Source organism: Scandinavium sp. M-37, from assembly GCF_043558715.1.
In the GTDB taxonomy this organism is placed as follows: Bacteria; Pseudomonadota; Gammaproteobacteria; order Enterobacterales; family Enterobacteriaceae; genus Scandinavium; species Scandinavium vulneris_A.
On record NZ_JBIGIN010000011.1, the window covers coordinates 1 to 56,191 of the forward strand.

The window sequence follows — 56,191 nt, forward strand, 5'->3', positions numbered from 1 at the left end:
TGGTGGATTTTCTGCACGGTGACCCGGACCAGCCGATTGTGACGGGAAGAACCTATCACGCGAGCAACATCCCGCCGGGGAGCCTGCCGGGGACAAAAACGCAGATGGCATTCCGCTCGAAGACGCACAAGGGCGAGGGGTTTAATGAGCTGCGTTTTGAGGATGCCAAAGGCAGCGAGGAACTTTTTCTACACGCGCAGAGGGACATGAACACCAAAGTCCTTCACGACCGTCGCACCACAGTCGATAACAATCACACCGAACTGGTGAGCGGAAATCAGTCAGTGACGGTGGTAAAAAACCAGAACACCACCATCGTAAAAAATCATACTCACACGGTAGAAAAGCACAAAATTGAATCCGTTTTGCTGACAAGCACTGAAACTGTGGGCGGCATTCGTTCTCTGGCTGTGGCAGGCATGTATGACATCACCGTTGGGGCTGAAATGCTGACAGCTGTGGCGTTCGACCAGACAGAATTCGTTGGCATGAGCAAAAGTGTGGACGTCGTGAACTCACTGAAGGTGAGTGCCGGGGATGTTATCGAACTGATCTGTGGCCAAAGCGCTATCAGGATGAACAAAGATGGCAAAGTGACCATCACTGGCACAGAGTTTGTTTTTTCTGCCAGTGGGCAGGTCAACATCATCGGCAAAGACGTCGACCTGAACTGAGGAGTCGGAAAATGGAATTTCGCAATCTGACGCCTTTTGCCGCCATGCAGTACGCCATGCTGGATGCCAGTGACGAAGAAAAGCATGTTGTCGTCATGAAAGTCGGCTACCAACTTCAGCCTACAGGGCGGGGAGGCTATCAGCTTCGGGTTCGGGACGAGGATGCCGTTCCGCTTTGCTTTGAGGATGAGTTCAGTGACAAAGTAAACGCCTCATCCGTGTTGCAGGAAAGCGATCTCGCGCCTTTTAAGCCCGTTTGTGATGTCATTATTAATGCCACCGCGTGGTCGGCACAGCGTCACCCCTGTGCTGAAATACCGGTCAGCATAGAGATCAAAAACGCAGAAGGCGCATCTTTGCTGACCAGAAAACTGATGGTCGCGGGTAAGCACTATTTTGAGCAACATGTGTTAACCGGTAAATGGTCGCTAAGCCCACCGGAATCCTTTGTCTCTTATCCTCTGCGCTGGGAAGGGGCGTTTGGTGGGGAGAGTCGTCTGGATAAACACGAAAAAATAACGGGTGAAATAGACAGGGCTGCGCTTTTGACAGCGGAACAACAAGCCCGGCATCCACAGGCACCGAATGCGCCACTGGCGCATCAGGCCTGCGCGCATAATCCGTCAGGCCTGGGTTTTATAACGCCATGGTATGCCCGGGCAAAACAGCCAACACGATACCCGGCCCCCCGAATTTTTGATCCGCAACACCCACTCACGGCTGAAGATTTTACGGCACAAATTGCGGGTAATGCAGATCTCAACTCACCTTGTTTTCACCCTGTCGGGCTGGGAACACTCGGGCGGGCGTGGCAACCCCGGCTGGCACTGGCTGGCTCCTATGATGAGGAGTGGCTGGCAACACGCCATCCCTTTCTGCCCGCCGATTTCGATTTCAGTTACTGGAATTGCGCGCCTGCTGAACAGCAAATTCCTTATCCTACGCTGCCGCTGTCAGTAAGCCTGGAAGGGGTCTCGCCCGATGGGCCATTACACTTTTCGATCCCGGAGCATGTCGCGTTTGTTTTACTGCGAATGGAAAAGGGTATCTGGCTGCCGCAACGCATGCAGATAGACACATTGCATATTGATTCAGAGAGGCGGGAAGTGACGGTGTGCTGGCGCTGTCTCATCTCTGCCACTCCCCCGGTTCGTGTGATGGAAGCACGCTTTGAAACCGATCCTCAGAAGCTTCCCGCTTCCATTTATCCGATGTTATTCGCCCCGGCATCCCCGCCAGAAAAGGTTCTCTGACATGGCTGAAAATTACATGGCCCGTAAAAATAGCGAATGGATTGTTGTCAGTCTGACCCCCGATGTCTGCAAAACACCCATCGGACCCGCCACTCCCCCCATTCCTTACCCGGTCATTGCCCGTCTGGGCAGTGCTGTCCAGGACGTTCCCTCAGTAAAAGCCAATGGTTGTCCGGTTGTGGTGATGAATCAGAGCTTTATTCCTTCCACGATTGGGGACCAGCCCGGCGTGGCTAAAGGCGTAAAGAGCGGCACGGTCGGAGGGAAGTGCTATCCGCTGGAGCACAGCACCAGCGTTAAGGCAGGGAAGCGGGCGGTCCTGCGCCATGGCGATACATTCTGGATGAACGGGAAATAATGGTTATGAGTAACGATGTGATTACCGTCAGCACCGGAGCCCCAACGGCGGCTCAGGAAGATGCTTATTACCACTCCATTGCCTCCAGCACGGTGCAGGGCACGAAGGCTGATGATTATGTTTCGGTCATTACCCATTACAACAACGGTGCGCCAGACGAAGTGGACGCATGGACACCCCAGGCGTACGAACAATTTAAACAGGACCATCCCCGGCTGAATTTACCCGAACTGGCAGACGGACCCCGGACGGAGCCCGTGGCGTCAGGGCCGGTCACTACCGGCACCGGTAACACCCTCGGCAAAATCACGCAGATGCCGAAAGCCCGTAATATTGTGGCGAAAGAGGCTAACCCGGCGGTGGTGCCGGAAACCCCGGCAGAGCAGGGCATCTGGTCAGAATTCACCGGCTGGGTGGGGGAAGGCGTGGACGGTATTCCGGATGCCATCGAACACCCGGAGATGGCCGTGCTGGGCGCAGGGAAAAGCCTGTGGAATATGACGCTGGATATTGCCGGGCTTTTTGCCCAGGGGGCAACCCTGCAGGCATCGGGTGACATGATGCAGCAAGCCGCCCTCACCGGTGTCATCGGCCACCCCGGCCAGGCCGCGGAGATGATGCAGATCGCGCAGGCCATGCAGGATAATGTTGCTGATGTGAATTTTGACAGCGCCAGAGCGACGCTGAATACCCCGGCTGAACATACCGGGGATGTGGCTATCCAGCTGGGGATGGGTATCGCAGATGGCGTGGGTCTTGTTAACGGCCTTACCCGTATGTTCAGTAAATTAGCCGCCAGAGAGACGGCCGCCGCCGCGGCAACGGGCATGGCGAAAGGTGCAGGAAAAGACGCGGCGCATGCGGCGGAGCCCGGGGCCACGGTGCTTCCCCGAAAAACAGAGGCTGAGGGTAAAACGGCGGCAGACGAAAACGCCAGTCCGTCCACCTCGGAGAAGAAAGACGGGGATAACGATGTTGATACCGGGACCTGTGCCAGTGACCCGGTGGATGTCGCCAGTGGCGATTTGCTGCAGGTGTTACCGGTGCTTGACCTGCCGGGCACCCTCCCTCTGACGCTGACGCGAGTCTATCGCTCCCGTTCACGACAGCGCGGTCTGTTTGGTGATAAATGGAGCGATAACTGGTCGCAGTCGTTATGGCTTGCGGAAGATGAAATTCACTTCACCAACCACGAAGGCACCCGGCTGAGCTATTACACCCGCGGTGAGGAGGTGGATGCGCTGAATCTGCAGCAGGCCCATTACCGTCTGTACGGCACCCGCCGCGGGGCGCTGTATGTCTTTGACCGCAGAAGCCAGTTGACGCTCTGTTTTGAGTCACAGCCCGGGGCCCGGCGCCGGCTTTCCGGCCTGCATGACGCCGCCGGGAACCGCATAGCGTTTTGCTATGAAGGGGAGCGTCTGGTTCGCCTGACGCACAGTGACGGCTATGACCTCGTGCTGGCGTACCGGCATAACCGGCTGAGCGGCATTACCCGGGTCGAGGGGGGCCAGCATCAGTGGCTGGCAGAGAGTCATTACGATGACCGGGGCCGGCTGGCGGAGTGCCGGACGTTCCAGTTCACCCATCTGTGGCATGAGTACGATGCGCAGGGATACATGCTGCGCTGGCACGATACCGACCAAACCGATGTGCGCTATCGCTATGATGCAGAGGGCCGGGTGACCGCCGTTCACGGTGAAGGCGGCTATTTCTGTGACCGTTTTATCTATGACGCACTCCACCGTCGAACCACGTATATCGACGGCGAAGGCGGTCGTTCGGTTTACGAATACAATCCGGCAGGGCGGGTGACCCGGGTCACCGACCCGCTGGGACGGGTGACGCAGACGCTGTGGGACCATGGCAATAAAGTGCGTGAGACCGACGCGCTGGGGCGCAACACCGACTATCGCTACAACGCTTATGGACAGGTGACGGCGGTCAGTAACGCCGCGGGCGACACGGTGAGGTATGACTACAACGACGCCGGTCAGGTGGTGAAGGTCACGCAGCCCGACGGACAATGCTGGCAGTTTGCGTGGAATGACCAGGGGCGACTGATCAGCCGGACCGACCCGCAGGGGCAGGTGACCATCAGGGACTATAACGCGCAGGGTCAGTGCCTGAGTGAGCATCAGCCCGACGGTGCCGCGTGGCATTATGGCTACAATGCCCGGCATCAGCTGACCACCCTGACCGCCCCGGATAAGGCCGTCACCCGGCTTGAACAGGACCTGTTCGGGCGGGTGCTGCGCGTCACGGACCCGCTGGGGCATCTCACCCGGTATACCCATTCTGAGGCGCATGCCGGCGTGGATGGCAGCCTGACGCAGGTGAGTCTGCCGGACGGCGTAACGCAGCGACCCGGCTACGACGGTGAAAAACGGCGGGCGAGTTTCACCGACGGCGAGGGCAAGACCACCCGCTACCTGTACGGGGCGTTCGACCTGCTGCTGGGGCTGACCCGCCCGGACGGGAAGACGCTGGGCTTTGCGTATGACTCGCTGACGCGGCTGACCCATGTGACCTGCGCGGGCGGGGAAACGTACAGGCTTGAGCGGGATGCGGCCGGGCAGGTTGTCCGTGAGACGGACTTCACCGGACGGAGCGTGCGGTATGAGTACGACGCCGCCGGCCGGCGCACGGGAGCCTGGCATCCCGACAACCGGATTGTCCGCTGGCACTATTCCCTGCGGGATGAGCTGATACGTCAGGAGGTGTGGCAGGGCAGCGATGTGCAGTCCACGCTGCTTGCCGTCACGCAGTACGGGTATGACCGGCAGGGACGGATGATACGGGCGCAGAACGATGATGCACGGGTGGAATTTGAATATGACGAGGCCGGGCGTCAGGTGTGTGAGCGGCTCAACGGGCAGGCGGTGACGCATCAGTGGGATGACCAGGCACCACGCGCCCTGTCCCGGACCTGCGGCGGGCTGACGTCAGGTTACGAATACGATACGGGGGGACGGATAAGCGCCCTGCAGGTGGGGGATTACAGTCCGCTGTCGCTGAGCTACGACGCGGCGGGCCGGGAGCATCTGCGCCAGAGCGGGGCGGGTTTTATTCAGGCGCAGGGGTATACCCCGACGGGGAGGCTGCAGGTGCAGGCGGCAGGCCGGGACTCGGTGCAGTTCAGGCATCTGCTGGGCGGGGACGGGAGTGAGATGACCGGCAGCGTGGTGAACCGGCGCTGGGCGTATGACGGGGCGTATAATGTGCGGTGCATCGAGGATGGGCTGTGGGGCAACGCGCAGTACAGTTACGACCAGAACGACCAGATAACCCGGGCGATGTCGGGCGGGACAGCGTTTCCGGAAGAGCGGTTTGAGTACGACGCAGACCTGAACATCAGTGCGGCCCGGGCGGCGGCGGAACAGTTCAGCCAGCAACAGCAGGCGGGGCGGGTGGTGAGCCGTGGCGCCTGCGAATACCGGTACGACGCCGCCGGACGGCTGACGGAAAAGCGATTGTGCCGGGATGGCTGGCGGCCACAGCGGTGGCGTTACCGGTGGAATGCTCAAAGCCAGCTGAGCGAGTTTATCACCCCGGACGGGGCGCGCTGGCGCTATGCGTATGACCCGTTCGGGCGACGTATCCGCAAGGAAAAGCTGTCGGACAGCCCTCCGGCGACAAGCCCGGTGGGGTGGGAATACCAGTGGAGCGGGGACCAGCTGATAGCGGAGACGCCGCTGTACGCAGACGGCACGGCGGCATATGAGGAGAGCGTCCACTGGCTGTATGCCCCGGGAGGACTTACCCCGCTGGCACGGCAGGCAAAGGGCAGGCTGCATTATGTGGTGAGTGACCACCTGGGGACGCCGCGGGAGCTGCTGACGGAGCAGGGAAAAAGGGCGTGGGCAGGACGGCTGAGTCTCTGGGGCCGGTGCCGGCAGTGGGCGGTGGCGGCGAATGATGCGGACAAGCTGAGCTGTAACCTGCGTTTTGCGGGACAGTATGAGGATGAAGAATCGGGGTTGCACTACAACCGGTTCCGTTACTATGATACGAAGACGGGGCAGTACCTGACGCCGGATCCGATAGGGCTGCAGGGTGGGGTGAATCCTTACGGGTATGTGCATAACCCGTTGAGTTGGGTTGATCCGCTGGGGTTGGCTGGTCGGGATTGTTGTAATAGACAATATATTCTGAATAATATTGATGCCAGCAGAAATGCAAGGGCTTCATCTAATTTTAAAAATTACAATGAATGGCCACCTAATAGAGGTGTTTTAGGTGAATCATCTAGATTTACATTATTACCGGGTACAAGAATTGATAGATATGGTAGTGAATATGGGTCGTTCTTGTCCCCCGAAGGTACTCCATATAGGGCCAGATCATTAAAACCTGGGACTGATGGAAAACCATATAATGTATATGAGGTTACGAAACCAATAACTGTAGACGCAGGGGATGCGACTCCATGGTTTGGCTATGAAGGTGGAGGAACTCAATATGAACTGCCGGATAAGGTTATTGATCTAATAAATAATGGTTCACTTGAAAGGAGATGATTTTGTTATGAAGAAGAATGAATTAAAAGATCTTCTTGAGAAAGAAAAGATATCGAAATCCATCTATTCATTAGATGGAGGGTTACCTAATGAGAAATTATGTTTGGGTTTTGAAAATAACAAATGGATAGTATATTATTCTGAACGAGGGATAAGGACAGGAGTTGTTGAATTCATTACGGAAAATGATGCGTGTGATTATATATATAATCAAATAAAAGCGATAGCTACTGGTAGAGTAAAATAAATTATTCTTAATAATTTACAGAATCAAAGAGTCTGATGGAAATTATGCCGGAATAGATCATAATGATCTTCACGGCATTTATTGACCCTGTAAATAATTCTGTGTAACTAAAACGGGTGTGCTTACACGGAGACCTGAGTAAAGCGATATACAGGCAGATAAACAGCGCTGGAAAAGCACAAAAAAAGTCCCCGGCGATTATGCCGGGGACATGTGTATAGAGACAGCCGATTCTGGAGAGGCCTTCCTCAGGAATTAAACCCGTGAACCCCACAGATCGTACTCATCCGCGTGTTCAACTTTCACGCGCAGTACGTCGCCTGGCTTCACGCGGGTTTCGCCGTTCAGGTATACCGCCCCGTCGATTTCCGGGGCATCGGCCATGCTGCGGCCAATCGCGCCTTCATCATCCACTTCGTCGATAAGTACCATGATTTCGCGGCCCACTTTCTCCTGCAGACGCTCAGCAGAAATCTGCTGTTGCAACTGCATAAAGCGGTTCCAGCGCTCTTCTTTCACCTCTTCCGGAACCTGACCTTCCAGTTCGTTGGCGGTCGCGCCTTCTACCGGGCTGTATTTGAAGCAGCCGACGCGGTCGAGACGCGCTTCTTTCAGGAAGTCGAGCAGCATCTGGAAATCTTCCTCGGTTTCACCCGGGAAGCCGACGATGAAGGTGGAACGCAGGGTCAGTTCAGGGCACATTTCACGCCACTGTTTAATGCGCGCCAGCTGGCGGTCAACGGAACCTGGACGCTTCATCAATTTGAGGATGCGCGGGCTGGCGTGCTGCAGTGGGATATCGAGGTACGGCAGGATTTTGCCTTCCGCCATCAGCGGAATCACGTCGTCAACGTGTGGATACGGGTAAACGTAGTGCAGACGTACCCAGACGCCAAGCTTCGCCAGCTGTTCGCACAGGCCGACCATGCTGGTTTTTACCGGCTCACCGTTATGGAAGCCCATGCGATGTTTCACATCCACGCCGTAGGCGGAGGTGTCCTGAGAAATCACCAGCAGCTCTTTCACGCCCGCATCCACCAGACGCTTGGCTTCAGACAGCACGTCGCCAATCGGACGGCTGTCGAGGTCGCCACGCATCGACGGGATAATGCAGAAGGTGCAGCGATGGTTGCAGCCTTCGGAAATTTTTAAGTACGCGTAATGACGCGGCGTCAGCTTCACGCCCTGTTCCGGCACCAGGCTCAGGAACGGGTTGTGCTGTGGTTTTGGCACGTAGTGATGCACGTGTTCCAGCACCTGCTCGTAGCTGTGTGGACCGGTGATTTCCAGCACCTTTGGATGCACTTCACGGATCTGGTCGACCTTCGCACCGAGACAGCCGGTGACAATCACCTTGCCGTTCTCTTTCAGGGCTTCGCCGATGGCTTCGAGGGATTCCTGCACCGCGCTGTCGATAAAGCCGCAGGTGTTGACGATAACCATATCGGCATTGTCGTAGCTTGGCACCACGTCATAGCCTTCGGTGCGCAGTTCGGTCAGGATACGTTCAGAGTCCACCAGGTTTTTGGGACAGCCCAGAGAGACAAAGCCGATTTTCGGCTGCTGCGTTACATTGCTCATAGCTTAAAAAGTATTCAATTTGGGGAAGGGTCAGGCACGGATTCTACAGAGGTCGGCGGGGAATTTGTACTGCTATCTTTAGCAAACCTTGAGTGACGGGTGAACACGAGCGAATTCATTGTCTGAACTATACTTATCTGAATGCAACTCAAAAATGATTTTTAATTAAATCAAATAGAAAAAGCAGCAGGCGCTTATTTGCTAAAAAATAGACCTCCAACGTTCTGTGCAATTATTCTGCTTGAGGATTTACCATGAAAAAATCTGCAATGATGCTGCTTGCCGTCTGTTCGCTGACCGCCGTATTACCGGCTCAGGCCACTCAGCAGGCAGGCCAGCGCCGCGATGCTCGGGACGTACGCCAGGATACCCGTCAGGATTCCCGTGATGCGAAACAAGAGTGCCGTCAGGGCGTGGTCGGTAATGCCGATTGTCGTCAGGAGCATCGCGAAAATAAACAGAGCGGCCGCGATGCCGCACGCGATATTAAATACTGAGTTCTCCCCCCGCTTATGGGGGGAGACTTTTATAAATGGGTAACCTCGGGTTTACGGTCTTTCACGTTATGGTGACCTTCGCGAAGTTCATCGGCGGCCTCTCGGGTTCGGGCGCGGATTTCATCGCTGTCGGCGCTGTGGCGCAGCAGATGATCGGCATTCTGGACATCGTAGAATTCATGGCCATGGCCACTCGCCAATAGCTGGCCGGAAAAAAGCGCGCACAGCAGTAGCACAACGGATAATCCTTTCTGGAACATTTTTGCACCGTCTGATTGTGGAGACGGAGCGCACTATACCAATAGTTGCAGTAAGTAACTATTCGGTTTCTGAAACAAACCCTCAACAAGTGTTGCTTTATTGTACCGTCAGGTTACACCGCCTCGCGTCAATCAGCAGAAGTTAAAAAAGGGTAAATTATCGGCGAAATATTGACCTGGCGCATTGGTGTGTACAAAAAACAACCATACTATAAAGTTGACCCCGGACGATACAGGAGGAGGATATGAGCACAGAAAAACTGTTCCACAACCTGTTGAATAAAATGGTTAATGCGCAAATTGACCTCGCGGCCTACCTGCAACTCAGGCAAGCTAAAGGCTATATGTCCGTCAGCGACACTGACCATCTGCGTGATAACCTGTTTGAACTGTGCGACGAGCTACGCACACATGCCCCGGCGCTCTCAGCGTCGTTAACACCGGCCCAGAATGCGGCATTCCACGCAGCCACAGAAGCACTGGCTCATGCGGCGGTGTGTCTGATGAGTGGGCATCATGACTGTCCATCATTTATCGCCGTTAACCCGGATGCCCTGCAAGGCTGTCTCGACACCTTATCTTCGTCTATCCAGGTTGTGAATACCTCTGCCCCCTGGGCGCACGCCTGACTTTCGGGGGAGGCAACTCCCCCTCATGGTTAAGTTTTTGTAAACATTCCCCCCGTATCTGGTCCGCTGGCTACCCTTAACGCAATCGGTCAAAAAGGAGCCAGCTATGCACCGTTTCACGCTGAGTTTACTGTTGGGTTCTTCTCTGCTGTTGTCGCCTGCATTGTATGCGGCTGACGTTCGGGTCGACGTGTTGCAGCGTAAGCTCGATCACCCGTGGTCGATGACCTTCCTGCCGGAAAACCAAGGCCTGCTGATTACTCTGCGTGGCGGGCAGCTGCGCCTGTGGAAGCAAGGCAAAGGGCTTTCAGACCCCATTGTCGGTGTGCCACGCGTCTGGGCCAACGGGCAGGGCGGTCTGCTGGATGTGGTGCTGGCCCCGGATTTTGCCCAGTCCCGGCGGGTGTGGCTGAGCTATGCTGAAGCGGGCGATGACGGTAAAGCGGGTACGGCGGTGGGCTATGGCCGCTTGAGCGACGATCACTCGCGGCTGACCGGGTTCCAGGTGGTGTTCCGGCAAATGCCAAAACTCTCTACCGGCAATCATTTTGGTGGGCGGCTGGTGTTCGATGGTAAAGGCTATCTGTACATCGGCCTGGGTGAAAACAACCAGCGCGCCACCGCGCAGGATCTCGACAAGCTTCAGGGCAAAGTGGTGCGACTGACCGATCAGGGTAAAGTCCCGCCGGATAACCCCTTTGTCAATCAGCCAGGCGCGCGGCCGGAAATCTGGTCTTATGGTATCCGCAATCCGCAGGGCATGGCGATGAACCCGTGGAGCGATACACTGTGGCTGAACGAACACGGCCCGCGTGGCGGGGATGAAATCAACATTCCCGAGCGCGGGAAAAACTACGGCTGGCCGCTGGCGACCCACGGCGTGAACTACAGCGGACTGCCGATCCCGGAAGCGAAAGGTCAGAAAGTCGCGGGCACCGAAACGCCGCTCTTCTTCTGGCCGCAGTCGCCTGCGGTCAGCGGCATGGCGTTCTATAACGCCAACACGTTCCCGCAATGGCAGCATAAGTTGTTTGTAGGTGCGTTGAAGACTCAGGAAATTATTGTGCTCAACGTCGATGGCAACAAGGTGACGGAAGAGGGGCGTATTCTGACAGACAGAAAGCAGCGTATTCGTGACGTGCGTGTCGGACCCGACGGCTATCTTTACGCGCTAACCGACGAGTCCGATGGGCAGTTGTTGAAGATAAGCCCGGGGAACTGAAATCAGGTGACCGGGATCATCACTACGCTTTGAAACGCCGGGCGGCGTGACAATTGCTGATACCAGCGCTGTACATTTGAGTGCGGCTGCCAGGTTTTAACCGTTTCCAGCAGGTTATAAATGAACGGGGCCACGGCGATGTCGCCCGGACCAAATTCCTCCCCGGACAGCCACGGGGATTCGGCAAGGGCCGCGTCCAGAATCGCTAACAGCTTCTCGCACTGAACGATACCCGCCTCAATGGCGGCGTAATCGCGCTGTTCCACTGGCGTTCTGACGAGGCCCATCAAGATAACCCGATGCGCCGGGGAGAGTGAGCCGTTGGCCCAGTCCATCCATTTTTCGCCCTGAGCGCGCTTGGCCGGATTGTCCTGCCACAGGCCGTTTTGCCCGTACTGCGCGGCAAGATAACGCACGATGGTATTTGATTCCCAAAGGGTAATCTCGGTGGCATCGTCATGCAGCAGCGGCACCAGACCGTTTGGGTTTTTGGCGAGGTAGTCCGCATCGTGATTCAGGCCAAACTCCAGCCCGGCGAGGATCTGGTTGTACGTCAGGCCCAGCTCTTCCAGCGTCCAGCGTACTTTTTTAACATTTGTTGAATTATTTCTGCCCCAAAGCGTGATCATAATCCTACCTATATTCAGCGCATCAATTAATGAAGCTCTCATGGTGGGTTATATTCAACATTCACACAACCGCGATCAAAAAAATTGTCTCGTTTTCGGCACAACGCGGCGTTCTTGCGTAAACTTTAAAAACTTTACCAACGCATTGTTTCTTTAAGGTCATTTCTACGTTATTACTCACCGCCTGTTGTTGCACGGCGTCGTAGACGTAGCGTGTTTTTTGGAATGGATACTTGGGTGGCTCTTATGACGCGAACAGTTGTTTCTCCCCGCGGCCTGGCGGCAGGCTCCTTGCTTTTACTTCTCGTGGCTCCTGCGCTGCAGGCGGCCGATGCTGTTCAACAACCGGAAGCTCCGCCGGTAGACGCTAAAGCGTGGATCCTGATGGATTACGCCAGCGGCAAGGTGCTGAGCGAAGGCAATGCTGACGACAAACTCGACCCGGCCAGTCTGACTAAAATCATGACCAGCTATGTCGTGGGCCAGGCGATAAAAGCCAATAAAATCAAATTGACCGATATGGTCACCATCGGCAAAGATGCCTGGGCGACCGGTAACCCGGCACTGCGCGGTTCATCGGTGATGTTCCTCAAACCCGGCGATCAGGTATCGGTGGAAAACCTCAATAAAGGGGTGATCATCCAGTCCGGGAACGACGCCTGCATCGCGCTGGCGGATTACGTGGCGGGCAGCCAGGATTCATTCATCAGCCTGATGAACAGCTATTCGCAGAAACTGGGCCTGACCAATACCACGTTCAAAACCGTTCACGGTCTCGACGCGCCGGGGCAGTTCAGTACCGCCCGCGATATGGCCTTGCTGACCAAGGCGATGATCCACGACGTACCGGATGAGTACGCCATTCACAAAGAGAAAGAGTTCACTTTCAACAACATCAAGCAGCCTAACCGCAACCGTCTGTTGTGGAACAATAGCCTGGGTGCGGATGGGGTGAAAACGGGTACCACTGCCGGAGCGGGTTATAACCTGGTCTCTTCGGCGAAGCAGGGCGATATGCGTCTGATTGCGGTCGTGCTCGGCACCAAAACGGACCGAATCCGTTTTAATGAATCCGAAAAACTGCTGACCTGGGGTTTCCGCTTCTATGAAACCGTCACGCCGATCAAACCGGATGCAACGTTTATCGAGCAGCGCGTGTGGTACGGCGACAGCAGCCAGGCCAAGTTGGGGGCAGGGGACGCAGGTTCCATCACCTTACCGCGCGGGCAGTTGAAAAACCTGAAAGCGAGCTACACCCTGAACGATCCGCAGCTGACGGCCCCGCTGACGAAAGGGCAAGTGGTCGGCACTATCGACTTCAAGCTGAACGATAAAACCATCGAACAGCGTCCGCTTATTGTGATGGAAGCGGTCAATGAAGGGGGTTTCTTCAACCGCATGGTCGATTTCGTGCTGATGAAATTCCATCAGTGGTTTGGCAGCTGGTTCTCTTAAGTTGTCGGGACGTGTTAGTCGAATAGCAGCGTGATGCCACGCTGCTTGGCCAGCGCCGTCAGTTCATCATCCGGACGACGGTCGCTGGCAATCACGTTAAAACAGCTCAAATCCCCCATCCTCGCCGGGCGAACCTTGCCGAATTTGGTGTGGTCCACCACCAGGACATGCTGCTGTGCGCTGGTCAATGCCCAGTGTTTTACCGGCAATTCATCGAGATTAAAACAGGTTGCGCCGAGCGTGGCGTGGATCCCTGCCGCGGAATAAAACGCGATATCCGGGCACAGATGGCTCAGGGTATCCTGCGGGCTGAGCGGTTTGAAAATGGCGTTACTGGCGTGAAATTCGCCGCCGCAAAGAATCACGCGGCACAGCGGTTTTTCCTGCAACGAGAGAAAGGTGTTCAGGGAATAACAGATGCCGGTAAACGGCAGTTCGTCGTCAATGGCGTCGATAATCCACGGGGTGGTGGTCCCGCAGTCAAAGAATGCCATCTGGTGAGGTTTCAGCAGTTTTGCCGCATGTTTTGCGGCCTGGCGCTTTTCGTCGACCAGCCGGGTTTTCTGATCGCTCAATAGATAATGACTGGCGCTGCGGGGCTCCAGCACCACATAACCGCCAAGCAGCACCATCGGCCCGCTGTGGCTGTTGAGGTCACGACGAATGGTCATCTCGGAAACGCCCAGCAGCGCCGCCGCTTCTTTCAGATGGAGCTTATCGCTACGTTTCAGAGCCTGAATAAGCTGGCTGATTCGTTCCTCGCGCCGTGTTTCCATAAAACCCCTGTAAGCTGAACATGCCCCCCGCGTCAGGCAGAGGGTCAGGCGACAATTTTACCTGCGCAGCAGGCCTTAGTCACGTATCCAGCCTTTACGAATCGGCAGCGAGAAGCAGAAACGGTACGCGGCCTGCAAACGGCGATAGAGCGCCTCGCCGAAAATGAGCCACAGAACCTGCGCCCCCAAACATCCGCTGAGCCCGGCCAGGAAACCGCCGACCATATCCAGCGGCCAATGCACGCCGAGGTATACGCGTGACCAGGCAATGACGCAGCCGATAATCATCATCAGTACGCCAGACCACAGGCGATGCCAGAACAGGAACGCCAGCGCAAAGGTGAAAATCACCGTGCCGTGGTCGCTTGGGAACGAGTCATCCGCAGAGTGATGCAGGAAGTTATAGCCCACCCCATCGACAAAGGGTCTGTCATGCGGGAACACATGCCCGACAGTCCAGGAGAGTAACAGGCTGATGCCAATCGCCATCGCCAGCTTAATCACCAGTTGGCGCTGGGCGCAGACTTGTCCGCGCGGGCCCCATAGCCACAGCACCACCGCCAACAGAGGCACGATGCTGATCAGATCTTTGGCGAGAAAGATGGCCAACGAAATCATCCACTGCGGCGACGCAGGCGTGGCGTTGATCCAGTAAAACAGCGAGTAATTTAAACTTTCCAGCATACGTTGCGGACTCTTACAGTTAGATGACGGTACTCACCTTAAAAACCGCAGCCGGACCGGTAAAGGGGCATTGTCTTAATTGTCCGGTGGTTACGATTTCTGTTCAGGTAATGTTTACCTTTTAATGCTTTCTGAGCCGCAGTATAGGCCCAGCAACTTAAGCGAATCTTAAACAGGTGAAATTGTGCTGTAACAGAGTGTTTCGCGTACATTTAGCTACCGCCAGGGGGAACCTTTTATTACACTTCACGCGATTTATTCATCTTAAAGAGATTGCATGCACAACCCTTCACTTTCTGGCAAACGCCTTGGTCGTCAGGCGTTACTTTTCCCGCTCTGTCTGGTGCTTTACGAATTCTCTACCTATATCGGCAACGACATGATCCAACCGGGCATGTTGGCGGTGGTAGATCAGTTCAACGCCGGGACCGAATGGGTGCCCACATCGATGACCGCCTATCTGGCTGGCGGCATGTTTTTACAGTGGCTGCTCGGACCGCTGTCGGATCGTATTGGCCGTCGTCCGGTGATGCTCACCGGTGTCGTGTGGTTCATCATCACCTGCCTCGCGACGCTGCTGGCACAGAACATTGAACAATTTACCTTCCTGCGTTTCCTGCAAGGGATAAGCCTGTGCTTCATCGGTGCGGTGGGGTATGCCGCGATTCAGGAGTCGTTTGAGGAGGCGGTGTGTATCAAAATCACCGCGCTGATGGCGAACGTGGCGCTGATTGCGCCGCTGCTCGGCCCGTTGGTGGGTGCGGCTTGGGTACACGTTGCGCCGTGGGAAACGATGTTTGTCCTGTTCGCCGCACTGGCGCTGATTGCCTTCTTTGGCTTGCAACGGGCGATGCCGGAAACGGCGACGCGTCTGGGCGAAAAGCTGTCGTGGAAGGAGCTGGGGCGTGATTACGGCCTGGTGCTGAAAAACCTGCGCTTTGTCGCCGGAGCCCTGGCGACCGGGTTCGTCAGCCTGCCGTTACTGGCGTGGATCGCGCAATCGCCGGTGATTATCATCAGCGGGGAACAGGCCAGCACCTACGAATACGGCATGTTGCAGGTGCCAATTTTTGGTGCGCTGATTATGGGGAACCTGGTGCTCGCCAGGCTGACGTCGCGCCGGGCTATCCGTTGGCTAATCATTGCCGGTGGCTGGCCGATTATGGCCGGGTTGATTCTGGCGGCTGCCGCAACGGTGGTCTCAACCCATGCGTATCTGTGGATGACCGCCGGTCTGAGCCTCTATGCCTTCGGTATTGGCGTGGCCAACGCCGGGCTGGTGCGCTTGACGCTGTTTGCCAGCGACATGAGCAAGGGCACGGTCTCGGCGGCGATGGGGATGTTGCAGATGTTCATCTTCACCGTCGGCATCGAGGTGAGCAAACATGCTTACCAGTTCGGCGGCAACGGCTTGTTCAGCCTGTTCAACCTGGCGAACGGTATTATCTGGCTGGCGCTGATTGTTTACTTCCTTAAAGATAAAACGGTCGGCAGTTCGCAGAGCTAAATGGGTCGTCTGCCCGGCGGCGGTCGTTACGCCTGCCGGGCCAGTTACACCCCGTTAATGAAACGGTGCTTCCCGCTTCAATACTTGATCAATCACCTGCAAAACGCCTTCTTGGTTATTGTGCGGGGCCCGATAACGCGCCGCTTCAATGGCCGCCTCACACGCATTTTGCATCGCAAAGCCAAAACCTGCCTGACGCAACATTTCCAGGTCGTTACCGCTGTCGCCAAATGTCACCACGTCGCTGTCGTGAATACCCCAGCGTTCCTGCAGCAGGCGCAGGCCGTTGGCTTTATGTACGCCAGGGATGATCAGGTCGATATTGCCGTGCCCGGTGGTGACCGCGGTCATCAGATCGCCAACGCCTTCATGCAGCGCTTTTTGCACCTCAGGCACCAGCCGGTCGGGCAGATTCAGGCCGAATTTCAGGAACGTATCGTTCAGATTATCAAAGCTGTCAACCATCTCGAGACGGTGATAGTAAAGCCCCGCCATGGTTTTTAGCTGGTCATCGTAGCGATTCAGGGTATAGGCGCTGCGTTTCCCACAGGCGATGATCTCCACGTCCGGCAGGGTATGAAGAAAATCGACGACCTGACGAAAATGCGCCGCCGGGAGTTCACAGTTGAACACATCTTCTCCAGCATCGCGTACCCAGCCGCCGTTTTCAGCCACAAAGGCTATCTCATCGGCTATTTCTGGAAAGAAAGAGATCAGCTGCCAGTACTGGTTTCCACTGGCCACCACAAAGCGAATGCCTTGCTCCTTCATCTGCTGATACTGCGCGAGAAAACGCGCCCGGTTATAGCGTTTCTCATCGCTGAGAAAGGTGCCATCCATATCTACGGCAATCAGTTTGATACTCATCACGCACGCTCCGTCACAGGTTCAGATTCAGGTTTTGCCACCGCCCGCGCGACCAGCGCTGCGACGATAACCAGCGACAGCACCGCCAACATGGCGCTACGCAGGCCGTAATGTTCCCCGAGGAAGCCGAGCAGCGGCGGGCCCACCAGAAATGCCAGATAGCCGGTGGTGGCGACGACGCTCACGCGGGTCGGGGCATCCGGGCCGGTGTCGCTGGCAGCAGAAATGGTCAGCGGGAAGCCAAGTGATGCACCCAGACCCCATAAAATGACTGAAACACCGGCCACCCAGTCGATGTCGACAAAGATAATCAGCGCGATACCCAGTGCGCCCATGATGGCGCTGGCGCGCACTACGGCGACACGGCTGTAGCGGTCGATAAACCAGCCCCCGGTGAAACGCCCGACGGTCATGCCCAGCGTAAATCCGGCGTAAATCAGCGAGCCGGACGTCGGGCTAAAACCGTGACCGTCAACCATCAGCAGCGGCAACCAATCGTTGGCTGAGCCTTCGGCAAATGCCATCGCCAGCACGACAACGCCAATCAGCATCAGCTGGCCGTCGCGATAAAACGGGACGCCTTTTTCATGATGGGCACTGTTTTCAGCCGAGTTTTGCCCGGTGCCTTCCGGAATAGCTTTGATAGCGATAATGATTGGCGCGATGCCGCACAGGGCCGCAAGCAGAATATGAAGGATAGCGGACAGGCCGAACGCGGTCAGCGCCATGCCGATCCCCGCCCCGACCAGCGTGCCGAGGCTGTAAAAACCGTGCATCATTGGCAGAACGGTTTTATTCATCTCGCGTTCAACCGCCGCACCTTCGACGTTAATCGCCACTTCGGCTGCGCCAAAGCTGCCGCCAAACACCATCAGCCCGAAGGCGAAAAACAACGGCGAGGCGTACCACAGCGCGAGGCTGAGGAGCATCATGCCGAGTACCGCGCACGACATCGTGGTGCGAATGACTTTGCGGGTGCCAAACCGTTTGACTAGCCACGCAGAACAGAGAATGCCGCTCATCGACCCAATTGACAGGCCAAATAGCACGATGCCCATTCCGGCGGTGTTCACGGAGAGAATGTCGCGAATTGCGGGTGTACGCGTGGCCCAGGACGCCATTAATAAGCCTGGCAAAAAGAAGAACATAAACAGCGCCCACATGCGTAACTGCAGGGCCCTGCGTGAAGAAAGCGACGTCATCCGTAAACTGCCTGTAGAAAAAGAGGGAGAGACAACACTAGCAAGCTTGTGTACATTTGTACACAAACCGTAAGAGGAAAAAGTATGGCCCGCAGACCCAACGATCCGCAGCGCCGGGAGAGGATCCTGCAGGCGACGCTGGACACCATCGCACGCCACGGCATTCAGGCCGTGACGCACCGCAAAATCGCCACCTGTGCCGACGTACCTTTGGGCTCGATGACCTATTATTTCAGCGGGATAGACGCGCTGTTAGAGGAAGCTTTCACCGGTTTCACCGATGAAATGCTGGTGCAATATAAGGCGTTTTTTGCCGAGGTTACGTCCGCGACGCAGGCCTGCGATGCCATCACCCAACTGATTTTCAGCGCCCAGGTGACCACCACCCGCAACATGGAACTGATGTATCAGCTCTACGCATTTATAGGCTGCAAACCGGCGCTAAAAAACGTGATGCAGAACTGGATGCAGCGAAGCCAGCAGGTGCTTCAGCAATGGTTCGATCCGGCCACGGCCCGTGCGCTGGATGCCTTCATCGAAGGGATGACGCTGCATTTCGTGACCGATCGCGCGCCGCTGGGTAAAGCGGAAATCCGTCAGATGGTCGGCAGGATTGCGGCACTCTAAGCGATTACCAGGTCGTTGCCCCGGCGAGTTGGGCTATCTTGCGACATACTGATCGCTTAACCCGACGTAAGGAGTGATCGTATGACTGCAGAGATAACCGGTGGGATTGATATAGCGCTGAAAGTGCCGACGCACCAATATCAACAGACACTCGATTTTTACCGCAACACGATTGGGCTGGAGGAGATAACGGATAAGGCTCCAGCGACCGGCTTTATCCTCGGGCCAAACCGATTGTGGATTGATGAAGCCCCCACCATGAGTCAGGCCGAGCTTTGGCTGGAACTGTTTACGCCTGACTTTACAGCGACAGCTGAACAACTGGCACAGCAGGGCGTGACCCGCTGCGATAGCGTCGAGCCGCTTCCGGAAGGATTCAAAGGGGGATGGATTATGAGCCCATGCAACATTGTGCATATGCTAAGAGAACCAGAAGCCTGGTGAGTGGCTTCTGGTTTTGACATCGTGAATCAGAGGGTGCCGGTGCCGCCGTCGGAGCACCACACCTGGCCCGATGCATACGAGCAGGCATCCGACGCCAGCGTGACGTACAGCGGGGCTATCTCCACGGGCTGACCAGGACGTCCCAACGGTGCGTTTTTACCAAACTCGCGAACCTTTTCCTGCGGCTGACCGCCACTCGGCTGAAGCACGGTCCAGTATGGCCCGGGGGCGACGGCATTCACCCGAATATTTTTCGGACCGAGCTGTTTCGCCAGTGCTTTGGTAAATACCGCCAGGCAGGCTTTGGTTTGCGCATAATCCAGCAGGATGGCACTCGGCTGATACGCCTGAACTGAGGACGTGTTAATAATCGACGCCCCAGATTTCAGGTGCGGCAGCGCCGCCTTGGTTATCCAGAAGGGGGCATAGACATTGGTTTTAAAGGTCGCATCAAACGCCTCGGTGGTCAGTTCTTCGAGGGTCTCACAATATTGCTGACGACCCGCATTGTTCACCAGAATATCCAGCCCGCCCAGGGCGCTTACCGCTTCATCAACCAGCGATCTGCAAAATGCTTCATCGCGGATATCACCGGGTAGCGCAACGGCGTTTTTCCCTTCGGCCTTAATCAGGGCAATAACGTCTGCCGCATCTTCCTCTTCTTCAGGTAGATAGTTAATGGCGACATCAGCGCCTTCACGGGCGAACGCAATGGCGACTGCCCGGCCAATACCAGAGTCCCCGCCGGTAATCAGGGCCTTCTTGCCCGCCAGCCTGCCGGTGCCGACATAACTGGTTTCGCCATGATCCGGTGCCGGGGACATTTCAGATGCGAGGCCCGGTGCTTCCTGGGGTTGCTCGTCAAACGGGGGAGTTGGGAACTGGCTTGATTGATCTGAATGATGGCTCATGGCACCTCCTTAAAACGTAAAACTTCAGCTTAGACGCTCATGTTTCGTTTTATGGACAGAGAGGGGGATTTCGGAGGAGTCTCAGTAGGGGGAAATGATGCTGACGAATTTCAGGCAACAAAAAACCCATCAACCTTGAACCGAAGAGCGGCGGGGTTGATGGGCTCCACAAAATGGGGACATCAAAGAAAAGCAGTGGCACTAATTATGACTACCGCCCATTCAAAAAGTTCGGCAGTTCACAGTTTTTTTTTCTGCTTATTGCATTCTTCAGATTTATCCCAAGCCCGGCCAGATGACGATAATCAGCGTACCCGCCAGGGTTAACAACACGTTAGCGATGGCGTAGGTGCCTGCGTATCCCAGGGCCGGAATGTTACTGCGAGCGGTATCGCTGATGATTTCCATCGCCGGTGCACAGGTGCGGGCTCCCATCATTGCGCCGAACAGCATCGCGCGGTTCATACGCAGCACGTAGGCACCAAACAGGAAGCAGATAACCACCGGCACCAGACTGACCATCAGGCCCGCGACCAGCATCTGACCACCAATAGCGCCGAGGCCATTGCCGATACCGCTACCCGCGCTTAAGCCGACACCTGCCATAAACACCATCAGGCCGAACTCTTTCACCATATTCAGCGCACCTTGTGGGATGTAGCCGAAGGTCGGGTGGTTGGCACGTAAGAAGCCCAGCATGATCCCGGCGAACAGCAGGCCTGCCGCGTTACCGATGGCAAAGCTGAAGGAGCTGAACTGGAAGGTGATCATGCCGATCATCAGGCCGACAATAAAGAAGGCGCAGAAGGCCAGCAGGTCGGTAACCTGGCTGTGAATCGAGATAAAGCCGATGCGGTCGGCGATGGTTTTCACCCGGCGCGCGTCACCGCTGACCTGCAAAACGTCGCCTTTGTTGAGCACAATGCTGTCGTCAATCGGCATTTCAATCTGGCTGCGGATCACGCGGTTCAGGAAGCAACCGTGATCGGTCAACTTAATTTGTGCCAGACGACGACCAACGACGTTGTGGTTCTTGACCACCACTTCTTCGGTGACGATACGCATGTCGAGCAGATCGCGGTCGAACACTTCTTTGCCGTTACGGAAGCTTGGGTCGAGGCGGGCATGTGCATCGGGATAGCCGACGAGAGCTATTTCATCGCCCATTTGCAGTACCGCGTCGCCGTCCGGGTTCGCCAGAATGCCGTTGCGCCGAATACGTTCGATGTAGCAGCCGGTCTGGCGATAAATGCCGAGCTCGCGCAGATTTTTGCCGTCGGCCCACGCCACCAGTTCCGGGCCAACGCGATAGGCGCGGATGACCGGGAGATACACTTTGCGGTTGGAATCGGTGTCCAGCCCGCGCTCGCGGGCGATTTGCTGGGCGCTGGTTTGCAAATCCTGATGCTGAAACTTCGGCAGATAGCGTGCGCCGAGGATCAGGCTGACCAGACCAATCAGATAGGTGAGGGCGTAACCGAGGCTCAGGTGATCGAGCGCAGTGGCCAGTTCCGGGCCAGCCATACCTGAATGACGCAGCGTGTCACCCGCGCCGACCAGTACTGGCGTGGAGGTCATCGCCCCGGCCAGCATCCCGGCGGTAAGACCGATATCCCAGCCAAACAGTTTTCCGAGACCTAAGGCCATGACCAGCGCAGAGCCGACCATCACCAGCGCCAGCATCAGATAATTCTTACCATCGCGAAAAAATATGGAAAAAAAGTTAGGTCCGGCTTCCACGCCGACGCAGAAAATAAACAGCATAAAGCCCAGATTCAGGGCGTCAGTGTTAATACTGAAATGCTGCTGGCCTAATAACAGAGAGACCACTAAAACGCCAATGGAATTACCGAGTTGGATAGATCCTAAGCGCAATTTGCCCAGACACAGGCCCAGCGCCAGTACTACAAATAATAACAGGATGTAATTCCCATTTAACAAGTCTGCGACGTTTATATTCACGGAAGCTAACTTCTTGTTTACGAGTAAGTTGTTGAAAGGAATGGTTTTTTGGGCTAAGGTTTTTCCTGGTCAGACAGAAAAAATCAACCATACGGCAGCCTGTTTTTCACCATCAAATAAAGGCCGTTAGTTTAATCGTTCCTGATAGCGGCGGCTAGTAACAATCGTTTGTTCTTATGTAGGCATCACGGCAAGGAGTGCCGGAAAACTTTATCCAACGAGGCTGAGTTGAAGTTTGATAGAGACATATCAGGAGGAATTTTGAGATCTGAACGGGGTTGGGCGGGCGTTATCTGCTGTTTTGTCCTCTTTATTGTGGTGTGCCTTTATCTGTTAGTGAATATGAAAGGTGCATACCGTGCGTCCGGTCATCAGGAGCTGGGCCTGCTGTTCTTTGTTATCCCTGGAGCCGTGGCAAGTTTTCTCTCATCACGACAGCGGATTTTATTGCCGCTCGTTGGGGCAATGATGGCTGCACCGGTTTGTCTGGTATTGATGCGTGTGTGGCTTTTCTCGAACCGATCGTTCTGGCAGGAATTGGCGTGGTTGTGCAGTGCGGTGTTCTGGTGTGCGCTGGGCGCGCTGTGCTTTTTGTTTGTCAGCGGGTTGGTTGCAAGAATACGTGGGCGCGATTAACGCCCACGCCGTTCATTACGCGTACAGACCCAGGTTCTCTTTCGCCCAGGCTTCAAAATCAGTGAAACCACCGATATGAGTCTGGTCGACAAAAATCTGCGGTACGGTTTCAACCGGCTTACCCACGGTCTGCTCGAGGTCAGCTTTGCTGATCCCTTCTGCGTGAATATCGATGTAACGATAGTTAAAATCATCACGCTCGGTGGTCAGTTTTTCTGCCAGCTCTTTAGCGCGAACACAGTAAGGGCAACCCGGACGACCAAAAATTACGGTAAACATCGTTTTCTCTCCTGAAACTGAGCCTGTCGGCGAATGGAGCCTATAATGCCCGCTCTGCCGTCGCGTTGAAAGAAGGTTGTACCTTTTGTTCCGATACCCAGGGGTTATACAGAAGACTTGTTTCGCCAAACACAGTTGCTATCCTCCCCGTTATACTCGATTACCGGAGACTGACTATGCGCTCACTGGGCTCTTTGCCGAAAAGCGTGTTGATCCTCGAGGCCCTCGGCATGGTGCTGCTGGTGCTGGCATGGCTTTCGCTCAAACAATACGTCGCCTTGCCTGCACCGTTCGCAAGCCCTGTCGCCGGGGTAATCATGATATTTGTGGGCATCCTGTTGATGATCCCCGCCGCGGTTGCGCTGTTCCGCGGCATGGCACAGACCATTGCCCCACAGCTAATGCAACGTAACGATAAACCGAATTTGCCTGACCAGGAAAAACGTAATGACGCCGACCATTGATCTGCTGCTAAGCCACCGCTCTATTCGCCATTTCACCGACGAACCCATTTCTCAGGCGCAGCGCGAGGCGATTATCGCCAGCGCTCAGGCGGCAGCCAGCTCCAGCTTTTTACAATGCAGCTCGATTGTGCGCGTCACCGACCCACAGATGCGCGAACAGCTGGTGACCCTGACCGGTGGGCAGGCGCATGTCGCGCAGGCCGCTGAGTTCTGGGTATTCTGTGCAGACTTTAACCGCCATCTGCAAATTTGCCCGGATGCCCAGCTGGGCCGCGCAGAACAGCTGCTGCTCGGTGCGGTAGACACCGCGCTGATGGGCCAGAACGCGATGATTGCTGCGGAATCACTCGGTCTCGGCGGGGTGTATATCGGCGGGATCCGCAACAGCATTGAAGCGGTGACCGAGTTGCTGCACCTGCCTAAACACGTCCTGCCGTTGTTCGGCCTGTGTCTCGGCTGGCCTTCAGACGATCCGGGTGTGAAGCCGCGCCTGCCTGCCAGCATCGTGGTACATGAAAATCACTATCAGCCGGTGGATAAAGCCGAACTGGCGCGCTATGACCAGCAGATCGCCGACTATTATCTTTCGCGGGACAGCAACGCCCGGGTTGACACCTGGAGCGACCATATTCGTCGCACTATCGTGAAAGAAACACGTCCGTTTATTCTCGACTATTTGCATAAACAGGGCTGGGCTATCCGTTAATGCGCGAAGCTATCCGCTAATTTCGCCGAGGTGTATGATTAGCCTGCCTGTTTCAGGTCATCACAGTGAGGTGCAGGGTGAAAATAGCCATTTTGTCCAGGGACGGAACGCTCTGGTCCTGTAAACGTCTGCGCGAGGCCGCGGCAAAACGCGGCCATCAGGTCGAAATCCTCGATCCGCTTTCCTGTTATATGAACATCAGTCCGGCGGCGTCCTCTATTCACTATAAGGGCCGCCAGCTCCCGCATTTTGACGCGGTTATCCCGCGTATTGGCTCGGCGATTACCTTTTACGGTACCGCCGCGCTGCGCCAGTTTGAAATTCTGGGCAGTTATCCGCTGAATGAATCCGTCGCCATTACCCGCGCCCGCGACAAGCTGCGTTCGCTGCAGCTGCTGGCCAGACAGGGCATTGATTTACCGATTACCGGCATTGCGCACTCCCCGGACGACACGCGTGACCTGATTGATATGGTCGGCGGGGCGCCGTTGGTGGTGAAGCTGGTGGAAGGCACGCAGGGGATCGGCGTAGTGCTGGCTGAAACCCGTCAGGCGGCGGAAAGCGTGGTCGACGCGTTTCGCGGGCTGAACGCACATATTCTGGTGCAGGAATACATTCAGGAAGCCAAAGGCTGTGACATTCGCTGCCTGGTGGTGGGCGATGAAGTGGTGGCCGCCATTGAACGGCGGGCCAAAGAGGGCGATTTCCGTTCGAACCTGCATCGTGGCGGGGTGGCGACGGTGGCGGAGATTACGGCGTTAGAGCGCGAAATTGCCATCAAGGCCGCGCAAACGCTGGGGCTTGACGTCGCGGGAGTCGATATTTTACGTGCCAGTCGTGGCCCGCTGGTAATGGAAGTCAACGCTTCGCCGGGGCTGGAAGGCATCGAAAAAACCACCGGGATCGATATCGCGGGCAAAATGATCCAGTGGATAGAGCGTCATGCCAGGCCGGGCTTTTGTCTTAAAACGGGCGGATAGCATAAGATCTCATCGGTTCCGTAGCATCTGAACGCGTTTTTGCGTAACCTGTAACGGGTTCCATTAAGGTTACGCATTTATTTCACAGCAAGAGGTTTCAGGGTTTATGGATTCACTCGTCGTCCCGGGTCTGGATACGTTACGTCAATGGCTCGACGAAATGGGCATCAGCTTCTATGAGTGCGATACCTGTCAGGCGCTACACTTGCCGCACATGCAGAATTTCGACGGTATTTTCGATGCCAAACTCGACCTGCTGGATAACGTGGTGCTGTTTTCAGCGCTGGCGGAAGTGAAGCCTTCAGCGTTGCTGCCGCTGGCCTCCGATTTATCGTCTATCAACGCCAGTTCCCTGACGGTCAAAGCGTTCCTCGATATTCAGGATGACAACCTGCCGAAGCTGGTGGTGTGCCAGTCGCTGTCGGTAAATGTCGGTGTCACCCGTGAGCAGTTCGAATGGTTCTTCCGTCAGAGCGAGGAACAGGTATCGATGGTTATCCTTGAAGCCGCTTCCCATGAGCTGCTGTATAAAGGTGATGAAGAAGAGCAGCCGGTCGAACAGACGCCATTCCATTTTCTTCACTAAAGACCGCCATAATCGACGCAGTCGCCACCAGCGCGACTGCGCAAAACCCGCCAATATTCTGCTGTTAACCTCTTCTTAAAGAATTATTCACCACTCCAACGCCACTGATGGCTTATGCCATATAGTGATCTTGCATAAAAAATTGATAAAAGGCGTTTTTTGAGCCGAGCTATAGCCTCGAACCCTGGCTAAAGTTATTCTTGCGAAGCCTCAAACAGGGCGCGTGAAACACTGCATTTACCCTAATGCGGCGCGTAATATCCTGAAGCACTTGCGAGCAATACCGGCCGGGAGAGATGCTCTCTCCTTTTCTTAACTGACTGAAAAAATATGCATGATTTTTGCATGCATAGGGCTGCATCTACATTGGTTCGAATGTTAACGGACGTTGAAAAGGAAAAGAGATATGACCGCCTTGAATAAGAAATGGTTAACAGGTCTGGTTGCGGGCGCGCTGATGGCCGTCTCTGCTGGTACGCTCGCCGCTGAACAAAAAACGCTGCACATTTATAACTGGTCTGATTATATCGCCCCGGACACGCTGGCGAATTTCACCAAAGAAACCGGTATTAAAGTGGTGTATGACGTCTTTGATTCCAACGAAGTGCTGGAAGGGAAATTAATGGCCGGTAGCACCGGTTATGACCTGGTGGTGCCTTCTTCACAGTTCCTGGAGCGTCAGTCTCAGGCCGGGATTTTCCAGCCGATCGATAAAAGCAAACTGCCGAACTACAAGCATCTCGATCCGGAAATGCTCAAGCTGGTGGCGCAAAACGACCACGACAATAAGTACGGTATTCCGTACATGATGGTCACCACCGGCATCGGCTATAACGTCGATAAAGTAAAAGCGGCGCTCGGCAAAGATGCGCCGGTGAACAGCTGGGATCTTATCCTGAAACCGGAAAACCTCGAAAAACTGAAAAGCTGTGGTGTCTCGTTCCTGGATGCGCCAAGCGAAGTCTATGCCGCAGTGCTGCACTATCTTGGCAAAGATCCAAACAGTTCAGACCCGAAAGATTACACCGGTGCTGCGAACGATCTGCTGCTGAAGCTGCGTCCGTCTGTGCGCTATTTCCACTCTTCTCAATACATTAATGACCTGGCGAACGGCGACATCTGCGTGTCGATTGGCTGGTCGGGCGATATTCTTCAGGCGGCAAACCGTGCGAAAGAAGCCAAGAATGGCGTGAACGTTGCCTACAGCATTCCGAAGGAAGGGGCGATGGTTTACTTCGATATGTTTGCCATTCCTAAGGATGCCAAAAATACCGATGCGGCGTATCAGTTCCTGAATTACCTGCTGCGACCTGACGTGGTGGCGAATATCAGTAATCACGTTTACTACGCCAACGCCAACAAAGACGCGACGCCGCTGCTGACTGCCGAAGTGCGCGATAACCCGGGCATTTATCCGCCTGCGGACGTGCGTGCGAAGCTGTTCACACAATCCGTCTTATCGCCAAAAATCGACCGCGTCATTACCCGTTCGTGGACCACGGTTAAGACCGGGAAGTAAACCCGTCATGCCCGGCGGCGTGATGCTGACCGGGCCTGCAATCTCATGTAGGCCGGGCCAGCGATGTGCCGCCCGGCAAGAATAAAACGCACCGGGTCAGTGCATCTGCACTGTGATGTTCTTTGTATGGCACCGGACCATGCAAATGTTTGTTTTTACCGGAGAGCACCCTCGTGACTGACGCAATCCCACGCCCACAGGCGAAAACCCCCAAAGCGCTGACCCCGCTGCTGGAAATCCGCAATCTGACCAAATCCTTTGACGGCCAGCATGCCGTCGACGACGTCAGCCTCACTATCTATAAAGGCGAAATCTTCGCGCTGCTCGGCCCCTCGGGCTGTGGTAAATCGACCCTGCTGCGTATGCTGGCGGGCTTTGAGACCCTGACCGCCGGGCAAATCGTTCTGGATGGTGTAGACCTCTCGCAGGTGCCGCCCTATCAGCGTCCCATCAATATGATGTTCCAGTCCTACGCGCTGTTCCCGCACATGACCGTCGAGCAGAACATCGCTTTCGGCCTCAAGCAGGACAAACTGCCGAAGGCGGAAATCGCCGCCCGGGTGCAGGAAATGCTCAGCCTGGTTCACATGCAGGAATACGCCAAACGTAAGCCGCATCAGCTTTCCGGTGGCCAGCGTCAACGCGTGGCGTTGGCCCGCAGCCTTGCCAAACGGCCAAAACTGTTACTGCTCGACGAACCGATGGGCGCGCTGGATAAAAAACTGCGCGACCGGATGCAGCTCGAAGTGGTGGACATTCTTGAGCGCGTCGGCGTGACCTGCGTCATGGTGACCCATGACCAGGAAGAAGCGATGACCATGGCCGGGCGTATTGCGATCATGAACCGTGGTAAGTTCGTGCAGATTGGCGAACCGGAAGAGATTTATGAGCATCCGACCGCCCGTTTCAGCGCCGAATTTATTGGCTCGGTAAACGTGTTCGAAGGGCTGTTGAAAGCGCGTCAGGAAGATGGCCTGGTAATTGATTCTCCGGGGCTGGTGCATCCGCTAAAAGTCGATGCCGACGCGTCGGTGCTGGATAACGTGCCGGTATACGTCGCGCTGCGCCCGGAAAAAATCATGCTCTGCGATGGGGCGCCTGCCGACGGCTACAACTTTGCGGTCGGGGAAGTGGTGCACATCGCCTATCTCGGCGATCTGTCGATTTATCACGTTCGCCTGAAAAGCGGCCAGATGATCAGTGCCCAGTTACAGAACGAACACCGCTATCGCAAAGGTCAGCCGACCTGGGGCGATGAGGTGCGTCTGTGCTGGGATGCTGACAGCTGTGTGGTCCTGACGGTGTAGAGGAGGGCGCAATGATGAAGACTTTAGAACCTCCGGTTCAGGTGAAACAGCCCGGCGGCGTTGGCGTATGGCTTGCCAAAATGCAGATGAAGCACGGCCGCAAGCTGGTGATTGCCCTCCCGTACCTGTGGCTGATGTTGCTGTTTTTACTGCCGTTCCTGATCGTCTTTAAAATCAGTTTGTCCGATATTGCGCGGGCGATCCCGCCGTACACCGATCTGTGGGAGTGGGCCGACAGTCAAATCACCCTGACCCTTAATATCGGCAACTTCCTGCTGCTGACCGACGATCCGCTGTATTTTGAGGCCTATTTACAGTCGTTGCAGGTGGCGGCGATCTCCACCTGTTGCTGCTTGCTGATGGGATATCCGCTGGCGTGGGCGGTGGCGCACAGTAAGCCGTCGACGCGTAATATTCTGCTGCTGCTGATTATTCTGCCGTCGTGGACGTCGTTCCTGATTCGTGTCTATGCCTGGATGGGGATCCTGAAAAGTAACGGTATCCTGAATAATTTCCTGCTGTGGACCGGAATCATCGACCAGCCGCTGGAGATCCTGCACACCAATCTGGCGGTGTATATCGGCATCGTGTACGCCTATTTGCCGTTTATGGTGCTGCCGATTTATACCGCGCTGACCCGCATAGATTATTCGCTGGTGGAAGCCTCGCTCGATTTAGGTGCCAGACCGCTGAAAACCTTCTTCAGCGTGATCGTCCCGTTGACCAAAGGCGGGATCATTGCCGGGTCGATGCTGGTGTTTATTCCGGCGGTGGGCGAGTTCGTTATTCCGGAACTGCTCGGCGGGCCGGACACTATCATGATTGGACGCGTGCTGTGGCAGGAGTTCTTTAATAACCGCGACTGGCCGGTGGCCTCTGCCGTGGCGATCGTGATGTTGCTGCTGCTGATCGTGCCTATCATGTGGTTCCACAAGCATCAGCAAAAACAGATGGGGGAACACGGATGAACAACTTACCGGTCGTCCGCTCTCCATGGCGTATTTTGATTCTGCTGCTCGGGTTCACCTTCCTCTACGCGCCAATGCTGATGCTGGTTATCTACTCGTTCAACAGTTCCAAACTGGTGACGGTATGGGCGGGCTGGTCCACGCGTTGGTACGGTGAACTGTTCCGCGATGAGGCCATGATGAGCGCGGTAGGATTAAGCCTGACCATTGCCGCCTGTGCGGCAACCATGGCGGCTATTCTCGGCACTATCGCCGCGGTAGTGATGGTCCGCTTCGGGCGTTTTCGGGGCTCGAACGGCTTTGCGTTCATGATAACCGCGCCGCTGGTGATGCCGGATGTGATAACCGGTCTGTCACTGCTGCTGCTGTTCGTGGCGCTCGGCCACGCCACCGGCTGGCCGTCTGACCGTGGCATGCTGACGATTTGGCTGGCGCACGTCACGTTTTGTACTGCCTACGTGGCGGTGGTTATCTCCTCGCGTCTGCGTGAACTCGACTGCTCAATAGAAGAGGCGGCGATGGATCTGGGTGCGACGCCGCTGAAGGTCTTTTTCGTTATCACTCTGCCAATGATCATGCCGGCGGTGATTTCTGGCTGGCTGCTGGCGTTTACCCTGTCCCTCGATGACCTGGTGATCGCCAGCTTTGTTTCCGGGCCGGGCGCAACCACCTTGCCGATGCTGGTGTTCTCCAACGTGCGTATGGGGGTCAACCCGGAAATCAACGCCCTGGCGACGCTGATCCTCGGCGTGGTCGGAATTGTTGGTTTACTCGCCTGGTTCCTCATGGCAAGGTCTGAAAAGCAGCGTGTACGCGACATCCAGCGTGCAAGACGCGGCTGAACCGCTTAAAATCATTAGCGTTGTGTCATCGTCTCCCTGTGTTTCCAGGGAGACGTTTTCATGGAAGGCCACAATTGCGATTCTTTTCTAAAACTGCGAATACACATGCCAGACCGAACGTCCCTGTCCTGGTGCAGGTGGCGGCGCTCGCTATTATTCTGATTCGTGCGCTGGATGTCTTGATGATCCTCGGCCTGCTCGGTCCGCAAGGGATGATGGAATTCGTCCATCGCAGCGTGCAGACCTGGGCGTTAACCCTGGTCTTTCTGGCCAGTCTGGTGCTGGTTTTTGTCGAAATCTGGTGTGCGTTTTCGCTGATCAAAGGGCGAAACTGGTCGCGCTGGCTGTACCTGTCGACCCAGGTGATCGCCGCCGTTTACCTGTGGGCTGCGTCGTTGGGCTATGGTTATCCTGAACTGTTCAGCATTCCCGGGGAATCAAAGCGGGAAATACTCCGCTCGCTGGTGATGCAAAAACTGCCGGATATGCTGGTGCTGTGTCTACTTTTTGTTCCCGCTGCCAGCCGTCGGTTTTTCCGTCTGCATTAACGGTGATACAATCCCGGCCCCTGGAATTTCAAAGGTCTTTGTATGCAGTGCGCACTCTATGATGCCGGTCGCTGTCGCTCCTGTCAGTGGCTCGAACAGCCGGTGTCCCAACAGCTTGCCGCCAAAATGGCGGATCTCCGGCAACTGCTGTCCGCCTCGACGGTAGAAGAGTGGTGCGCGCCGATTGGCGGCCCGGAAAGCGGGTTTCGTAATAAAGCTAAAATGGTGGTCAGCGGCAGCGTCGAAAAACCGCTGCTCGGTATGTTGCATCGCGACGGCACCCCGGAAGACCTGTGTGATTGCCCGCTGTATCCCGCCTCGTTTGCCCCGGTGTTTGCCGCACTTAAGCCGTTCATCGCCCGGGCGGGCCTGACGCCGTATAACGTGGCGCGTAAACGCGGCGAATTGAAATATCTGCTGCTGACCGAAAGCCAACTCGACGGTGGGATGATGCTGCGGTTTGTGTTGCGCTCCGATACCAAGCTGGCACAGCTGCGCGCCGCCTTGCCGGATTTACAGGCTCAGCTGCCGCAGTTGAAGGTGATTTCTGTCAACATCCAGCCGGTACACATGGCGATCATGGAGGGTGAACAGGAAATCTTTCTCACCGAACAACAGGCGCTGGCGGAACGTTTTAACGACGTGCCATTGTGGATCCGTCCGCAAAGTTTCTTCCAGACCAACCCGACGGTTGCCAGCCAGCTTTACGCCACCGCGCGGCGCTGGGTCCGCGAATTACCGGTCCAACATATGTGGGATCTGTTCTGTGGGGTAGGTGGATTTGGCCTGCACTGCGCCACGCCTGAGATGACGCTCACCGGGATAGAAATTGCCCCGGAAGCCATTGCCTGCGCCAGACAGTCGGCGACAGAGCTGGGCTTACACAATCTGCATTTTCAGGCCCTGGATTCCACCCAATTTGCGACCGCGCAGGGGAGTGTACCTGAACTGGTGCTGGTTAATCCGCCGCGTCGGGGAATAGGTAAAGCGCTGTGCGATTATCTGAGCGAGATGGCGCCGCCGTTTATTATCTATTCCAGCTGTAATGCGCAGTCGATGGCGAAAGACGTTGGCCATCTGCCGGACTACCGGGTCGCCCGGGTGCAACTGTTTGATATGTTCCCGCACACCGCGCACTACGAAGTGTTAACCCTGTTGATTCGCCGCTAATCTCGCGCCGGGCAGGCTGACACCTGACCCGGCCCGGCGTTTATTTGCTCATGCTGTCTTTTTTCATGCCGTCTTTCGACATGTTATCCATTTTCCCCATGCTGTCTTTTTTCATGCCGTCTTTCGACATGTTATCCATTTTCCCCATACTGTCCTTTTTCATCGCGTCTTTCTTCATCCCGTCCTTGCACATCTCGTCTTTACAGGGTTTACCCATATTGTCTTTCGCCATCCCGTCATGGGACATCGCCATTTTATCTTTTGCCATTGTGTCGTTGCTCATGTTGTCGGCGGCCTGAACGTTAAACATCACCAGGGCAGAAACGGCAGCGGCGGCAAGCATCATCTTTTTCATGGTATTTCCTCGTTATTTAGGTTGGGGTTGTGTCGTCGTGAATTAGCTGCCACCAAACCAGTTGTAACCCTGATCTTCCCAGTAACCGCCCGGGAAGCGATTGGTGACTTCAATGGATAAAACGTGTTTCGGGTTTTTGTACCCGAGCTTGGTGGGGATGCGGATTTTCATCGGATAACCGTACTTCGGCGGCAGGATTTGATTATCCCAGGTCAGAGCCAATAGCGTTTGCGGATGCAGGGCGGTGGCCATATCAATGCTGGTGTAGTAATCATCGGCGCAACGGAAACTGACGTATTTCGCGCGGGTATCGGCCCCGATGAGCTGTAAAAACTGAGCAAAAGGCACGCCGCCCCATTTGCCGATCGCACTCCAGCCCTCGACGCAAATGTGGCGGGTGACCTGGCTTGCCTGCTGCATGTGGTACAGCTCCGGCAGCGTCCAGGCTTTGGTGTCCCGCACCAGGCCGCGAATTTCCAGCTGGAAGTCCCGCCCGTCGACCTGGGGGATATCGTCCTCGCCGTAAAAGGCGTTAAACGGAAACGGGCGGGTTATCTCGGATTCTTGGTATTCCGGCGCCAGATTACGGTGGCTGAAGAGAAAACCCTGTACCCGATCGTTAAAGCGCGACATGCGGGACAGCACTGTCTCTACGCTTTCGTTATCACTGATATCACACCCGGTGAGCATCATCACGCCGCCCAGGGTCAAACCCTGGCGCAGCAGGCGGCGACGGTCCGGGCTTAACAGTTTCTCCGCGTCTTTGACCAGATAATGGGCATCGCTGGCAGAGAGTGAGGTCGGTTTTTTCATTCTGTTGTCCTTAGCGTCCACGCAGCATGGCCAATAACGTCCGCGGTACCAGCAACACCATCAGCAAATGAATAATCACGAACAGAGCCATCGCACTCATGCAGAAAAAGTGGATGTACCGCGCGGCCTCGTAGCCGCCAAGCATTTCCCGCAGCAGCGGAAACTGGACGGATTTCCACAGCACCAGCCCTGAGAGCAGCATCCCGACGCCGAGCGCAATCGCGCCGAGATAGGCCAGCTTTTGCACCATGTTGTAATGACTCAGGTCGGCGTGTTGCAGCTTGCCGCGCAGGGCTGCCAGCAGGTCATCGCGCAATTGGCGAAAAGAAAGTGGGAAGAATTTGCGGCGGAAGCGACCACTTACAATGCCGAGCGTCAGATAGACCGCGCCGTTAATCACCAGCACCCACATCATGGCGAAGTGCCATTGCAGCGCCCCGCCGAGCCAGCCGCCGAGGGTGAGGTTCGCTGGAAAGTCGAAATCAAACAGCGGCGAGGCGTTATAGATTCGCCAGCCGCTGAACATCATGCCCGCGATGGCGATGGCGTTTACCCAATGGCAGCAGCGCAACCACAGCGGGTGGATCTTTTCTGGACGCGATGAGGACATGGTGGATTCTCCCCGGATGACATGTTTGCAGCATGCGCCGCATCGGGTCACCAGATCCTCACGGAAGTTTAAATAAAATGTGATAACTTGCGGCGCTTGCCTGCGTTAAGCTTTAACAAAAGACTGTCGGTGGAACGCCATGAATAACCCAAAGAAAATACTGCTGGTTGAAGACGATCAGGATATCGCCACCTTGCTGCGGCTGAATTTACAGGATGAGGGTTACGAGATTGTCCACGAAGCGGACGGTCACCAGGCCCTGGTGCAGCTTGAGAAGCCTGTCTGGGATGCGGTTATCCTCGATCTGATGCTGCCCGGCGTTGACGGCCTGGAGATTTGCCGTCGTATTCGGCAGATGACGCGCTACCTGCCGGTGATCATTATCAGCGCCCGCACCAGCGAAACGCACCGCGTTTTGGGCCTGGAGATGGGCGCGGACGACTATTTGCCAAAACCGTTTTCCGTGCTGGAACTGATTGCCCGCGTGAAAGCGCTGTTCCGGCGTCAGGAAGCGATGGGGCAGAACATTCGCATGGAGGGCGGCTTGATTACTGCCCACGGGCTGACTATCGATCCGCTGGCGCGCGAAGTGCGTCTGCGCGATGAGATTGTCGAATTAACCCCGCGCGAGTTTGACTTGCTGTACTGGTTCGCCCGTCATCCGGGGGAAGTGTTCTCTCGCCTGTCGCTGCTCGACAGCGTCTGGGGCTACCAACACGAAGGCTACGAGCATACCGTCAACACCCATATCAACCGGCTGCGCATCAAAATCGAGCGCGACGCGGCGGAGCCTGAAATCATTCTCACCGTCTGGGGTAAAGGCTATAAGTTTGCCAGCGATAAAACGGAGCCCGCTTTATGATCCGCCGTTTGAGCCTCAGCCAGCGGCTGACGCTGGTGTTCACCGCCATTTTGCTGCTGTGCGCCGTAGCGGCGTGCAGCGTGCAGCTTTACAGCTCCTCGCAATACGGCAGCGCGATGGTTCAGCGCCTTTCCGCCGGGTTGGCGCAGCAAATCGTCAACAGCGAGCCGCTGCTGGATAAACAGGGGGAAGTCAATCGCCAGACGCTCAAAACCCTGTTTGACAGGCTGATGAACCTGAACCCGAGCGTGGAGTTGTATCTGGTGTCGCCGGAAGGCGATTTATTGGCCGATGCGGCCCCGGCTGGACACATCAAACGGCAGAAAATCGATGTGGCACCGTTGCAAACCTTCCTCGGCGGCGCGGCGTGGCCGGTGTTTGGCGACGATCCGCGCAGTCTCGATAAACAGAAAGTCTTCAGCGTGGCGCCGGTGCGGTTAAACGGCGTATTACACTGCTATCTGTACATTATATTGCAGGGCGAAAATCTCAATGCGCTGTCCGACAGCGCCTGGGAAAAAGCGCTCTGGAGCACGGTGCTGTGGTCGCTGTTGCTGGTGGCGTTGTTCGGCACGCTGGCGGGGATGATGGTCTGGTATTCGGTCACCCGCCCGGTCAAACGGCTGACCGCCGATGTGCGCGGCCTGGATCAGGACAGCATCAGCGCCATCAAACAGCTGGCGCAGCAAACGCCGGAGCGCGAGCCCGCCAATGAGGTTGCGATCCTGCACAATACCTTTATCGAGCTGGCGCGCAAAATTGCCTGCCAGTGGGATCAGCTCTCTGACAGCGATCGCCAGCGCCGCGAGTTTATTGCCAACATTTCGCATGATTTACGTACTCCGCTAACGTCATTACTGGGTTATCTGGAAACCCTGTCGATGAAAGCCGACACGCTGTCGCCGGCAGATAACCGTCAGTATCTGGCGATTGCCCTACGCCAGGGCCACAAGGTGCGCCATCTTTCACAGCAGCTGTTTGAACTGGCGAAACTTGAACATGGCGGGATCAAGCCGCAGCTGGAACGCTTTGCCATCGGGGAGCTGATTCAGGACGTGGCGCAGAAATTCGACCTGGCGATTGAAACCCGACAGCTGAAACTGCAGGTCGAGATGCCACGCTCGCTGCCGTTGGTGAATGCTGACGTGTCGATGATTGAACGGGTGGTGACCAATCTGCTGGATAACGCGGTGCGCCACACCCCGCAGGGCGGCACCATTCAGCTGCGCGTCTGGCAGGAAAACGCGCAACTGCAGGTGGAAGTAGCCGACAGCGGGCCGGGGGTAGAAGCAGAGTTGCGAGAGCAGCTGTTCCAGCGTCCTTCGGCGCTCAATGCGCGACGGGCCCGTGAGGACCGGGGCGGATTAGGGCTATTGATCGTGCGGCGAATGCTCGAATTACACGGGGGCGGTATCCGACTGGTGGATGCCACGCCGGGAGCTTGCTTCCGCTTTTACGTGCCGTTATAAGCCGTTATACATGCAAAAGCCGGGCGCAAGGCCCGGCTTGATAGTCAATACGCTTCAGCTTACTGCGGGAACCACTGCTGGCTGATTTTTTGGTACGTTCCGTCTGCTTTAATCGCTTTCAGCGCCCCGTTCAGTTTTTCCAGCAGCGCTTTGTTATCGGGGCGGACGGCAATCCCCAGGCCGGTACCGAAATACTGTGCGTCGGTCACTTTCGGCGTGGCGGTACCCAACTGTGGATTGGTTTTTAGCCACTCATTCACGACCGCAGTATCGCCAAACACCCCATCGATACGGCCATTTTTCAGGTCAATAATCGCATTCTGGTAGCTGTCATACGCCACGGTTTTCACTTCCGGGTGCTTATCCTGCAGGTATTTCTGATGGGTGGTGCCATTTTCCATCCCGATGCGTTTGCCTTTCAGCTGCTCAAAAGAGGTGAACTCGCCCTTTTTCGCAATCACCAGCGCCGAGTTGGCGTAGTACGGGTCGGTGAATGCCACCTGCTTACTGCGCTCAGGCGTGATGTCCATACCGGAAATCACCGCGTCGTATTTTTTGAATTTCAGCGACGGGATCAGGCTGTCAAACGCGTGGTTGGTGAAGGTGCAGTCCGCCTGCATTTGTTTGCATAACGCTTTCGCCAGATCGATATCAAAACCGGCAATCTGATTGTTGGCATCGAGAGATTCAAACGGTGGATAGGTGGCGGAGACGCCAAAGCTGATTTTGTCAGCCGCAGCCGCGCCTGCGGCGAAAGAGGCAAGCAGCGCTGCCAGAATAAGTTTCTTCATGGTAAAGCTCCCGTCGGTCAATCTTATGATGTTGTGCCGTGTCTGAGGCATGGGAGTTACCTTGCCATCTTGTGAATTATCATGCAATAAAAATGACTAAATATTTTATTTTGGGCGTAAAAAAAAGCGGGAAGTGAATCACTTGCCCGCTTACGGTGATGCTTTCTTATGCAGTATCAGTTACGGCGTTCAAACGCCAGTGCCTTACGTTCGATCAGGCGCATCATCAACGTCAGCAGCCCGTTGACCACCAGATATACCAGGCCCGCCGCGCCAAACACCATCACGTCATAGGTCCGGCCATACAGCAGCTGTCCGTGACCCATCACTTCCATCAATGTAATGGTGTACGCCAGAGAGGTACTCTTGAACACCAGCACCACTTCGTTGGAGTAAGAGGAGAGGGCGCGTTTGAACGCATACGGCAGCAGGATAGCCAGGGTGTCTTTCTTGCTCATCCCCAACGCACCGCAGGATTGCCACTGGCCGTCCGGGATAGCGCGGATCGCGCCATAGAACAGCTGGGTGGTATAGGCGGCGCTGTTGAGCGACAGGGCAATCATTGCGCACAGCCAGGGTTCAGAGAGCAGATGCCACAGCGCCGGATAGTTCTGTAACTGCGGGAACTGGCCTGGACCGTAGTAAATCAGGAAAATCTGCACCAGCAGCGGCGTACCGGTAAACAGCGTGATATAGGCGCGGACAATCCATACCAGCACTGGCGTTTTCAGCGTCAGGATGATGGTGAAAATCAGCGACATAATCAGCGCCAGCACGATGGAGGCCACAGTCAGCGTCAAGCTGGTGTGCAGCCCCTTCATCAGTTCGGGTAAATACTCAAGCATCAGCCTGGTCTCCGTTCAAAGCGAGTCGCGCGCAGGTCAATGCGTTTAAGAATGTACTGACTGAGCAGGGTGATAACGAGGTAAATAGCCGCCGCCACGATGTACCAGGTAAACGGCTCCTGGGTACGGGTGGCGATGCTTTTGGTCTGCAACATCAAATCGTTCACGCTGATAAGCGACACCAGGGCGGTATCTTTCAGCAGCACCAGCCACTGGTTCCCGAGCCCCGGCAGCGCATGACGCCACATCTGCGGCATCACCAGCCGGAAGAAAATCGCCGCTTTCGACAGCCCCAGCGCCTGACCGGATTCCCACTGACCCTGCGGGACGGCTTTCAGCGCGCCACGCAGCGTTTGCGAGGCGTAGGCGGAATAGAGCAGCGACAGCGCAATCACGCCGCACAGGAACGGGCTGACGTCGAAGTTTTCAATCTGCACCTGAATCGGGATCTGCGCAAAACCGAGGTTCAGCGTAAAGCCGTCAGACAGCAGGAGCAGCAGCTGTGAGGAGCCGAAATAGATAAACAGGACCACCAGAATTTCCGGTAATCCACGCAGAAGGGTGACCAGTCCGGTGCCGAGCCATGCGACAGGACGCCATTTCGCTGACTCCCACACCGCAAAGATCATCGCCAGCACCAGGCCTATCGCCAGCGCACAAACGGCAAGGCCGACGGTCATCCCGGCGGCGCTTGCTAATGGAAACATTTCGTTCATCAAGAATTACTTCTGGAACCATTTGCTGTAGATGGTCTGGTAAGTCCCATCCTGTTTCACTTTGTCGAGCGCAGCATCCAGTTTCTGCTGCAGATCGGTGTTGCCCTGACGCACGGCGATGCCGAGGCCGGTACCAAAGTATTCTTTATCGGTCACTTTATCGCCGATGGCGGCCAGTTTCGGATCGGCTTTCAGCCATTCGGTCACCACGGCGGTATCACCGAACACCGCGTCAATACGGCCATTCTGCAGATCCAGTTTGGCGTTCTGGTAGCTGTCGTATGGCACGGTCGTGATTTCCGGATGTTTATCCATGATGAACTTCTGATGCGTGGTGCCGTTCTGCATGCCAACTTTTTTGCCTTTCAGCGCGGCGATGTCTGCAACTTTGCCTTTCTGACCCACGAACAGCGCGGAGTTATCGTAGTAAGGCTTGGTGAACAGCACCTGTTTTTCACGCTCTGGCGTGATGTCCATGCCGGAAATAACGGCGTCAAAACGACGGAATTTCAGGCTAGGGATCAGGCTGTCGAATGCCTGGTTGGTAAAGGTACAGGTGGCGTCGATTTGTTTACACAAGGCGTTCGCCAGGTCCACGTCGAAGCCGACAATCTTATTGCTGGCATCCATGGATTCAAACGGAGGGTAGGACGCTTCCATCGCAAAACGAATGGTCTGTGCTGCACCGGCGGACAGGCTGACGCTGGCCAGCAGCGCGGCAATCACGATTTTTTTCATTGTCATTGTTCCCGAATACATCAGTGTGAAAGATAGTTTTTAAAGGCGTCGGTCTGCGGATGGGCAAAGCACGCCGCATCCCCAAGTTCAACAATATGACCGTTTTCCATATACACCACTCGACTGGCGGTTTTCCGCGCCACTTCGACTTCATGGGTCACGATAACCTGGGTAATCTGAGTTTGTGCCAGCTCGCGAATGATGCTGACAATCTGGGCGGTGATTTCCGGATCCAATGCGGCGGTTGGCTCATCAAACAGCAGAACCTGCGGTTCCATCATCAGCGCCCGGGCAATGGCCACACGTTGTTGCTGACCGCCGGATAAATGCAGCGGATAGCGGTCGCTATACGGCTTCAGGCGCAGACGTTCCAGCAGCTTTTCGGCGCGAGCCAGAGCCTGCTCTTTGGATAAGCCGAGCACGCGACATGGGGCTTCAATCAGGTTTTGCAGCACGGTCAGGTGCGGCCAGAGGTTGTACTGCTGAAAGACCATACCGACGTTCTGACGCAGGTCACGAATCGCCTTATCGGAAGGGGCTTTGCTGAAATTGAACTGATTTCCTGCAATGGAAAGCGTGCCAGAACGCGGCATCTCCAGCAGGTTAAGAACGCGCAACAGCGAGCTTTTTCCCGCGCCGCTAGGGCCAAGCAGCACCAGCGTTTCACCCTGCGGGCAATCCAGGGTTATGTCGAACAGCGCCTGATGTGCGCCGTAAAAGCAGTTAATGCCTTCTAGTTTTATACTCATCCGGGAAATCTGACACCGATAGCTATTGAGGCCGCAAATAGTAACGTTCACAGAATAGTTATGCAATATTTCTGCGTTAAAACTTAAATATAAACCACGTTTATACTTAAAGTTAGCACAAAATAGCGAGAGCGCAGGGGCGGGGGAATAAATGTCGGCATTCATCACAGAATGCCAGACATTTTACCTGAGTAATTACGGGGATATTTTACTTAGAGAGGGTCTGGCGCAGGGTGCCAGCCGGAGCGTGAACGGTGCCGCCGAGGTAGCGCACATCGTCTACAGCCCAGCACTGGCCTTCCCGGATCATCAACACTTCATCCTGCCAGCTGTTGGAACCCTGCTTCAGTTCTACACGCAGCGGAATGTTGCGGGCATCGGTATTCGGGATGGTGGAGGCGTCAGCCACATCGGCGCTGTCAGGTGCTGTTGTGCGGCTTGAGAACAGGTCCTGTTGCATCAACGCACGTTTGTTCGGATCGTTATTCGCATCGTTAAGCACTTTGGCGAGGTCGTCGCTCAGGTAGGGACGCAGAGCGGTCAAATCGTTGTTGCGATGCTGAATGCGATAGTCGTAAAACTTCTGGGCCACGGTGTCCGGGCCGCCTTCTACGCAAGCGCCAGACCGGGTACCAATATCTTTATAGGCAGGCGTAACGGTGGTGCAGGCGCTCAGCAGAAGTGCGCAAGGGACAAGAAGTGCAGCGGCAGAGTAGCGCATGAGTGATTTCCTTATAGACTGACTACGATTTAGATGTTTTCAAGCATAGCGTATCAGGACGATAATGTGTTTGACTAACCGAGCTAAGGCATTGAAGAAGGAGGATGAATGCAATTTTCAACTACACCGACCCTGGAAGGGCAAACTATCGTGGAATACTGCGGCGTCGTGACCGGCGAAGCGATTCTGGGCGCCAATATTTTTCGTGATTTTTTTGCCGGGATCCGCGACATCGTCGGCGGGCGTTCTGGCGCGTATGAGAAAGAACTGCGTAAGGCGCGTGAAATCGCGTTCCAGGAACTGGGCGAACAGGCCAAAGCGCTGGGCGCGGATGCAGTGGTCGGCATCGACATTGATTACGAAACCGTCGGTAAAGACAGCAGTATGCTGATGGTCAGCGTCAGCGGTACCGCCGTTAAAGTGCGTCGATGAAGCGTTTCTTACTGATGTCCCTGGCGCTGCTGTTGGCAGGCTGCGCCAGTAAAAAGGATGCCGGGCAGCCGCCTCTGGTAAGCAAGCCGGGCTATATGCTGGATACCAGCCATCCGTCGCCCAATGCTTACCCGCGCGTCAAAGTGCTGGTTATCCATTACACCGCCGGAGATTTTGAAAATTCTCTGGCGACCCTGACGGATGACAAGGTCAGCGTGCATTACCTGGTCCCCGAAAATCCACCGCAACAAAAGGGTAAGCCGCTTATCTGGCAGCTGGTGCCGGAACAGGATCTTGCCTGGCATGCGGGGGTGAGTTTCTGGCGCGGGGCCACGCGCATCAATGATACTTCGATTGGTATTGAACTGGAAAATAAAGGCTGGCAGACCGTCGCAGGGGAAAAAAGCTTTACCCCGTTTGCCCAGTCGCAAATCAACGCCTTGATCCCGCTGGCGAAAGACATCATTGCGCGATATCACATTGAACCGCAGAACGTGGTCGCCCATGCCGATGTTGCTCCGCAGCGTAAAGTCGATCCTGGCCCGCTCTTCCCGTGGCAGCTGATGGCGCAGCAGGGGATAGGTGCGTGGCCGGATGCGAATCGGGTGGCGTTCTATCTTAATGGGCGTCTGCCGTCGGAGCGCGTAAACACGGGGGCCGTGCTGGATTTGCTCTCGCGTTATGGCTATGAGGTGGCACCGGGGATGACAGCCGATCAGAAGAAACGCGTAATTATGGCGTTTCAGATGCATTTCCGACCGGCTCGCTACGACGGCATCGCGGATGCACAAACCCAGGCCATCGCCGAAGCGTTACTGGAAAAATATGGCCAGGGTTAAAGGCTGAGCGTTAGCGCGGCAGTTTCCCGTGATCTTTCAGCCAGTGAGCGGTCTGCACGATCCCTTGATCGAGGCTGACAATCGGCTGATAGCCGAGCTCTTGCTCGGCACGGCTGATGTCCAGAGTGAAATCAAAGTTCAGTTTGGACACTCCGTAGTGGGTGAAAGAGGGTTCTTTCGCCGCTTTGTTGCCAAAACGCTCCATGCTGCGGGCGACCATATCCAGCATTGGATACGGCACCGACCGGATGCGGCAGTGAATATCCAGCTCGTGGATAAGCTTCTGCACGATGCTTTTCAGGCTGCGCGGCTCGCCGTTGGTGATGTTATATGCCCGGCCTGACGGTAGCGAATCACACTGCGGCTGGCTCGCCAGCCACATCGCATGTACCGCGTTTTCGTAATAGGTCATATCCACCTGCGCCGCGCCACCGCGTGGCAGCAGCACGCTGCCGTAATGGTGCATCATCTGCGCCAGGCGCGGAATAAACACTTTATCGTGCGGGCCAAACAGGCTTTGCGGACGCAGCACCGTGAAACGGGTGTTCGGGTTGGCCTGCGCCAACAGTTTAATCACCTCTTCGCCAGCGGCTTTGCTGCGGGCAAATTCATTGGCAAAACGCTGCGGGCGGAAATCTTCTTTGATGTCGCGATGGTGGTGATAATCAAAATAGAGCGACGGGGAAGAGATATGAATAAAGTTGCGCACCCCCCAGGCCACGGACCATTCGCCCAGACGACGCGTGGCGCGCACGTTGGCTAAATCGAACGCTTCCTGGGTGCCCCACGGGGAGGTGAAAGAGGAGCAGTGCCACAGGGTATCGATTCCGGCGAGCATCACTTTTGCCTGCGATGACACCAGCTCGGTCAGGTCCGCCGGGACAAACTCAGCGCCCATTTTTTCCAGCAGCCGCCCCATCGCTTCATTGCGACCGGTTGCTCTGACGCTGATGCCTTTACGGCGCAGATATTCCACCGCATTACGGCCTAAACCGCTGGTGGCTCCGGTGACCAAGACCTTCATATCAATCCACTGTGTTTGAAAAGAATTTCGTGCGCATTTTTCCGTGAATTACGCTGAGTTGCAATGAGAAACTGCGAAGAATCATCCCTGATTTCGCGATTTGCGCGTGATTTCTTCGGCGAGCGTCACAATTCGTTTAGCCATGCCCCGGAAAATGAACAGATGCGCCGGGATCATTAGCAACCAATAGAACAAGCCTGGCATACCGTGCGGATGCCACCAGGCGCGAACGTCGATTTCACGATGGTCGCCTTTATCCTTCAGCGTAAAACTCAGCCGGCCCAGCCCCGGGGCCTTCATGCCAAACAGCAGCGACAGCTGTTTGCGCGGCTCGACGATGATGACTTTCCAGCTGTCCACCGCATCGCCAGTCTCCAGCATTTCACGTGCCGGGCGACCTTTCGCCAGCTTATGACCGATTGCCCGATCCATCCCGGCGCGAATATCCCACAGAATATTGCCGAAGAAATAACGCTCTTTACCGCCAAGACGATTAACCACCTGCCACAGCGCATCCAGGCTGGCGGACGTACTGACGGTACAGCCCGCCTGCTTCGGAAAGTACCCATATTCTGGCCGCCAGCGGGCAAACGCCTGGGCGTCATAGCCCCAGTCGCTGGAATTCATCAGCTGTTGTTCTTCTTGCAACGTGCGTTTGACCGCCTCATCAAAAGAGATCAACGGCTGTGGGATCAGCGCCCGCAGATCGCTGTCGTCTGCCAGCAGATCGTGTTTTAGGCCCTGGATCAGCGCCTTGGCGGTGGTCGGCGGCACAGAGGTAATGACGTTCAAAAACCACACCGAAATCCAACGGGTGGGGAAGGGAATGGGGATCAGCAGACGATGACGGCCGCTGATCCGCATGAAATGCTCGAACTGCTGCTGATAGCTCAACACATCTGGCCCGGCGGCTTCGAGAACGCGATGCTGCTCTGCCGGATGATGGAGCAATTCCACTAGGTAAAAAAGCAGGTTTTCCAGCGCAATTGGCGTGGTACGGGAGCGAACCCAGCGCGGCGGGGTCAGCACTGGCAGGTTGTAAACCATGTCGCGCATTACTTCGAATGCCGCAGACCCCGCGCCGACGATAATGCCCGCGCGCAGTTCGGTCACCGGAATACCGGCTTCTCGCAGCAGTTCCCCGGTGAGTTGGCGGGCACGCAGGTGATCCGACTGTTGATGTTCCGAGGCCTGTAACGAGCTTAAAAAGATGACCTGTTTCACCGGCTGTTGACGCAGGGCATCGCGCACGTTGAGCGCCACCTGACGCTCATGGGCGACAAAATTACCGCCTTCACCCATGCCGTGAACCAGAAAATAGACCGTGTCTACACCGTCCAGCAGGGCGGGCAGTTCGGTGGGCCAGTTAAGATCGAGGTGATGACAGCTGACGCCAGGCAGCGCCAACTTTTGTAAACGATCCGTGTTGCGTGCCGCAGCCCGCACGGTCATGCCGCGCGCGCTGAGTTCCGTGACCAGGTGCTGGCCGATGTAGCCGCTGGCGCCAAGCACCAGAATTGTTTGCACGTTAGCCCCTACGGTTCAGAAATGATTTCCAGTGACCAACCACTTCTTCGAGCTGCTGGCGATTAACGTCCAGATGCATCACCAGGCGCACAACCGGTGAGGCGTTGATCAGCACCCCGTTGGCACGCAGATGTTCGCCCAGTGCGGCGGCGTTTTCTTCACCGACGCGCACGAACAGCATGTTGGTGTCATGGCGCATCACGTCTGCCCCGATGGCTTTCAGCTGTTCCGCCATCCACGCGGCGTTGTCGTGATCTTCCTGCAAACGCTGCACGTTATTTTTCAGTGCATACAGACCCGCCGCCGCCAGAATACCCGCCTGGCGCATCCCGCCGCCGGTCATTTTACGCCAGCGGTTGGCGCGCTTGATGTAATCGGCATTGCCGACCAGCAGGGAGCCGACCGGCGTGCCCAGGCCTTTAGACAGGCAGATGGTGAAGGAGTCGCAATATTGGGTCACGTCTTTTAGCTCGCAGCCGTAGGCCACGATGGCGTTGAAGATACGTGCCCCGTCAACGTGCAGGCCCAGCCCGCGCTCACGGGTAAATTCCCACGCCTCTTTCAGGTATTCGCGCGGCAGCACTTTGCCGTTGTGGGTGTTTTCGAGGCTGAGCAGTTTAGTGCGGGCGAAGTGAATATCGTCGGCTTTGATTTTGGCCGCGACTTTGTCGAGCGGCAGAGTCGCGTCGCTGGCCGCGTCAATCGGCTGAGGCTGGATGCTGCCGAGCACTGCGGCCCCGCCTGCTTCGTACAGATAGTTATGCGCCCCCTGACCGACAATGTACTCTTCGCCGCGTTCGCAGTGGCTCAGCAGCGCCACCAGGTTAGCCTGTGTGCCGGTCGGCAGGAACAGGGCGGCTTCTTTACCGCCCAGCTCCGCCGCGTAGCGTTGCAGTTCATTCACGGTCGGGTCATCCCCGTACACATCATCCCCGACCGGGGCGGCCATCATCTGTTCCAGCATGGCGCGCCCAGGGCGGGTAACGGTATCACTACGTAAATCGATCACGGCATTTCCTTTTTTCCATCAGGGTTATGCCTCTCTTTTTACCTGAGCCAGTTGGTTTTCGCCAGTTCGATAACCTCATCCCCGCGTCCGCTGATGATCGCGCGCAACATATACAGGCTAAATCCTTTGGCCTGCTCAAGTTTAATCTGCGGTGGAATGGCTAATTCATCTTTCGCCACCACCACGTCGACCAGTACCGGCCCGTCGGTGCTGAAGGCCTGTTGCAGCGCTTCATCGAGATCTGCGGCTTTCTCCACCCGAATGCCGGTGATACCGCAGGCTTCGGCGATGCGCGCAAAGTTGGTGTCGTGCAGTTCGGTGCCGTCGGTCAGATAGCCTCCGGCTTTCATTTCCATCGCCACGAAGCCGAGCACGCTATTGTTAAAGACCACGATTTTCAGCGGCAGTTTAAGCTGCGCCACCGACAGGAAGTCGCCCATCAACATACTGAAGCCGCCGTCGCCGCACATCGCCACCACCTGGCGGTCCGGCATTGTCGCTTTCGCCCCCAGCGCCTGCGGCATGGCGTTGGCCATCGACCCGTGGTTGAACGAGCCGAGCAGGCGGCGTTTGCCGTTCATCTTCAGATAACGCGCGGCCCATACCGTCGGGGTGCCGACATCGCAGGTGAAAATCGCGTCATCGTCGGCGAAGTGGCTGATTTGCTGGGCCAGATACTGCGGATGAATGGCTTTGTCGCTGGGTTTCGCGAGGTCGTCGAGCCCTTTACGCGCGTCGCGGTAATGCTCCAGCGCTTTATCGAGAAACGCCCGGTCGGTTTTCTCTTCCAGCAGCGGGATAAGCGTCGCGAGCGTGGCTTTAATGTCGCCGACCAGCGCCATGTCTACCTTACTGTGCGCCCCGATGCTGGCCGGGTTGATGTCTATCTGAATAATTTTGGCATCGCTGGGGTAGAACGGGCGATACGGGAACTGAGTGCCGAGCAGCACCAGCGTGTCGGCGTTCATCATGGTGTGGAACCCGGATGAGAAGCCGATAAGCCCTGTCATGCCGACGTCGTAGGGGTTGTCATATTCGACATGCTCTTTGCCACGCATGGCGTGGACAATCGGTGATTTCAGCTTCCCGGCAAATTCCAGCAGCTCTTTATGCGCCCCGGCACAGCCGCTGCCGCACAGGAGGGCAATATTGTTCGAGTAGCGCAGCAGTTGGGCCAGCTTACGCAGCTCTTCCATTTCCGGCACGACCACCGGCTGTGGGGCGTGATACCAGTGGGAGCTGGCGCTTTCCGGGGCCGCTTTGAGCGCGACATCTCCCGGGAGCACAATCACCGACACCCCACGGTTAAGCACCGCTTTGCGCATCGCAATCGCCAACACCTGCGGGATTTGCTCCGGGGAAGAAACCAGCTCGCAGTAATGGCTGCATTCGCGGAACAGCTCCTGCGGATGGGTTTCCTGAAAATAACCGCTGCCAATTTCGCTGGACGGAATGTGGGCGGCGATCGCCACGACCGGGACGTGGTTGCGGTGACAGTCAAACAGGCCGTTAATCAAATGCAGGTTGCCCGGCCCACAGGAACCGGCGCAGACCGCCAGTTCGCCGGTTAGCTGGGCTTCAGCCCCGGCGGCAAAGGCGGCCACTTCTTCATGGCGCGTCGGCATCCATTCGATGGTGCCCATGCGGTTCAGGCTGTCACTCAGCCCGTTCAGGGAGTCACCCGTCACACCCCAGATTCGTTTTACCCCGGCTTGTTCAAGCGTTTTCGCAATGTAAGAAGCCACTGTTTGTTTCATAGGATTCCATCTCCTTTTTGTGATACCGCTTACAAGCTTAGATGAAACTCACTGGTGTGCCCGGTGCGATTAATCAGGTCAGCAGTCAGGCCAGAACCAAATCGCTTTGCGGATGGCAGGAGCAGGCCAGCACGTAACCCTGCTTCTGCTCTTCCTCAGTTAGCGTCATGGTGCTGGTGACACGGTACTCCCCGCTGACCACTCGGGTTTTGCAGCAGCCGCAAACCCCCGCGCGACAGGCAGCGTTGACCGCCACGCGATTGCTTTCCAGCGCCTCCAGCAGCGTGGTCCCGACCGGCGCATAAAATGCTTTCGCCGGTTGCAGAGTGCTGATTTTCAGCCCATTGGTTGCCGCTTCCGCCACCGGGGTGAAGAATTGTTCTTTGTAGAAACGCATCACGCCGAGCCGCTTCACATTTTCTTCCACCCAGTCCATGTAGGGCGCCGGACCGCAGGTCATCACCGTGCGCTGCGCGAGGTCAGGCACGCTTTCGAGTAACGAGGGGCTGAGCCGTCCGGCGACAAACCCGTGGGCGGCGTTATGCTCTGCGACCAAGGTCACCGGATACTGCCGCCATTCGTCGGCAAAAATCACATCTTCGGGTGAACGCACGCTAAAAATTACCTGAACGTCGGTGTCCGGGCGATATTTTGCCAGCCAGCGACGCATCGACATCACCGGCGTGACGCCGCAGCCTGCCGCCAGCAATAGCATCTTATCGCCAGGTTTATCGTCGCAGGTGAATTCCCCTTGCGCATCCGACAGCCACAGATAGTCGCCGCGTTTCACTTCGCGCGTCAGCCATTCGGACCCTTTTCCGTCATCAATTCGCCGCACGGTCAGCGTGATGTATTCGCTCACGCCGGGCGTAGACGACAGGGTGTAGGCGCGCAACGTATCCGCCGTATGGCGAATACTGACCAGCGCATATTGCCCGGCGCGATAGGGATAATGGTCGTGGCACAGCAGCGACAGGGTCCACACATCCGGGGTTTCCTGCTGAATGTGATGCACCTGCATCCGCCACGGGCATTGAGAAGTGGGCATAGTCATTGTGGTCTCCTTACGCGCACAGCATCTGCTGTAAGTCCTGCTCAACGGTGGTAATAGCGCGCAGGCCAAACTTGTCGTTCAGCACCGCCAACAGATCAGGGGTCAGGAAGCCCGGGGCGGTAGGGCCAGTGACGATGTTTTTCACGCCAAGCGACAGCAGGGTCAGGAGGATAACAATGGCCTTCTGTTCGAACCACGACAGCACCAGCGACAGCGGCAGGTCATTCACTCCGCAGCCCAGTTTTTCAGCCAGGGTCACCGCCAGGATAATTGCCGAGTAGGCGTCGTTACACTGTCCGGCGTCCACCAGACGCGGCAGGCCTTCAATGTCGCCGAAATCCAGTTTATTGAAGCGGTATTTCCCACAGGCCAGGGTCATCACCAGGCAGTCGTCCGGCACGCTGGTAGCGAAATCGGTGAAATAGCTCCGTTCGGTACGTTCGCCATCACAGCCGCCCACGAGGAAGATGTGACGCAATTTTTCACGGCTGACCAAATCAATCAGCGTATCCGCCGCGCCGAGCAGCGTCTGACGGCCAAAGCCGACGGTGATCAGGTGCTCGATTTCGCTATACGGGAAGCCTGCCAGCCGTTGCGCCTGTTCAATCACCGGGGTGAAATCATCCCCTTCAAGATGGCTGACGTTTGGCCAGCCGACGATGCTGCGGGTCCAGATGCGCTGGTCATAATCGCCCACGGTCGGGTCGATAATGCAGTTGGAGGTCATCACCACCGGGCCCGGGAAACGGGCAAATTCCACCTGCTGGTTCTGCCAACCGCTACCGTAGTTGCCGACCAGATGTTTGAATTTACGCAGTTCCGGATAGCCATGTGCAGGCAGCATTTCGCCGTGGGTATAGACATTCACCCCGGTGCCTTCAGTTTGCAGCAGCAGATTGTAGAGATCTTTCAGGTCGTGACCGGAGATCAAAATCGCTTTGCCCGCCACCGCTTTGACGTTGACCTGCGTCGGCGTCGGATGCCCATAGGCGTTGGTTTCGCCCGCGTCCAGAATACTCATCACCTTAAAGTTCATCTGGCCGATTTCCATCGAGCATTCCAGCAGGGCATTCATGTCCGCAGGCCAGGTGCCGAGCCAGGCCATGATTTTATGGTACTGAGCGTAAATCTCGTTATCGTACTGGCCGAGCACGTGGGCGTGTTCCATATACGCCGCCGCGCCTTTCAGGCCGTACAGGCACAGTAAACGCAGGCCAAGAATGTTGTCCCCGATAGCGGCTTTGTCTTTGTTCGGGGTGAACATTTCGGCCTGGCGCTGTAACTCACCGAGATCATCGCTCACCAGTTGCAAACCCACCATCGGGTTATCCACGGCGGCATGGGCATCTTTCGCCAGGCATTGCGCTTTCAATGATTCGCGCAGGGCGATGGCCTCACGGGCGTAGCCCACGATGCGAGGGGAATCAAAGTTGACGTTGGTGAGGGTGGAGAAGAAGGCGCGCGGGGCGAAACTGTCGACGTCATGGCTGATGATGCCCAACTCGCGGGCTTTCACCGCCCAGGCTGACAGCCCCTGCAAAGTGGCAATCAGTAGATCCTGAAGGTCAGAGGTTTGCGCTGTTTTGCCGCACATTCCCTGGGCGTAAGCACAGCCGTTTCCGGCCGGAGTACGAATGGTTTGTTCACATTGCACACAGAACATGGTCACACCTTTTAAAGTTATATATAAAATACATGTTTAAGGGTAAGCCTGTGATGCAGTGCTGAAAAGAGAATTGTCAGGCAACTTAGCGGGAGATTGATTTAACGCAATTTTGGCGGCAGGAGACCTACCGCCAGAGAGGTAGGTTAGGCGGAGAAAAAGGCCATCAGCAGCGGCACCAGCAGGCTCAGAATAAAGCCATGCACGATGGCCGCAGGCACTATTTCCACACCGCCGGAACGTTGTAATACCGGCAGGGTGAAGTCCATCGAGGTCGCCCCGCAAATCCCCAAGGCGGTGGAGCGATGGCGCAGGACCAGACCCGGAATCAGCATAATAGCAATCAGTTCACGTGCCAGATCGTTAAAGAAGGCGGCGCTGCCAATCACCGGCCCGAAAGATTCGGTCAGTAAAATACCGGACAGTGAATACCAGCCAAACCCGGAGGCCATTGCCAGGCCAGTTTTCAGCGGCAGGTCGAGAATAAAGGCGTTAATCACCCCGGCAACCAGTGAACTCAGCGCCACAACCACTGCCACAATCATTCCCCGGCGATTAAGGACAATCTGCTTCAGGGTCATTCCATTGTTTCGCAGTTGGATACCGATCAGGAATAAAAGGAAGATCAGGGTATATTCGCTGGCTTCGGTGGCGTGCTGCAAAATGGGCCAACCGGTAAGCCCCAACAGGAATCCGAGTAATACCACGCCGCACAGCTGCAATGATTCCAGAGCCATTGCAATTCGTGAGGGTAATTTCTCCTGCTGATGATTATGGCGCCACGGGAGCGTTCGTTCGAGCCACAGCAGGGCAATAATATTGCACAGCAGAATAACCACAATGCTGACCGCTGAATAATGAAATATGGCAAGAAGATTACTGGAGAGATTATCCAGAAAGGCCAGGCTGATGCCCATGAAAAACAGAATAACGTAAACAATCCAGCTCAGCAGGCGGTTAATCAACTGCAGGGCAGAACGGTGACGCAGTGGAATCAGATAGCCGGCAATCAGCGGCACAAGAATAATCAGCAGTCCCGAAAACATGAACGGTCAGGTCCTTAATAGTGTCAAAAGCGCACCTGACACTACCGAAACCGCAGAGGGGAGTAAAGCGGGCAGAAAAAAGAAAAGGCCCGGCAGCGCCAGGCCTTTAGAAAAATCAGTACTGATTAATCGCGTTTTTCCAGCAGAGTGCGGTACAGCACGCCGCCGAGGATGCCGCCGATGATTGGCATCGCCCAGAACAGCCACAGCTGCTGCAGTGCCCAGCCACCCTGGAAAATAGCTACCGCGGTGCTACGCGCCGGGTTCACAGAGGTGTTGGTTACCGGGATGCTGATCAGGTGGATCAGGGTCAGCGCCAGGCCGATGGCAATAGGAGCGAAGCCCGCCGGAGCATGTTTATCGGTTGCACCGAGGATAACCAGCAGGAAGCCACAGGTCAGCACGATTTCAATCACGATAGCAGACAGCATGGAATAGCCGCCCGGGGAGTGCTCGCCGAAACCGTTAGAGGCGAAACCACTTGCCGCCGCGTCAAAGCCGGTTTTACCGCTGGCAATCAGATACAGAATTGCCGCAGCAATAATGCCGCCGATGAGCTGAGCCACAATATAACCAATAATATCTTTAGCCGGGAAACGACCGCCAGCCCACAGACCTAAGGTCACCGCTGGGTTAAAATGACCGCCGGAAATATGGCCGACAGCATAAGCCATCGTCAGCACGGTTAAACCGAATGCCAGTGCCACGCCCGCGAAACCAATACCTAATTCCGGGAAACCTGCCGCCAGCACTGCGCTACCGCAACCACCAAATACAAGCCAGAATGTACCAAAGCATTCTGCTGCCAGTTTTCTGAACATAACCACCTCAAAGAAATAACAGTGACGGTGTCAGGAAATCCTGCACCGGACATTATTTATCGCCACAAAGGGAAGACGACATATTTTAGAACCGTTATTTTAAGAACTAACGTCGTCCCTTCACCAGTGAAATAAAGCCACTACTATTGATTTAAGTTAATGTCTGGTCATTCCTTGTACTTGGTTGAGGTAAAATGAGTATAGATTATTTTTCGCCAGTCAAATCTGGTGTAAGAATAAATTTAACGCCAAGCGTTATTAATTGATTCGCTATTAGTTTCAGTTGGTAAGTATCACGGACATTTTTTGTCATCACTTGACTTTGTTTCAGGTATCACCGCCAGACGCCTGCCGCTATACTCCTGTTAACGAAAGGGAACTTTTCAGGTGGAGGGCGTATGCTTCTCGAAAGAGTGGAAATCGTGGGCTTTCGCGGCATCAACCGCTTATCGTTGATGCTGGAACAGAACAATGTCTTAATCGGCGAAAATGCATGGGGTAAATCCAGCCTGCTGGATGCACTGACCCTGTTGCTGTCGCCTGAATCTGAGCTCTACCATTTTGTGCGCGAAGACTTCTGGTTCCCGCCGGGGGACATACTGGGCCGCGAACACCATCTGCATATTATCCTCACCTTCCGCGAGCTGGAGCCTGGCCGCCATCGCGTGCGCCGCTATCGCCCACTGGAAGCGTGTTGGGTGCCGGGTACGGACGAGTATCAGCGCATTCATTACCGGCTGGAAGGCGAACTGGCAGAAGACGGCAGCGTGATGACGCTGCGCAGCTTTATTGATGGCAATGGCCGTCCACTGCCGCTGAAGGATATCGATACTCAGGCGCAGCATCTGGTGCGCCTGATGCCGGTGCTTCGTCTGCGTGATGCCCGCTTTATGCGCCGGATTCGTAACGGCACGGTGCCGAACGTGCCGGACGTCGAAATCACCGCCCGTCAGCTCGATTTTCTCTCCCGCGAGTTGGTCACCAGCCCGCAAAATTTGTCCGATGGACAGATACGCCAGGGCTTGTCGGCGATGGTGCAACTGCTGGAACACTATTTTTCCGAACAGGGCACCGCACAATCTCGCCATCGTCTGATGCGGCGTCGATCCCATGACGAGCAGCGCAGCTGGCGTTACCTGGATATCATCAACCGGATGATCGACAAACCGGGCGGACGCAGCCATCGGGTGATCCTGCTCGGGCTTTTCTCAACGCTGCTGCAGGCCAAAGGCACGGTGCGGCTCGATAAAGACGCGCGCCCGCTGCTGTTGGTGGAAGATCCGGAGACCCGGCTGCATCCGATTATGCTGTCGGTGGCCTGGAATCTGCTCAACCTGTTGCCGCTCCAGCGCATCACCACCACCAATTCCGGCGAACTGCTGTCGATGACCCCGGTAGAACATGTCTGCCGTCTGGTGCGTGACTCCTCCCGGGTTGCCACCTGGCGTCTGGGGCCGGACGGCCTGAGCGCGGAGGACGGGCGGCGCATCGCGTTTCATATTCGCTTTAACCGCGCGTCATCACTGTTTGCCCGCTGCTGGCTGCTGGTAGAGGGCGAGACCGAAACCTGGGTGATCAACGAGCTGGCGCGTCAGTGCGGTCATCACTTTGATGCCGAAGGGATTAAAGTTATCGAGTTCGCGCAGTCAGGCCTTAAACCGCTGATCAAGTTCGCCCGGCGGATGGGCATTGAATGGCATGTGCTGGTTGATGGCGACGAGGCCGGGAAAAAGTACGCCGCCACGGTGCGCGGCCTACTGAATAACGACCGGGAGCTGGAGCGTCAGCATTTGACCACGCTTCCGGCGTTGGATATGGAGCATTTTATGTATCGCCAGGGCTTCGATGATGTTTATCACCGGGTGGCGCAAATTCCGGAAGGGATCCCGATGAATATGCGGCGGGTGATCATCAAGGCGATTCACCGATCGTCAAAACCGGATCTGGCCATTGAGGTGGCGATGGAGGCGGGGCGACGCGGCGTGGAAGCCGTTCCTACGCTGCTGCGTAAGATGTTTTCCCGCGTGCTGTGGTTGGCACGCGGGCGGGCAGATTAGCGCTGGCACACCGTGACGGTCTGCGCCTGCAGGCCGTCGAGCAGCTCATAACGACGACGGTATTCAGACCGCTTTTTGCTGGCAATCTCTTCCATCGGCTTGCGCGGCATGGTCAGCGGCAGCAGATAATCACCGTTGGCATCGAGGTTACCGCCGAGTGATTCCCAGAAGCTGTTGTAATCCGCATGCAGCTTGTCCTGTTTTTTACGACGGTAGCGAACGCTGCGATAGATATGCGTTTCATTACTGACCGCGCGAATGACTTCAGTCCTCATCAACTGACCCATCACCATCGCGGTTTCTACCAGCAGACGTTTCGGGAACAGCCCGTTACAGGATTTGGTCGCGCCCTGTATCAGCTCGTGCGGGACGTGCGATTTCGCACCCTGCATTCCGCCGATGTACATCGTTTGCTTGCCGTTGAACTCACATAAGGTAAAAGTAAGCTCGGCCAGCACGGTATTTTTCGCATCGGTGAACACCAGCGTCGCTTCGCCTTCTTTGTCGAGAAACGCATCGCAAAGCAGGCGGATGCTAAAGACCTGCTCATCACGCCCGGTCAGGGTCGCGAGCGTGACGCCCCGGCGGCTCAGCCAGGCATTCATCACTGGCGTTGGCAGGTGCTCGGCCATGATTTCATAGTGTGACATAAGCGCCTGCGCAGCATTCTGACGCGGCATGTTCATTGACAGCCATGGGCGATGCAGGCGGCACGGTAAACCCGGTTGCACCTGTAACATCTCACGCAGTTGCGGCTGCGCTGCCAGGCGTGAGAGTAGGGTGGCCGTCGTGAAGGGGGTCGCCAGTGAACGCAGAATAAACTTGCGGCGATAGGCCGGATTTTTCCACGCCAGCCCCGGCATCAGTTGGCCGCTACTCAACAGGCGAAACAGTTGCCAGCCGGTTTTTGGGGTCGGTTGTTCTGAATAAGAAAGTTCTGCGTTGAGTGACATATGGAGAGCCTTGCCGGATTGAAAAGCCGACTTTATCAACGGCTTCTTCAACGTCGGCACAACGAGCCGGGCGCTTCACTGAAAGATAGGGTTTCGTTGAGGAAATGTTTAGATACAATCAACGACAGAAGACAAACATTCGGGATTTTTATGAAGCTGAAGGGAAAACGTAAAAAAGGTTACCTGATTCTGGCGGTGTTAGTGCTGCTGGGCGGGGTCTGGTTATGGCGGACGCTGAATGCGCCGCTGCCGAGTTATCAGACGCTGATCGTCCGCAAAAGCGACCTGCAACAGAGCGTGCTGGCGACCGGGAAACTCGATGCCCTGCGTAAGGTTGACGTCGGGGCACAGGTCAGCGGCCAGTTGAAAACGCTGTCGGTGGCGATTGGCGATAAGGTGAAGAAAGACCAACTGTTGGGGGTCATCGACCCTGAACAGGCACAAAACCAGATTAAAGAAGTGGAAGCCACGCTGATGGAGCTACGCGCTCAGCGCTTACAGGCGGTGGCAGAACGTAAGCTCGCGCAGGTGACCTATGCCCGTAATCTGCAACTGGCAAAAACGCAGCTGATTTCGCGCCAGGACCTCGATACCACCGCCACCGACGTGGCGGTAAAAGACGCGCAGATTGGCACCATTGATGCACAGATTAAGCGCAATCAGGCGACGCTCGACACCGCCAAAACCAACCTCGATTACACCCGAATTTTGGCCCCAATGGCCGGGGAAGTAACGCAGATCACCACCCTGCAAGGCCAGACGGTGATCGCCGCGCAGCAGGCACCAAACATTCTGACCCTGGCCGATCTCAGCACCATGCTGGTAAAAGCGCAGGTGTCTGAGGCCGACGTTATTCATCTTAAACCGGGGCAGAAAGCCTGGTTCACGGTGTTAGGCGATCCGCTCACCCGCTATGAAGGCACCCTGAAAGACATTCTGCCGACACCGGAGAAGGTCAACGATGCCATCTTTTACTATGCCCGTTTTGAAGTGCCTAACCCGCAGGGCGTCCTGCGCCTGGAAATGACGG

At 56.0% G+C, this 56,191-nt stretch carries 57 protein-coding genes (1 of these 57 cut by a window edge); 29 read left to right on the forward strand and 28 right to left on the reverse strand.

What is annotated here, in order from left to right; all coding sequences use genetic code 11:
- The 5 genes from ACG0Z5_RS09845 to ACG0Z5_RS09865 form a co-directional block, all read left to right on the forward strand.
- A partial coding sequence (locus ACG0Z5_RS09845; RefSeq protein ID WP_405050561.1) for a bacteriophage T4 gp5 trimerisation domain-containing protein occupies positions 1–674 on the forward strand: 674 nt, incomplete at its 5' end.
- Positions 675–730: 56 nt separating this feature from the next.
- Entirely contained in the window at positions 731–1,927 is a 1,197-nt protein-coding gene (locus ACG0Z5_RS09850; protein ID WP_394446841.1) for a DUF2169 domain-containing protein, read from the forward strand.
- 1 nt (position 1,928) lies between these two features.
- Complete coding sequence (locus ACG0Z5_RS09855) at positions 1,929–2,285, forward strand: DUF4150 domain-containing protein (RefSeq protein ID WP_394446843.1); 357 nt, start codon at positions 1,929–1,931, stop codon at positions 2,283–2,285.
- Between the two features lie 5 nt (positions 2,286–2,290).
- Positions 2,291–6,805 carry a glycohydrolase toxin TNT-related protein gene (locus ACG0Z5_RS09860; protein ID WP_394446845.1) on the forward strand — a complete coding sequence of 1,505 codons (4,515 nt, stop codon included), beginning with the start codon at positions 2,291–2,293 and terminating at the stop codon, positions 6,803–6,805.
- A gap of 7 nt (positions 6,806–6,812) precedes the next feature.
- Positions 6,813–7,052, forward strand: a complete 240-nt coding sequence (locus tag ACG0Z5_RS09865; protein ID WP_394446847.1) for a hypothetical protein — start codon at positions 6,813–6,815, stop codon at positions 7,050–7,052.
- Between the two features lie 255 nt (positions 7,053–7,307).
- Here the strand turns inward: ACG0Z5_RS09865 and rimO are convergent, their stop codons facing one another.
- Positions 7,308–8,633, reverse strand: coding sequence for a 30S ribosomal protein S12 methylthiotransferase RimO (gene rimO, locus ACG0Z5_RS09870; RefSeq protein ID WP_394446849.1), 1,326 nt, complete (start codon positions 8,631–8,633; stop codon positions 7,308–7,310).
- Positions 8,634–8,887: 254 nt separating this feature from the next.
- Here rimO and ACG0Z5_RS09875 point away from each other — a divergent pair, with 254 nt between their 5' ends.
- On the forward strand, positions 8,888–9,130 hold the full coding sequence (locus ACG0Z5_RS09875) for a hypothetical protein (RefSeq protein WP_394446851.1): 243 nt from the start codon (positions 8,888–8,890) through the stop codon (positions 9,128–9,130).
- 29 nt (positions 9,131–9,159) lie between these two features.
- Here ACG0Z5_RS09875 and ACG0Z5_RS09880 read toward each other — a convergent pair whose 3' ends face one another.
- The gene (locus tag ACG0Z5_RS09880; RefSeq protein WP_394446853.1) at positions 9,160–9,390 is read right to left on the reverse strand and encodes a DUF2554 family protein; all 231 of its coding nucleotides are present in this window, start codon (positions 9,388–9,390) and stop codon (positions 9,160–9,162) included.
- Between the two features lie 245 nt (positions 9,391–9,635).
- Here ACG0Z5_RS09880 and ACG0Z5_RS09885 point away from each other — a divergent pair, with 245 nt between their 5' ends.
- Both ACG0Z5_RS09885 and ACG0Z5_RS09890 read left to right on the forward strand, forming a co-directional pair.
- On the forward strand, positions 9,636–10,019 hold the full coding sequence (locus tag ACG0Z5_RS09885) for a biofilm formation regulator BssR (protein ID WP_394446855.1): 384 nt from the start codon (positions 9,636–9,638) through the stop codon (positions 10,017–10,019).
- 106 nt (positions 10,020–10,125) lie between these two features.
- Entirely contained in the window at positions 10,126–11,241 is a 1,116-nt protein-coding gene (locus tag ACG0Z5_RS09890) for a PQQ-dependent sugar dehydrogenase (RefSeq protein WP_394446857.1), read from the forward strand.
- 2 nt (positions 11,242–11,243) lie between these two features.
- Here ACG0Z5_RS09890 and ACG0Z5_RS09895 read toward each other — a convergent pair whose 3' ends face one another.
- Positions 11,244–11,870 carry a glutathione S-transferase family protein gene (locus ACG0Z5_RS09895; protein ID WP_394446859.1) on the reverse strand — a complete coding sequence of 209 codons (627 nt, stop codon included), beginning with the start codon at positions 11,868–11,870 and terminating at the stop codon, positions 11,244–11,246.
- 246 nt (positions 11,871–12,116) lie between these two features.
- Here ACG0Z5_RS09895 and dacC point away from each other — a divergent pair, with 246 nt between their 5' ends.
- The gene (dacC, locus tag ACG0Z5_RS09900; protein WP_394446861.1) at positions 12,117–13,325 is read left to right on the forward strand and encodes a serine-type D-Ala-D-Ala carboxypeptidase; all 1,209 of its coding nucleotides are present in this window, start codon (positions 12,117–12,119) and stop codon (positions 13,323–13,325) included.
- A gap of 14 nt (positions 13,326–13,339) precedes the next feature.
- On the opposite strand, the gene deoR is transcribed toward dacC, so the two are convergent.
- Positions 13,340–14,101 (reverse strand): DNA-binding transcriptional repressor DeoR, encoded by a 762-nt coding sequence (deoR, locus tag ACG0Z5_RS09905; RefSeq protein WP_394446863.1) that lies wholly within the window; start codon positions 14,099–14,101, stop codon positions 13,340–13,342.
- 75 nt (positions 14,102–14,176) lie between these two features.
- The gene (gene ybjG, locus ACG0Z5_RS09910; protein WP_394446865.1) at positions 14,177–14,785 is read right to left on the reverse strand and encodes an undecaprenyl-diphosphate phosphatase; all 609 of its coding nucleotides are present in this window, start codon (positions 14,783–14,785) and stop codon (positions 14,177–14,179) included.
- 277 nt (positions 14,786–15,062) lie between these two features.
- Between ybjG and ACG0Z5_RS09915 the strand changes: the two genes are divergently transcribed.
- Positions 15,063–16,292, forward strand: a complete 1,230-nt coding sequence (locus ACG0Z5_RS09915) for an MFS transporter (protein WP_319787206.1) — start codon at positions 15,063–15,065, stop codon at positions 16,290–16,292.
- A 54-nt stretch (positions 16,293–16,346) separates the two neighbouring features.
- Here the strand turns inward: ACG0Z5_RS09915 and ACG0Z5_RS09920 are convergent, their stop codons facing one another.
- Positions 16,347–17,159, reverse strand: coding sequence for a Cof-type HAD-IIB family hydrolase (locus tag ACG0Z5_RS09920; RefSeq protein WP_394446867.1), 813 nt, complete (start codon positions 17,157–17,159; stop codon positions 16,347–16,349).
- Complete coding sequence (locus tag ACG0Z5_RS09925) at positions 17,159–18,361, reverse strand: MFS transporter (RefSeq protein ID WP_394446870.1); 1,203 nt, start codon at positions 18,359–18,361, stop codon at positions 17,159–17,161. Before ACG0Z5_RS09925 ends, ACG0Z5_RS09920 begins: the two co-directional genes overlap by 1 nt.
- Before the next feature lie 84 nt (positions 18,362–18,445).
- On the opposite strand from ACG0Z5_RS09925, the gene ACG0Z5_RS09930 reads away from it, so the two are divergent.
- Positions 18,446–18,988 carry a TetR/AcrR family transcriptional regulator gene (locus ACG0Z5_RS09930; RefSeq protein ID WP_394446872.1) on the forward strand — a complete coding sequence of 181 codons (543 nt, stop codon included), beginning with the start codon at positions 18,446–18,448 and terminating at the stop codon, positions 18,986–18,988.
- A gap of 81 nt (positions 18,989–19,069) precedes the next feature.
- Positions 19,070–19,432: a hypothetical protein gene (locus tag ACG0Z5_RS09935; RefSeq protein WP_394446874.1), complete on the forward strand. Its 363-nt coding sequence runs from the start codon at positions 19,070–19,072 to the stop codon at positions 19,430–19,432.
- A gap of 26 nt (positions 19,433–19,458) precedes the next feature.
- Here ACG0Z5_RS09935 and ACG0Z5_RS09940 read toward each other — a convergent pair whose 3' ends face one another.
- Together ACG0Z5_RS09940 and ACG0Z5_RS09945 are read right to left on the reverse strand one after the other, a co-directional pair.
- A complete protein-coding gene (locus ACG0Z5_RS09940; protein WP_394446876.1) occupies positions 19,459–20,343 on the reverse strand; it encodes an SDR family oxidoreductase in 885 nt (294 codons plus the stop codon).
- 276 nt (positions 20,344–20,619) lie between these two features.
- Positions 20,620–22,305: an aspartate:alanine antiporter gene (locus ACG0Z5_RS09945; protein WP_394446878.1), complete on the reverse strand. Its 1,686-nt coding sequence runs from the start codon at positions 22,303–22,305 to the stop codon at positions 20,620–20,622.
- A 261-nt stretch (positions 22,306–22,566) separates the two neighbouring features.
- On the opposite strand from ACG0Z5_RS09945, the gene ACG0Z5_RS09950 reads away from it, so the two are divergent.
- Entirely contained in the window at positions 22,567–22,941 is a 375-nt protein-coding gene (locus ACG0Z5_RS09950) for an inner membrane protein YbjM (RefSeq protein WP_394446880.1), read from the forward strand.
- Positions 22,942–22,956: 15 nt separating this feature from the next.
- Here ACG0Z5_RS09950 and ACG0Z5_RS09955 read toward each other — a convergent pair whose 3' ends face one another.
- Positions 22,957–23,220, reverse strand: a complete 264-nt coding sequence (locus tag ACG0Z5_RS09955) for a GrxA family glutaredoxin (RefSeq protein WP_319629771.1) — start codon at positions 23,218–23,220, stop codon at positions 22,957–22,959.
- A gap of 176 nt (positions 23,221–23,396) precedes the next feature.
- Here ACG0Z5_RS09955 and ACG0Z5_RS09960 point away from each other — a divergent pair, with 176 nt between their 5' ends.
- From ACG0Z5_RS09960 to rlmC, 10 genes are all read left to right on the forward strand, one after another.
- Positions 23,397–23,684, forward strand: a complete 288-nt coding sequence (locus ACG0Z5_RS09960; RefSeq protein ID WP_394446883.1) for a YbjC family protein — start codon at positions 23,397–23,399, stop codon at positions 23,682–23,684.
- Positions 23,668–24,390, forward strand: a complete 723-nt coding sequence (nfsA, locus tag ACG0Z5_RS09965) for an oxygen-insensitive NADPH nitroreductase (protein WP_394446885.1) — start codon at positions 23,668–23,670, stop codon at positions 24,388–24,390. The genes ACG0Z5_RS09960 and nfsA overlap by 17 nt, the downstream gene beginning before the upstream one ends.
- 77 nt (positions 24,391–24,467) lie before the next feature.
- Entirely contained in the window at positions 24,468–25,370 is a 903-nt protein-coding gene (rimK, locus tag ACG0Z5_RS09970; protein WP_394446888.1) for a 30S ribosomal protein S6--L-glutamate ligase, read from the forward strand.
- A gap of 106 nt (positions 25,371–25,476) precedes the next feature.
- Entirely contained in the window at positions 25,477–25,956 is a 480-nt protein-coding gene (locus tag ACG0Z5_RS09975) for a YbjN domain-containing protein (protein ID WP_394446890.1), read from the forward strand.
- Positions 25,957–26,362: 406 nt separating this feature from the next.
- Complete coding sequence (gene potF / locus ACG0Z5_RS09980) at positions 26,363–27,475, forward strand: spermidine/putrescine ABC transporter substrate-binding protein PotF (protein ID WP_394446892.1); 1,113 nt, start codon at positions 26,363–26,365, stop codon at positions 27,473–27,475.
- Between the two features lie 173 nt (positions 27,476–27,648).
- Entirely contained in the window at positions 27,649–28,782 is a 1,134-nt protein-coding gene (gene potG, locus ACG0Z5_RS09985; RefSeq protein ID WP_394446895.1) for a putrescine ABC transporter ATP-binding subunit PotG, read from the forward strand.
- A gap of 14 nt (positions 28,783–28,796) precedes the next feature.
- Positions 28,797–29,750: a putrescine ABC transporter permease PotH gene (gene potH / locus ACG0Z5_RS09990; protein WP_394447094.1), complete on the forward strand. Its 954-nt coding sequence runs from the start codon at positions 28,797–28,799 to the stop codon at positions 29,748–29,750.
- Positions 29,747–30,592, forward strand: a complete 846-nt coding sequence (gene potI / locus ACG0Z5_RS09995) for a putrescine ABC transporter permease PotI (RefSeq protein ID WP_394446897.1) — start codon at positions 29,747–29,749, stop codon at positions 30,590–30,592. The genes potH and potI overlap by 4 nt, the downstream gene beginning before the upstream one ends.
- Positions 30,593–30,666: 74 nt before the next feature.
- Positions 30,667–31,140 (forward strand): YbjO family protein, encoded by a 474-nt coding sequence (locus tag ACG0Z5_RS10000; protein ID WP_394446899.1) that lies wholly within the window; start codon positions 30,667–30,669, stop codon positions 31,138–31,140.
- Between the two features lie 42 nt (positions 31,141–31,182).
- Positions 31,183–32,310 carry a 23S rRNA (uracil(747)-C(5))-methyltransferase RlmC gene (rlmC, locus tag ACG0Z5_RS10005; RefSeq protein ID WP_394446901.1) on the forward strand — a complete coding sequence of 376 codons (1,128 nt, stop codon included), beginning with the start codon at positions 31,183–31,185 and terminating at the stop codon, positions 32,308–32,310.
- Between the two features lie 40 nt (positions 32,311–32,350).
- Here the strand turns inward: rlmC and ACG0Z5_RS10010 are convergent, their stop codons facing one another.
- From ACG0Z5_RS10010 to ACG0Z5_RS10020, 3 genes are read right to left on the reverse strand one after another with little or no spacing between them, the layout of a single operon-like run.
- Positions 32,351–32,665 carry a pentapeptide MXKDX repeat protein gene (locus ACG0Z5_RS10010; protein WP_394446903.1) on the reverse strand — a complete coding sequence of 105 codons (315 nt, stop codon included), beginning with the start codon at positions 32,663–32,665 and terminating at the stop codon, positions 32,351–32,353.
- A gap of 42 nt (positions 32,666–32,707) precedes the next feature.
- Positions 32,708–33,478, reverse strand: a complete 771-nt coding sequence (locus tag ACG0Z5_RS10015; RefSeq protein WP_394446905.1) for a molybdopterin-dependent oxidoreductase — start codon at positions 33,476–33,478, stop codon at positions 32,708–32,710.
- Between the two features lie 10 nt (positions 33,479–33,488).
- Positions 33,489–34,088 (reverse strand): cytochrome b/b6 domain-containing protein, encoded by a 600-nt coding sequence (locus ACG0Z5_RS10020; RefSeq protein ID WP_394446907.1) that lies wholly within the window; start codon positions 34,086–34,088, stop codon positions 33,489–33,491.
- 139 nt (positions 34,089–34,227) lie between these two features.
- Between ACG0Z5_RS10020 and ACG0Z5_RS10025 the strand changes: the two genes are divergently transcribed.
- Positions 34,228–34,950, forward strand: coding sequence for a response regulator (locus ACG0Z5_RS10025; RefSeq protein ID WP_394446909.1), 723 nt, complete (start codon positions 34,228–34,230; stop codon positions 34,948–34,950).
- Positions 34,947–36,419: a sensor histidine kinase gene (locus ACG0Z5_RS10030; RefSeq protein ID WP_394446911.1), complete on the forward strand. Its 1,473-nt coding sequence runs from the start codon at positions 34,947–34,949 to the stop codon at positions 36,417–36,419. The genes ACG0Z5_RS10025 and ACG0Z5_RS10030 overlap by 4 nt, the downstream gene beginning before the upstream one ends.
- Positions 36,420–36,478: 59 nt before the next feature.
- Here ACG0Z5_RS10030 and artJ read toward each other — a convergent pair whose 3' ends face one another.
- The 6 genes from artJ to ACG0Z5_RS10060 all read right to left on the reverse strand — a co-directional run bounded on the left by artJ (position 36,479) and on the right by ACG0Z5_RS10060 (position 40,979).
- Positions 36,479–37,210: an arginine ABC transporter substrate-binding protein ArtJ gene (gene artJ / locus ACG0Z5_RS10035; RefSeq protein WP_319629786.1), complete on the reverse strand. Its 732-nt coding sequence runs from the start codon at positions 37,208–37,210 to the stop codon at positions 36,479–36,481.
- Between the two features lie 176 nt (positions 37,211–37,386).
- Positions 37,387–38,055: an arginine ABC transporter permease ArtM gene (gene artM / locus ACG0Z5_RS10040; protein ID WP_394446914.1), complete on the reverse strand. Its 669-nt coding sequence runs from the start codon at positions 38,053–38,055 to the stop codon at positions 37,387–37,389.
- The gene (gene artQ / locus ACG0Z5_RS10045) at positions 38,055–38,771 is read right to left on the reverse strand and encodes an arginine ABC transporter permease ArtQ (RefSeq protein ID WP_319629788.1); all 717 of its coding nucleotides are present in this window, start codon (positions 38,769–38,771) and stop codon (positions 38,055–38,057) included. The genes artM and artQ overlap by 1 nt, the downstream gene beginning before the upstream one ends.
- A gap of 6 nt (positions 38,772–38,777) precedes the next feature.
- A complete protein-coding gene (artI, locus tag ACG0Z5_RS10050; protein ID WP_319629789.1) occupies positions 38,778–39,509 on the reverse strand; it encodes an arginine ABC transporter substrate-binding protein ArtI in 732 nt (243 codons plus the stop codon).
- Positions 39,510–39,529: 20 nt separating this feature from the next.
- Positions 39,530–40,258, reverse strand: a complete 729-nt coding sequence (artP, locus tag ACG0Z5_RS10055; RefSeq protein WP_394446917.1) for an arginine ABC transporter ATP-binding protein ArtP — start codon at positions 40,256–40,258, stop codon at positions 39,530–39,532.
- A gap of 208 nt (positions 40,259–40,466) precedes the next feature.
- The gene (locus ACG0Z5_RS10060; RefSeq protein ID WP_394446919.1) at positions 40,467–40,979 is read right to left on the reverse strand and encodes a lipoprotein; all 513 of its coding nucleotides are present in this window, start codon (positions 40,977–40,979) and stop codon (positions 40,467–40,469) included.
- A 108-nt stretch (positions 40,980–41,087) separates the two neighbouring features.
- On the opposite strand from ACG0Z5_RS10060, the gene ACG0Z5_RS10065 reads away from it, so the two are divergent.
- A complete protein-coding gene (locus ACG0Z5_RS10065; protein WP_013366920.1) occupies positions 41,088–41,411 on the forward strand; it encodes a heavy metal-binding domain-containing protein in 324 nt (107 codons plus the stop codon).
- On the forward strand, positions 41,408–42,250 hold the full coding sequence (locus tag ACG0Z5_RS10070) for an N-acetylmuramoyl-L-alanine amidase (RefSeq protein ID WP_394446922.1): 843 nt from the start codon (positions 41,408–41,410) through the stop codon (positions 42,248–42,250). The genes ACG0Z5_RS10065 and ACG0Z5_RS10070 overlap by 4 nt, the downstream gene beginning before the upstream one ends.
- Before the next feature lie 10 nt (positions 42,251–42,260).
- Here ACG0Z5_RS10070 and ACG0Z5_RS10075 read toward each other — a convergent pair whose 3' ends face one another.
- From ACG0Z5_RS10075 to aqpZ, 8 genes are all read right to left on the reverse strand, one after another.
- Positions 42,261–43,274, reverse strand: a complete 1,014-nt coding sequence (locus ACG0Z5_RS10075; RefSeq protein WP_394446924.1) for an NAD-dependent epimerase/dehydratase family protein — start codon at positions 43,272–43,274, stop codon at positions 42,261–42,263.
- 81 nt (positions 43,275–43,355) lie between these two features.
- Positions 43,356–44,801: an SDR family oxidoreductase gene (locus ACG0Z5_RS10080; RefSeq protein ID WP_394446927.1), complete on the reverse strand. Its 1,446-nt coding sequence runs from the start codon at positions 44,799–44,801 to the stop codon at positions 43,356–43,358.
- A gap of 1 nt (position 44,802) precedes the next feature.
- Positions 44,803–45,810 (reverse strand): low-specificity L-threonine aldolase, encoded by a 1,008-nt coding sequence (gene ltaE / locus ACG0Z5_RS10085; protein WP_394446929.1) that lies wholly within the window; start codon positions 45,808–45,810, stop codon positions 44,803–44,805.
- Between the two features lie 38 nt (positions 45,811–45,848).
- On the reverse strand, positions 45,849–47,567 hold the full coding sequence (poxB, locus tag ACG0Z5_RS10090) for a ubiquinone-dependent pyruvate dehydrogenase (protein ID WP_394446931.1): 1,719 nt from the start codon (positions 47,565–47,567) through the stop codon (positions 45,849–45,851).
- A gap of 85 nt (positions 47,568–47,652) precedes the next feature.
- Positions 47,653–48,621 (reverse strand): NADH oxidoreductase, encoded by a 969-nt coding sequence (hcr, locus tag ACG0Z5_RS10095; protein WP_394446933.1) that lies wholly within the window; start codon positions 48,619–48,621, stop codon positions 47,653–47,655.
- Positions 48,622–48,631: 10 nt separating this feature from the next.
- Entirely contained in the window at positions 48,632–50,284 is a 1,653-nt protein-coding gene (gene hcp / locus ACG0Z5_RS10100; protein ID WP_394446935.1) for a hydroxylamine reductase, read from the reverse strand.
- 146 nt (positions 50,285–50,430) lie between these two features.
- Entirely contained in the window at positions 50,431–51,330 is a 900-nt protein-coding gene (locus tag ACG0Z5_RS10105) for a lysine exporter LysO family protein (RefSeq protein WP_394446937.1), read from the reverse strand.
- Between the two features lie 125 nt (positions 51,331–51,455).
- Positions 51,456–52,151, reverse strand: coding sequence for an aquaporin Z (aqpZ, locus tag ACG0Z5_RS10110; RefSeq protein WP_319629801.1), 696 nt, complete (start codon positions 52,149–52,151; stop codon positions 51,456–51,458).
- Positions 52,152–52,549: 398 nt separating this feature from the next.
- Between aqpZ and ACG0Z5_RS10115 the strand changes: the two genes are divergently transcribed.
- Positions 52,550–54,208: an ATP-dependent endonuclease gene (locus ACG0Z5_RS10115; RefSeq protein ID WP_394446940.1), complete on the forward strand. Its 1,659-nt coding sequence runs from the start codon at positions 52,550–52,552 to the stop codon at positions 54,206–54,208.
- Here the strand turns inward: ACG0Z5_RS10115 and ACG0Z5_RS10120 are convergent.
- Positions 54,205–55,161, reverse strand: coding sequence for a VirK/YbjX family protein (locus ACG0Z5_RS10120; protein ID WP_394446942.1), 957 nt, complete (start codon positions 55,159–55,161; stop codon positions 54,205–54,207). The genes ACG0Z5_RS10115 and ACG0Z5_RS10120 overlap by 4 nt on opposite strands.
- 150 nt (positions 55,162–55,311) lie before the next feature.
- On the opposite strand from ACG0Z5_RS10120, the gene macA reads away from it, so the two are divergent.
- On the forward strand, positions 55,312–56,191 hold the 5' portion of the coding sequence (gene macA / locus ACG0Z5_RS10125; RefSeq protein WP_394446944.1) for a macrolide transporter subunit MacA. 236 nt of this gene lie beyond the right edge of the window; the window shows 880 of its 1,116 coding nt (coding positions 1–880); it begins with the start codon at positions 55,312–55,314; its stop codon lies off the right edge, out of view.

Excerpts from the sequence above, each read along its gene's own strand:
- ACG0Z5_RS09915 (WP_319787206.1), top strand. The coding sequence starts at position 15,063 with ATGCACAACCCTTCACTTTCTGGCAAACGCCTTGGTCGTCAGGCGTTA.
- ACG0Z5_RS10020 (WP_394446907.1), bottom strand. The coding sequence starts at position 34,088 with ATGTCCTCATCGCGTCCAGAAAAGATCCACCCGCTGTGGTTGCGCTGC.
- poxB (WP_394446931.1), bottom strand. The coding sequence starts at position 47,567 with ATGAAACAAACAGTGGCTTCTTACATTGCGAAAACGCTTGAACAAGCC.
- ACG0Z5_RS10010 (WP_394446903.1), bottom strand. The coding sequence starts at position 32,665 with ATGAAAAAGATGATGCTTGCCGCCGCTGCCGTTTCTGCCCTGGTGATG.
- nfsA (WP_394446885.1), top strand. The coding sequence starts at position 23,668 with ATGACGCCGACCATTGATCTGCTGCTAAGCCACCGCTCTATTCGCCAT.
- ACG0Z5_RS09885 (WP_394446855.1), top strand. The coding sequence starts at position 9,636 with ATGAGCACAGAAAAACTGTTCCACAACCTGTTGAATAAAATGGTTAAT.
- ACG0Z5_RS09955 (WP_319629771.1), bottom strand. The coding sequence starts at position 23,220 with ATGTTTACCGTAATTTTTGGTCGTCCGGGTTGCCCTTACTGTGTTCGC.
- artI (WP_319629789.1), bottom strand. The coding sequence starts at position 39,509 with ATGAAAAAAATCGTGATTGCCGCGCTGCTGGCCAGCGTCAGCCTGTCC.
- ACG0Z5_RS09930 (WP_394446872.1), top strand. The coding sequence starts at position 18,446 with ATGGCCCGCAGACCCAACGATCCGCAGCGCCGGGAGAGGATCCTGCAG.
- ACG0Z5_RS10030 (WP_394446911.1), top strand. The coding sequence starts at position 34,947 with ATGATCCGCCGTTTGAGCCTCAGCCAGCGGCTGACGCTGGTGTTCACC.
- hcp (WP_394446935.1), bottom strand. The coding sequence starts at position 50,284 with ATGTTCTGTGTGCAATGTGAACAAACCATTCGTACTCCGGCCGGAAAC.
- ACG0Z5_RS10120 (WP_394446942.1), bottom strand. The coding sequence starts at position 55,161 with ATGTCACTCAACGCAGAACTTTCTTATTCAGAACAACCGACCCCAAAA.
- rlmC (WP_394446901.1), top strand. The coding sequence starts at position 31,183 with ATGCAGTGCGCACTCTATGATGCCGGTCGCTGTCGCTCCTGTCAGTGG.
- artJ (WP_319629786.1), bottom strand. The coding sequence starts at position 37,210 with ATGAAGAAACTTATTCTGGCAGCGCTGCTTGCCTCTTTCGCCGCAGGC.
- potF (WP_394446892.1), top strand. The coding sequence starts at position 26,363 with ATGACCGCCTTGAATAAGAAATGGTTAACAGGTCTGGTTGCGGGCGCG.
- ybjG (WP_394446865.1), bottom strand. The coding sequence starts at position 14,785 with ATGCTGGAAAGTTTAAATTACTCGCTGTTTTACTGGATCAACGCCACG.
- ACG0Z5_RS09935 (WP_394446874.1), top strand. The coding sequence starts at position 19,070 with ATGACTGCAGAGATAACCGGTGGGATTGATATAGCGCTGAAAGTGCCG.
- ACG0Z5_RS10025 (WP_394446909.1), top strand. The coding sequence starts at position 34,228 with ATGAATAACCCAAAGAAAATACTGCTGGTTGAAGACGATCAGGATATC.
- deoR (WP_394446863.1), bottom strand. The coding sequence starts at position 14,101 with ATGGAAACACGGCGCGAGGAACGAATCAGCCAGCTTATTCAGGCTCTG.
- ACG0Z5_RS09855 (WP_394446843.1), top strand. The coding sequence starts at position 1,929 with ATGGCTGAAAATTACATGGCCCGTAAAAATAGCGAATGGATTGTTGTC.
- ACG0Z5_RS09940 (WP_394446876.1), bottom strand. The coding sequence starts at position 20,343 with ATGAGCCATCATTCAGATCAATCAAGCCAGTTCCCAACTCCCCCGTTT.
- potI (WP_394446897.1), top strand. The coding sequence starts at position 29,747 with ATGAACAACTTACCGGTCGTCCGCTCTCCATGGCGTATTTTGATTCTG.
- ACG0Z5_RS09925 (WP_394446870.1), bottom strand. The coding sequence starts at position 18,361 with ATGACGTCGCTTTCTTCACGCAGGGCCCTGCAGTTACGCATGTGGGCG.
- artP (WP_394446917.1), bottom strand. The coding sequence starts at position 40,258 with ATGAGTATAAAACTAGAAGGCATTAACTGCTTTTACGGCGCACATCAG.
- ACG0Z5_RS09960 (WP_394446883.1), top strand. The coding sequence starts at position 23,397 with ATGCGCTCACTGGGCTCTTTGCCGAAAAGCGTGTTGATCCTCGAGGCC.
- ACG0Z5_RS09865 (WP_394446847.1), top strand. The coding sequence starts at position 6,813 with ATGAAGAAGAATGAATTAAAAGATCTTCTTGAGAAAGAAAAGATATCG.
- aqpZ (WP_319629801.1), bottom strand. The coding sequence starts at position 52,151 with ATGTTCAGAAAACTGGCAGCAGAATGCTTTGGTACATTCTGGCTTGTA.
- potH (WP_394447094.1), top strand. The coding sequence starts at position 28,797 with ATGAAGACTTTAGAACCTCCGGTTCAGGTGAAACAGCCCGGCGGCGTT.
- ACG0Z5_RS09880 (WP_394446853.1), bottom strand. The coding sequence starts at position 9,390 with ATGTTCCAGAAAGGATTATCCGTTGTGCTACTGCTGTGCGCGCTTTTT.
- ACG0Z5_RS09850 (WP_394446841.1), top strand. The coding sequence starts at position 731 with ATGCTGGATGCCAGTGACGAAGAAAAGCATGTTGTCGTCATGAAAGTC.
- ACG0Z5_RS09890 (WP_394446857.1), top strand. The coding sequence starts at position 10,126 with ATGCACCGTTTCACGCTGAGTTTACTGTTGGGTTCTTCTCTGCTGTTG.
- hcr (WP_394446933.1), bottom strand. The coding sequence starts at position 48,621 with ATGACTATGCCCACTTCTCAATGCCCGTGGCGGATGCAGGTGCATCAC.
- ACG0Z5_RS10075 (WP_394446924.1), bottom strand. The coding sequence starts at position 43,274 with ATGAAGGTCTTGGTCACCGGAGCCACCAGCGGTTTAGGCCGTAATGCG.
- rimO (WP_394446849.1), bottom strand. The coding sequence starts at position 8,633 with ATGAGCAATGTAACGCAGCAGCCGAAAATCGGCTTTGTCTCTCTGGGC.
- ACG0Z5_RS10115 (WP_394446940.1), top strand. The coding sequence starts at position 52,550 with ATGCTTCTCGAAAGAGTGGAAATCGTGGGCTTTCGCGGCATCAACCGC.
- ACG0Z5_RS10060 (WP_394446919.1), bottom strand. The coding sequence starts at position 40,979 with ATGCGCTACTCTGCCGCTGCACTTCTTGTCCCTTGCGCACTTCTGCTG.
- ACG0Z5_RS09895 (WP_394446859.1), bottom strand. The coding sequence starts at position 11,870 with ATGATCACGCTTTGGGGCAGAAATAATTCAACAAATGTTAAAAAAGTA.
- artM (WP_394446914.1), bottom strand. The coding sequence starts at position 38,055 with ATGCTTGAGTATTTACCCGAACTGATGAAGGGGCTGCACACCAGCTTG.
- ACG0Z5_RS09875 (WP_394446851.1), top strand. The coding sequence starts at position 8,888 with ATGAAAAAATCTGCAATGATGCTGCTTGCCGTCTGTTCGCTGACCGCC.
- ACG0Z5_RS10015 (WP_394446905.1), bottom strand. The coding sequence starts at position 33,478 with ATGAAAAAACCGACCTCACTCTCTGCCAGCGATGCCCATTATCTGGTC.
- ACG0Z5_RS10105 (WP_394446937.1), bottom strand. The coding sequence starts at position 51,330 with ATGTTTTCGGGACTGCTGATTATTCTTGTGCCGCTGATTGCCGGCTAT.
- ACG0Z5_RS09860 (WP_394446845.1), top strand. The coding sequence starts at position 2,291 with ATGAGTAACGATGTGATTACCGTCAGCACCGGAGCCCCAACGGCGGCT.
- ACG0Z5_RS09975 (WP_394446890.1), top strand. The coding sequence starts at position 25,477 with ATGGATTCACTCGTCGTCCCGGGTCTGGATACGTTACGTCAATGGCTC.
- ACG0Z5_RS10070 (WP_394446922.1), top strand. The coding sequence starts at position 41,408 with ATGAAGCGTTTCTTACTGATGTCCCTGGCGCTGCTGTTGGCAGGCTGC.
- dacC (WP_394446861.1), top strand. The coding sequence starts at position 12,117 with ATGACGCGAACAGTTGTTTCTCCCCGCGGCCTGGCGGCAGGCTCCTTG.
- artQ (WP_319629788.1), bottom strand. The coding sequence starts at position 38,771 with ATGAACGAAATGTTTCCATTAGCAAGCGCCGCCGGGATGACCGTCGGC.
- ACG0Z5_RS09920 (WP_394446867.1), bottom strand. The coding sequence starts at position 17,159 with ATGAGTATCAAACTGATTGCCGTAGATATGGATGGCACCTTTCTCAGC.
- ACG0Z5_RS10065 (WP_013366920.1), top strand. The coding sequence starts at position 41,088 with ATGCAATTTTCAACTACACCGACCCTGGAAGGGCAAACTATCGTGGAA.